Raw genomic sequence first — 51732 nt, forward strand, 5'->3', positions numbered from 1 at the left:
TTTCTTTTAAACTGGGTATTCTTGGCAATATATCTGTTGTTTATCTCGCAAGTGGTAATCGTGATCAATCGTGCTTGGAACCGGCTTTGAATAGAACATGCTCTTTGTCTGTTCAAGCCGCATGGCCGATACCAATGATGATCATCAATCTGCTTGCTCAAAAGGACATTGTGTATGTTTAAGTGGTTCGAGAGCCTGGTTAATCCATACCCCACCAAAGGTTTAAATAAACCACTACCTACCCGTTTTTTTCCTTTTGTCTGGCAGGCCGCGCGCGGTGTTCGTCCGTACTTATTGCTATTGGTGCTGTGTACCGCAGGTGCGGCAAGTTTTGAAGCCCTGCTCTATGCCAAAATTGGCGAGCTGGTGAACTGGCTCAGTCAAAGTCAGCCAGATACCTTTCTGGCCGAACATCAAACCAATCTGACTATTCTGACTTTTATCCTGCTGGCCAATATTTTCTTTGCTAGTTTGCAATCCATTATCAAACATCAGATTTTATATAGTAATTTCCCGATGCGCCTGCGCTGGCGTTTTCACAACTTACTGCTGCGTCAAAGTCTGGATTTTTTCCATAATGATTTTGCCGGGCGGCTATCGGCCAAAGTCATGCAAACAGCGCTGGCGGTACGAGAATTCTGGATTATTCTGGGCGATATGCTGGCCTATGTGGTGATTTACTTTATTACCATCAGCGTGGTGTTAGGCGCCATTTCACCTATGCTGATTATCCCGTTGCTGGTATGGCTGGGCCTGTTTATTGCCGCAGCCAGTTATTTTATTCCACGTTTAAGCAGAATCTCCAATAGCCAGGCTGATGCCCGCGCCGTCATGACCGGCCGCGTGACCGATGCCTATACCAACATCCAGACCGTGAAACTGTTTGCCCATGCCGGCCGCGAAAGCCAGTATGCCAAAGAATCCATGCAGGAATTTATGGTCACGGTCTATAAGCAGATGCGTTTGGGCGCACAGTATGAAATCAGCATTAACCTGCTGACGGTTGTGCTGTATGTCGGTGTGCTGGGTACGGCGCTGTGGTTATGGATGAATGGCCAGGCAGAACTTGGCATTATTGCCGCCACCACCGCCATGATTCTCAAGCTGAACAGCATTGCTGAATTTATGATGTGGCAAACCTCGGCGCTGTTTGAAAATGTCGGTACCATTCAAGACGGGATGAAAACCCTCGGCCGCCCGATCACAATTGAAGATAAACCGGATGCCAAAACCTTGAATGTCGCGCAAGGTGAAATCAAATTTGAAAATGTCAGCTTTGCCTATAATGACAAAAACGTAATTGAGCAGTTTAACCTGACCATCCGTCCGGGTGAAAAAATCGGGATTGTCGGACGTTCCGGTGCCGGGAAATCGACCCTCATCCAGCTGTTACTGCATTTTTATCAGATTAATCAGGGCCGGATTCTGATTGATGGTCAGGATATTGTCGATGTCACCCAGGACAGCCTGCGTAAGAATATCGCGCTGGTAACACAGGACACGTCGCTGCTGCATCGTACCGTGGCTGAAAATATTAAATATGGCCGCCCTGATGCCAGCGATGAAGAGATGTATGCTGCAGTGGCCAAAGCCAAGGCTGAAGAATTTATTCCGCAGCTGACCGATTTACGTGGCAAACGCGGTTATGAAGCCTATGTGGGTGAACGCGGCGTGAAACTGTCGGGCGGACAACGTCAGCGGATTGCGATTGCCCGGGTATTCTTAAAAGATGCGCCCATTTTAATTCTGGATGAAGCCACCAGTGCGCTGGATTCTGAAGTTGAAGCCGCAATTCAGTCCAGTCTGGATGAACTGATGCAAGGTAAAACCGTTATTGCGATTGCTCACCGTTTATCGACCATTGCGCAGATGGATCGCCTGATTGTGCTGGATCAGGGTCAGATTGCCGAACAAGGCACGCATGATGAACTGGTGGCACTGAACGGAATTTACGCTCAGCTGTGGCAACGCCAAACTGGTGGCTTTCTGATTGAGCAACAACAATTAAAGCAAAAACAAGGAACCTGATATGTTGTATCTGGAAGATTTGAAGGTGGGTGATCATTTTGTTAGTCGTGACTACGAAATGACTTTAGAAGAAATTCAGCAGTTTGCCCACCTGTATGACCCACAAATTTTCCATACCGATGTGCAGCAAGCCGCGCAGCATCCGGTATTTCAAGGCATTGCCGCCAGTGGCTGGCATACTGCCGCGGTAACCATGCGTTTATGGACCGAATGTTTTCCGGTGGCACATGGCCTGATTGGTTCAGAATCCAGTCTGCGCTGGCCGCGTCCAACCCGTCCGGGCGACCTGATTCATGTTGATGTTGAAATTACCACCATCAGTCCATCAAAAACCAAGCTGGACCGTGGTCTGGTCAGTTATGTGACGCAGGCCTTAAACCAGCATGGTGAAGTTTTACTGATTTCGACCACCAAAATTGTGGTGTTCCGACGGGATGCGCAGGTGGCCTAAGCAGTCATTTTGTCAAACAAATTTTCTAGTTTTCCGGTTTTTTTCATGCCAATATAGGCAAGCAAATTTAAAAAATAATACTCATTAGTGCAATGGACCGTGCATGAAAACACTTTTACCGCGTCAGGATCAGGGTGTTCCTGGTGTTTATGGCTTACTTATTCTGGATGTTGTTTCCCGTTGGGGATATAACGCTGAAACCTTTTTTGCTCCCTTCCATCTGACCACTGAACAACTGGCCGATCCTGACTTTCGGATTCCGACCAGCATGGCCAATGACATGGTCAAACATGCGCTGTATCTCACCGGTGAATCGACGCTGGGCTATCATTTAGGCACGCAAATGCGCATCTCGATTCATGGTTTTATTGGCTACGCGATTATGACTGCCAATGATATTAGTGATGCTTTAATGCTGGCCAACCGTTTTATCCAGCTGCGGATGCCCTTTTTACAGCTGTTTTTCTCTACCTTTGGTGAAAAAGCCACCCTGCAACTGCAAGGTGAAATTGATCTGGAACCGCTCAGAACCGAAATTGCGATTGCACTGATTATTGGCATGATCACCATGGCCAAGGCCATTACCGGCATGGAGCATCTTTCTGGTGAAGTCGATTTTGATTTTCCAGAACCGCTGGGCTTTGAAAAATATGCGGCTAAATTCCCGAATCACAGTTTCCGCTTTGACCAGCCCTATCTGATCTTAAGTTTTGACAAGCAGTATTTGGGCCTGAAAATGATTCATGCCGATCCGATTGCCAGCCAGATTGCCATTAACCAGTGTGAAGCCGAACTTTCAGCCTTGGGCGAACGGCGCCGCCTGTCGATGCGCGTACGCGATATTCTGACCAATTCCGAGCAGCATTATTTAAGTATCGAGCATGTCGCCGACCAGCTGCATATGTCAGATCGTACCCTGAAACGCCAGTTGGCCGCCGAAGGTACCTCTTTTTCTACCCTGGTCGATGAAGTGCGTTACCGACATGCCACCTCGCTGCTGTCACGTACCGATTACACCCTGGAACAGATTGCCGATGAACTGGGTTATAGCGATGTCGCCAATTTTAGCCGCGCCTTTAAGCGCTGGAGTGGCCGCAGTCCAAGCAACTGGCGTAAAGATCCGTATTTATAAAACTTTTGTTTTTCTGCAAAAGCATGTATAAACATGCCAAAAATGATTTAAATAGTTAAGGAGTCATCATGAATCACCCTTCAGAACTGAAATATGCACGTACACACGAATGGGTACGCATTGAAGGTGATCTTGTTGTTACAGGTATTTCTGATCATGCTCAAGATGCACTGGGCGATCTGGTCTATGTCGAAGCACCTGAAGTGGGCCAGCAAGTGACCGCGGGTGAACAGGCCGGCGTGGTGGAATCTGTGAAAACTGCGTCTGACATTCACGCACCAGTATCCGGCACAGTGGTTGAAATTAACCCTGCGCTGGAAGATGACCCGGATTTTGTGAATGATGAGCCGTATGGCAAAGGCTGGATTTATAAAATCAAGCCAGACAACCTGGCCGATGTCGAAAAACTGCTTTCAAGCAGCGAATATGAAGCCGGCTTATAAAAAATAATCTTGCAAGAAGATCAGCCTACGGGCTGATTTTTTTAGCCTAAAAGCCAAATTAAGTGCAATAAATATCATATTGAGATAATTTAATTAATAAAATTTAATAAATACCATTAAAATAAACATAGATTATAGCAATACTATATTTTTACCATAAAGTAATTTAAGATAGGCCTTGTCTCTCCCATGTACCAATAGCGGCAGATCAGCACAACAACAAACGCCCTATTGATCCCAGCACAAAGGTTTAATATGTCAAACACCGCGTCACAGCCTTTATGGAACAAACCTTTTCTTCTGTGTTTTTCCAATAACCTGTTTCTGTTTATTTTCTATTTTGCCCAGACCACCATTTTGCCAATTTATATCCTGAATGAGCTGAACGGTTCACTGGCACAGGCCGGTCTGGCCATGACCCTGTTTATGGTGTCCTCTATTCTGGTGCGGCCATTTAGCGGGTTGATTATTGAAAAGCTGGGCCGTAAAAAGACCTTGTTCCTGTCCGAAAGCATGTTCTGCCTGCTGTCTTTTGCCTATATTTTTGCTGACAACCTGACCCTGCTGCTGATCATTCGTTTTATTCATGGTATCTGGTTCAGTATTTTAACCACCGTTACTGTGCCAATTGCCAATGACTTTATTCCGGAGCAACGTAAAGGCGAAGGCATGGGCTATTTTGTCATGTCGGTGAATTTAGGGATTATCCTCGGACCTTTGCTGGGTATTTCCTTAATCCAGACCTGGTCCTATAGCATTATCGCGACTGTGCTGGCGGTGATTATCAGCCTGGGCTTTGCCTTCTGTTTTATAATTCCGCTACGTGAGCCAGAAAAAAATGCGACTGCTGAAACTGTTCGCCGTAAGCTGTCGCTGCATGACTTTATGGAAAAAAAAGCCTTAACGGTTTCAGTGATGGCGATGCTGGTGGCCTTTTCCTATGCCAGCATCATGTCTTTTATTTCCACCTATGCCGAAGAAAAAGACCTGCTCAGTTATGCCAGCATGTTCTTTATTGTGTTTGCTATTTCCATGATGAGCCTGCGCCCGATTACCGGGAAAATTTATGACCGTTATGGTCCGCGCTATGTGATTTATCCTTCAATCTTAATGTTTGCCGCAGGTCTGGCATTGCTCAGCCAGATGCAGGGTGTGGTCAGTTTTATGGTCTCTGCGATCTTTATTGGGATGGGATTCGGCACCTTGCAACCATGTTTACAAACCTTGGCGATTCAGCGCGCGCCTAAATCGCGGATTGGCCATGCCACCTCAACTTTCTTCACCTGCTACGATATTGGGATTGCCCTCGGTTCGCTGCTGGTCGGCTTACTGATTAGCTGGCAAGGCTATAGCATCACCTATCTGGTCTGTGCTGGAGTGGTGTTGTCGAGTCTGGTCTTTTATAAGTTTGTGGTTAATCACCCAGCCACGGCCTAAATGTAAAAACGCCCGATTTGGGCGTTTTATTTTTTAAGTGATGCTAGATAAATTGCAGCTTAAGCACTCTGTTGAGGAGCAGCTTCCGTATCTTCATCTTCCGGTTTTGGCTCTTCCAGCATGCTAAAACTCATAGCTGCCGAAGCTTCGCTTGGCCGGTTACTTTTCAATTTAATCTGTAAGCGCAATTCATTCATCGAGTCGGCATTACGAATTGCTTCTTCATAGGAAATTGCACCTTCGTTATACAAATCAAATAGAGCCTGATCAAACGTCTGCATGCCCAGTTCACGCGATTTGCCCATAATCGACTTTAACTCATGGAACTGGCCTTTTAAAATCAGTTCAGAAATCAGCGGCGTATTCAGCATAATCTCGACTGCCGCACGGCGGCCTTTACTATCTTCGGTACGCACCAGACGCTGGGAAATAATGGCCTTCATATTGGACGACAGATCCATCAGCAACTGGTTACGGCGCTCTTCCGGGAAAAAGTTGATAATCCGGTCCAGCGTCTGGTTGGCGTTATTGGCATGCAAGGTGCCCAAACATAAATGCCCGGTTTCAGCAAAGGCAATCGCATGTTCCATGGTTTCGGTGTCGCGGATCTCGCCAATTAAAATCACATCCGGTGCCTGACGTAAGGTATTTTTCAGCGCATTGTGCCAGGAATGGCTGTCGACCCCGACTTCACGATGGGTAATCATCGACTTTTTATGCTTGTGCACATATTCCACCGGGTCTTCCACGGTAATAATATGCCCGGCTGAATTTTCATTACGATGATCAATCATCGCCGCCAAAGAGGTCGATTTACCTGAACCGGTTCCCCCCACCACCAGCACCAGACCGCGCTTTTCCATAATAATATGCTTCAGTGATTCCGGCAGTTTCAGCTGGCTAAAGTTTGGAATTTCCGCGCTAATGGTTCGAATCACCATCCCGACATGCAGCTGCTGTTGAAACACATTGACCCGAAAACGCGATACCTCCGGCACACTAATGGCAAAGTTGCATTCCAGATCAGTTTCAAACTCGCTACGCTGTTTTTCATTCATGAGGCTGTAGGCAAACAGCTTGGTTTTTTCTGCGGTCAGCGCCTGTTGTCCCAGCGCTTTCATCATGCCCTGATGTTTAATGCTCGGTGGAAAATCCGCGGTAATAAATAAATCTGATCCCCCAAATTCAACCACTTTGCTGAGCATATGAAACATAAACTTACGCGCATCTTCGAGTAATTCTGCACTGTACATCATCAATTATTCACTATCTGTTCTGTCATCATTTTTGACCCCAACGCGCCGGTATTCAACCGATTGGCAGCGCTGAGCATGTTGTCGATATTGCATCAATCATCCTGATTTCACAATCAATAAAAATTTCAACTTATTCAAAAAATTCAAGATAATCTGCCAATTTCATCAAACTTTTCTATTTTAATTTTAAGATGCTGATAAAAAATAAGCCCCTGAGGTTCAGGGGCTATTCATTCAATACAATTGCAGTTTAAGCACTACGTTTTAACGGTCGTAAGACCAGTTCTTGTGCGACCTGAAACAGTAACTGTTCAGTCTTGTTCCAGCCTAAACAGCCATCGGTCACGGACTGGCCATAGGTCATCTGATCCGAGATTTTCTGTTGTCCATCGACCAGATGACTTTCCAGCATGACACCGCGAACCTGAGTCTGTGCACGCTCTGCCACAATGGTTTTTAACACCTCTGGTTGTAATAACGGATTTTTACTGCTGTTGCCATGACTGCAATCAATCACCAGCGCTGGCATCTCGCCTTTGACTTTGGCTTTGATTTTTTCAATTTCAGCCAGCTGGTAGTTCGGGCCAGCATTGGCGCCACGTAAAATCAGATGTGCTTTCGGGTTTCCCTGTGATTCTAAAATACACGGTAAACCTTGCTGGCTCATGCCTAAGAACTGATGCGGATGTGAAGCCGATTGAATTGCGTCTAAAGCAATTTGTACCGAACCATCGGTACCATTTTTGAAGCCAATGCTGTACGGCATGTGGCTAGAAATTTCACGGTGAATCTGAGATTCACTGGTACGCGCGCCAATCGCACCCCAGGCCAGTAAATCGTCAAAGTAGGCCGTTGCCATCGGGCTTAGAATTTCCGAGGCAATAGGCAGCCCCATTTCAATAATTTGCAAGTACAGTTCACGTGACTTTTCCAGTCCCAATTGCATATTGGATGAACCGTTTAATTCTGGATCGTATAAGAAGCCTTTCCAGCCAACCGTGGTGCGCGGTTTTTCAATATAGGCACGCATTACCAGGAAAATCTGGTCTGCCACCTGGCTTTGCAGTTGTTGTAATTTTTGTGCGTATTCCAGTGCTGCCGCAGGATCATGGATGGAGCATGGGCCGGTAATCACCAGCAAACGTGAATCGGTACCGTTAAGAATATTCTGAATGGTTTGACGCTGCTCGGCAATTTGCTGTACCAACGCGCCAGAAAGCGGCAATTGCGCCTTGAGCTGATAAGGTAAGCTTAAAATTGTTTCTTTGGCTGAGGATTGTTGTAATGCAGTATTTAAAGCGTTCATTGATTCTTCCTTTGGACTGTGGTTTGACAGTCCGAACTTTTATTTGAGCGATATGGGTCTAATACAGGTCAGGTTGGTCATAGCTTGACTAAAGTAAAACCAATAAAAGTTGCTAAAGTATGAATAGTTAAATGTACGCATGAGAATCTCCAAAAGATTGATTAAATTCAAGATATAAAAAAACCTGATCAGGGTTGCCGATCAGGTATCAACTGGTGGGCAACCTTATTTTGCCCGAACGCGTTCAGGCAATTATCTAAACTGCCAGAAGTAATAGTATGTGTTTGAGATTACAGGTTGCTTTAACATCTTTATTTCTTCAAAAAAGTATGTGTCTGAAAAATAAAATACGCGCTATTTCCAGCTTTGACAATAGTTTTCTGGATGTTTTTTAGCATTCTTCCGGATTTCCTTTCACATTTAGCAAAACACAGCTTTCCTCCAATTGATCTCCTATCTTCCGGGTTAAATCACGTCGAAAGACTCAAATTACTTTTGGATAAAAAATTATCCGCATTAAAATTACCTTCTATTGGATATTTACAGTCAAAACACCACCATTAAAAACCTTTTAAAATCATTAACTAATTCATTAAAAATCATAGCCCACCCACCATTTCTTACAAAAAGTTACAATTATATTTCTTCCTATTCACCAATAAAACACAAAACAATATTTTATAAATATCATTACTTTAATTTATCATTAAGCCTGATTTGAGTTGTAAATTACGAAATACATAATCATATTACGTATTGAACAAAGATTAACTCTTGCTAAGATATTTTCATCTGGAACTCCCTGATTTCAGGAAATTCCTGCAAAAACAACAAGTGAAGCAATTGGATTGCTCACCATACATGAGGATGGAACATGCACAACTTAGCTAACCCTTTAGAGCTATGCGGATTTGAATTTATTGAGTTTGTCTCGGAAAATGGCGCTCTGGATTCAGTTTTTCAAACGCTCGGTTTTACCCAAATGGCTAAGCACAAATCCAAAAATGTCTACTTATGGCGTCAGGGCGACATCAATATCATTCTGAACTATCAGCCAGAATCCTATGCATCGTATTTCTTTAATGAACATGGTCCATCGGCCTGTGCCATGGGCTTTAAGACCAAAAATGCAACCCGTGCCTATCAGAAAGCGCTCGAACTCGGTGCCGAACCAATCAAAAACGTGATTGGTCCTATGGAACTGAATATTCCAGCGATTAAAGGCATTGGTGGCTCACCAATCTTTCTGGTCGACTGCGATATTTATCAGCAGGATTTCGAGTTCTTTGAAGGTGTTGATCCGCGCCCGGTGGGTACTGGTTTAAAAGAAATTGACCATTTAACCCATAATGTCTACAAAGGCCGGATGCAGTACTGGGCCAATTTCTATGAAAAAATCTTTAATTTCCAGGAAATCCGCTACTTCGATATTAAAGGTGAATACACTGGTTTGACCTCAAAAGCGCTGACTGCACCAGATGGTAAAATCCGTATTCCACTGAACGAAGACTCGGACAAAGGCAACGGACAAATTGCCGAGTTCCTGTCAGAATTTAACGGCGAAGGCATTCAGCATATTGCCTTCTCAACCGATGACTTACTGGCGACCTGGGACAAGCTCAAAGCCTTGGGTGCCAAGTTTATGACCCCACCACCGGCAACCTATTATGAAATGCTGGCAGAACGTTTACCGGAACATGGTGAACCGACTGCAGAGCTGCAACAGCGTGGCATTTTACTGGATGGCAATACCAAAGATGGTGAAAAGCGCCTGCTGCTACAGATTTTCTCGGAAAATATGATTGGCCCGGTGTTCTTCGAATTTATTCAACGTAAAGCAGATGATGGCTTTGGCGAAGGAAACTTCAAAGCCCTGTTCGAATCGATTGAGCGCGACCAGATTAAACGTGGCGTGCTTGACGTCTCTGCCTGATTTTCAGGTGTTCTAAATCCCGACAACGCCGCTCTTGCACATGCGATTTGGCATGTGTCAGGGGCGACGCATGTTTAAATTTCAGCAATCACATCACCTGCGCAAAAACAACAACAACACAGTGATGTCGATTTTACATGGATGATAAAAGATGCAACAACATGATGGCAAACTACATAAGGGCTTGAGCAACCGGCATATCCAGCTCATTGCCCTCGGTGGCTCAATTGGCACCGGATTATTCCTCGGCATCTCCCAGACCATTAAACTGGCCGGCCCGTCGGTCATTCTGGGTTATGCCATTGCCGGCCTGATTGCATTTTTAATGATGCGTCAACTGGGTGAAATGATAGTCGAAGAACCGGTCAGCGGTTCTTTTAGTCATTTTGCCTATAAATACTGGGGCAAGTTTGCCGGCTTTATGTCGGGCTGGAATTACTGGGTACTTAATGTGCTGGTGTGTATGGCCGAACTGAGTGCCATTGGCCTGTATATCCATTACTGGTGGCCGGAGATTCCGACCTGGGTCTCAGCACTGGGCTTCTTTATTTTTATTAATGTGATTAACCTGCTGCATGTCAAACTGTTTGGCGAAATGGAATTCTGGCTGGCGATTATTAAAGTGCTGGCGATTGTGGCCATGATTGCGTTTGGTAGCTATCTGCTGGCGTCCGGTAACGGCGGTCCGCAGGCGCATTTAAGCAATTTATGGGAACTTGGCGGCTTTTTCCCCAATGGTGTGATGGGCCTGGTGATGGCAATGGCCATGATCATGTTTGCCTTTGGCGGTATTGAGCTGGTCGGTATTGCCGCAGCAGAAACTGACAACCCGAAAAAGACCTTACCGAAAGCGGTCAATCAGATCGTATACCGGGTTTTATTATTCTACATTTTAACCCTGCTGATTATTCTAGCCTTATATCCATGGAACCAGATGGCACAAGGCGGCAGCCCGTTCGTGATGATGTTTGACTCCTTAGGCAGTCAAGGCGTTGCCACAGTATTGAATTTCGTGATCTTGACTGCTGCGGTGTCGGTCTATAACAGCACCAACTACTGTACCAGCCGTATGCTTTTAGGTCTTGCGGAACAAGGCAATGCGCCGAAGTTTTTAAGCAAAATCAATTCACGCGGTATTCCGGTAAATGCGGTGATGGTTTCGGCCTTTTTCACCCTGCTCTGTGTGCTGCTGAATTACCTGTTCCCGGAAACGGCGTTCAGCCTGTTGATGATGCTGGTGGTGGCAGCCATTGTGATTAACTGGGTGGTGATTTCCTATACCCATCTGAAATTTAAACGTCAGATGCTGGCGCAGCAACAGCAAACCCTGTTCCCAAGTATTGCCTATCCGTTTACCAATTACCTGTGTATTGCCTTTATGCTCGGTATCTTGGTGATTATGAGCCAGACCCCATCGATGCGTATTGCGGTTGGCCTGCTGCCGGTATGGATTGGCCTGTTATCGCTGGCCTATTACCTTAAACAGAAAAAACTGGCGCGCGATCCTGCGCTCATCAAAGCCAAAAGCTATTAATTCAGGAAGATTGTATGTTTCAACATGTCGATACCTATGCCGGCGATCCGATTCTGTCCCTGATGGAAGAATTCCAGCATGATCCGCGTCCGCATAAAGTTAATCTCAGTATCGGGCTGTATTATAACGAGGCCCAGCAGGTTCCGCAGTTGCGTGCCATCCAGCAGGCTTATCAGGACCTAAATGCCGAGCAGCAGAAGGTCAAACTGTACCTGCCGATGCAAGGTATGCCGGCTTATAACAGCGCCGTCCAAGCACTAATTTTTGGCGAAGATAGTCCGGCTTGTCAGGCCGGTCGTGTAGTGACCTTACAAACGCTGGGTGGTTCGGGCGCGCTAAAAGTGGCGGCAGATTTCTTAAAACGCTATTTCCCGGCCTCTGAATTATGGGTCAGCCGCCCGACTTGGGATAACCATATTGCGATTTTCCAGGGCGCCGGCATTCGCTGTCATGAATATCCGTATTTTGATCCGCATAACGGTCAGGTGAACTTTGCTGCCATGCTGGATTGCCTGCAACAGCTGCCGGCGCAAAGTATTGTTCTGCTGCATCCCTGCTGTCATAACCCGACCGGTGCCGACTTATTGCCAGCGCAGTGGGATCAGCTGATTGAGCTACTGGCGCAGAAGCAGCTAATTCCGCTCTTGGATATGGCCTATCAGGGCTTCGCCGAAGATTTTCACGCAGATGCTTATGCCATCCGGGCGATGGACAGGGCCGGCCTGAATTTTCTGGTCAGCCATTCATTTTCCAAAATTTTCTCTTTATATGGCGAACGGGTTGGCAGCTTAAGTGCGGTCTGTGATGATGCCACCACCGCCCAAAGCGTGTTAGGCCAGCTGAAAGCCACCGTACGCCGGATTTATTCCAGCCCGCCGACTACCGGCGCGATGCTGATTCAGCATGTGTTACACACGCCGACGCTGTACCAAAGCTGGCAGGACGAACTGACCGAAATGCGTGAGCGCATTCAACAGATGCGTCAGCGTTTAAAACAGCAGCTCGAACTTGCCTTACCGGGGCAATCTTTTGACTATCTGACCCGGCAGCGCGGCATGTTCAGCTATACTGGCTTGAGTGCAGCCCAAGTCGATCAGCTCAAGCAGGAGTTTGGTATTTATCTGGTGCGTAGTGGCCGGATGTGTGTGGCAGGACTAAACCAGAACAATGTCGATGCAGTGGCACATGCCATGGCACAGGTATTACAGCATAGTGATACTGCTCTCACTGCTTAAACCTCTGTTCCCTCGCAAATAAAAACGGGCCATGTGCCCGTTTTTATATTTTTATATCGTAGAAATTTGAAGATTATGAAGCGGCTTTTAACATCTGCTTGGCTTCAAGCTGATTGACAGCATTGCTAAATAAATAGCCCTGACCAAAATGGCAGCCAAACTGTTTCAGGGTTTCAAACTGCTCCTTGGTTTCAATGCCTTCGGCAATAATATCCAAGGACAAAACCGGCCCTAACTTGATAATCGCTTCGACAATGGCCTGAATTGATTTATCACTATTGATGCGGTTGACGAAATCACAGTCAATTTTCAGGCTATCTACCGGATAATCACGTAAATGGGTTAAGGAAGAATGCCCGGTGCCAAAATCATCCAGCGAAATGCGAATACCGGCCTGTTTCAGTTTATGGATGGTACGAATCACACATTCAGAGCCACGCTCGGCCAGCGATTGCTCAGTAATTTCAATTTCAATTAATTGCGCCGGAATCTGATAATGCTGCATCCGTTTTAACAGCACTTCTGCGTAGTTATCGCGCATCAATTCCACCGGCGAAGCATTAATTGACACCGGCACCGTCTGTAGACCCTGTTTGATCCAGCTTTGTAAATCACTAAAAATCGCCTGCTGCATCAATTCACTGATTTTTGTAGTCAGCTCATAATCGCTAAAGGCTTCTAGCAGCTCTTTCGGATAACGGTAACGCTGCTGTGCATCCTGCCAGCGTAATAAAGCCTCAAAGCCAATCAGCTCACCGGTTTCAATACACACTTTCGGCTGATAAAACGGTACAATCCGCTGTTCACGAATAATCATGCGTGCAGTCTGCAACTGCTCTGCCTTGCTCTGGACCGCCGCCAGCATAGAATGATCAAACATGCGGATGCCACCTCGGCCACCGGCTTTCAGGTCATTCAGCGCGGTATCGGCACATTTCATCAGTTCGGGAATTTCTCTGGCATCTTTGGGATACATCGAACAGCCAATGCTCATGCCGCAGTTAATGACCCGGCCGCTATAGGTAATGGGTGCATCCAGCAGTTTGGCAAACTTCTTGGCCAGTTCAATCAGCTGCTGTTCATTTTCAACCGAATGCACCACCACGGCAAACTCATCACCACCCAGGCGCGCAATACTGACCTGTTCTGAAATATATTTTTGAAAGCGTTTGGACAATACTTTTAATAAATGATCGCCGGCCTGATGGCCCAGGGTATCGTTAATATTTTTAAAATGATCCAGGTCAATCAGCATGACCCCGACCAATGTGCGGGTTTCTTTGGCGACCTGAATTGCCTGTTTGGTTTTTTTCCGGAAAGTTCGGCGGTTAATCAGCTTGGTCAGATCATCGACTTCACTGCTGAGTCTTAATTTATCTTCGGCAATTTTTTGCAAGGTCACATCACGCGACACACATAAAATACTGGTGGTTTCGCCGTGTTCGTTCAGCACTGGGGTCAGCATATTGTCCCAGTATTTCACTTCATCCTGATTAATGCTCATACCCGGGAAACGGGAATTTTTGCCTTTAATCACCTCACGAATGGCCTGCTGAGCTTTTTCACGAGCTTCGGGTGGTAACAGGTCAAGCCATTTCATGCCGAAGTTCTTTTCCCGCTCTTTGCCTAGCAAGGCCTGGCAACCTGAACGGTTCATATGCGACAGTGAGCCATCCGGTTTGACAATCTTGATACAGTCAACACTGACATCCAGCATATGGGTGTGGGCCCGTAAGGTATCTTTGGTTTCCCGATATTTCACCGCACTGTCATGAATATTGGTACAGCTGATCATCCACTGGTCACAACCCTCGAGCTGCTGCGAATTTCGGGCAATTAACAAAAACCAGTGATAGCGCTGCTGGCGATCCCGAATCCGGCATTCTTTTTCAAAACTCTGACCACTTTTTTGCGCACTTTCCCATAAAAAACACAGATGCTCGGCATCTTCCGGGTGAATGGCATTCAGCCAGCTTTGAGCAGTCAGGCTTTGCTCATCTGAAGCAAGATACTGTTTAAAATTAGAATTATATAGATGATGTCCGGCTGAACTAACCCAAATCAGTTGTGGCATCATTTCAATGGCGCGAATAAAGTCTTTCTGAAAAGGAGATTTCTCAAGTTTAGGCGTGACCTGTTTGGACTTGTCTTTTAATACCTCAAGCAGATTAATATGACTCATATCGCATTTTCCAAGTTATAGCGCCAATAAGATCACACTTCTATACAAATATGTATTATAAGAGCTATAAAAATTATTTTTAACCCACGGTAAATAAAAATACCCAGTTTTTGTATATTCTTTTTGTAATTAAAATGGATTAAAAATATACAATTTTCTGTGCATATTCCTGACTTTAAGCATGCAGCCTAGTTCTACTTTGTAGCGAGACTGGGCAATTTTGATAGAAAAAAGATATCAGTTGTGATGGTTTCTGTGAGTGCAGATACAAAAAAACACCGGGTCTAAGCCCGGTGTTTTTTAGATAAGGTCATTACGACTCAAAATGAATTACACTACGAATTGATTTACCTTCATGCATTAAGTCAAATGCTTCATTAATCTGTTCTAACGGCATGGTATGGGTAACAAAAGGCTCCAGCTGAATATCACCTTTCATGGCCTGCTCGACCATGCCTGGTAATTGTGAACGGCCTTTAACGCCACCAAATGCAGTGCCCATCCATTTACGGCCCGTCACCAATTGGAATGGGCGGGTCGAGATTTCTTTACCGGCACCAGCCACACCAATAATCACCGATTGGCCCCAGCCACGATGGGCACATTCCAGCGCGGAACGCATGATGTTGACATTGCCGATACATTCAAAGGAATGATCAACACCCCAACCGGTCATTTCAACAATCACTTCCTGAATTGGGCGCTCATAATCATTGGGGTTAATGCAGTCAGTCGCACCAAACTGTTTGGCCAGTTCAAATTTTTCCGGGTTGGTATCAATTGCAATAATACGGCCGGCTTTGGCCTGACGCGCACCTTGCACCACGGCCAGACCAATCCCGCCTAAACCAAACACGGCAACGCTGTCACCTTCCTGCACTTTGGCAGTGTTATGCACCGCGCCAATACCGGTGGTTACACCACAGCCCAACAAGCACACCTGTTCATGGTTGGCTTCCGGGTTAATTTTGGCCAGTGACACTTCGGCCACCACAGTATATTCACTGAAAGTTGAGCAGCCCATGTAATGATAAATGGGCTGACCATTATATGAAAAACGGGTGGTGCCATCTGGCATCAAACCTTTACCTTGGGTAGCACGCACCGCCACGCACAGGTTGGTTTTGCCCGATTGACAGAACAGACATTCACCACATTCCGCGGTATACAGTGGAATCACATGATCACCCGGTTTAAGGCTGGTCACACCTTCACCGACTTCCACCACCACACCCGCGCCTTCATGACCCAACACGGCTGGAAACACCCCTTCCGGATCATCACCTGACAAGGTAAAGGCATCCGTATGACATACACCGGTATGACTAATTTTAACCAAGACCTCTCCAGCTTTTGGCGGAGCCACGTCTATTTCTACAATTTCAAGGGGTTGACCCGGACCAAATGCGACCGCAGCTCTTGATTTCATGAAATTGATCATCCTTTTGATACGTCTTTAACAGATGTCTTACAGTAACCGCTTTTTATCAACAGATTCAACCTATAACATCATGATAATCTATATGAATCAGTAAAAATTTACTTCATAAAAATGATGCCATTAAAATATTACAACATGATCTGGTTGTGCTGTCTGATTCTGGCATGTACCGGTTGTAATTCGCTTGAACAGAACTATGCTGCGCAGGATGCGCCAATTGAGCCAGATTTTGAACACTGGATGCCGCGACCAGAGGCACAGGCACAACTACAACGCGGACAAACCGCCTATTTACCGCTGTATGACGGATTTATCAGTATTGCCTCACGTTTACATTTAATTCATAACGCCAAACATCATTTAGACCTGCAATATTACATCTGGACCGATGACGAAATTGGTCATTTAGTGCTGGCCGAATTACTCAAAGCCGCCGACCGCGGGGTACAGGTCCGGTTACTGATTGATGACCAGAATGGCACCCAACTGGACGATACCTTGCTGGCACTCAGCCATCATCCGAACTTTAAAATTCGCCTGTTTAATCCTTATAAATTCCGTCATTTTCGGGCACTGGATTATGCCTTCCGGATGCAGGCAGTGAATCACCGCATGCACAACAAACTGATTATTGCCGATGGCGCGATTGCCGTGACCGGTGGCCGCAATATCAGCCGGGAATATTTTGATGCCAGTGATGACTTTCAGTTTACCGATGTAGATATTCTCTTTGCCGGTAATGCGGTCAAAAAAGCCAACGATAATTTCCGTGCTTTCTGGAACCATGAACTGAGTTTTAATCTGGTCCAGCTGATGGACCAGAACAGCAATAAATACCATCGTAATAGCTTGACCTTGCTGCGGGAAAAATATGCCAGCCAGCAACTGGATGAACAGGAAGTGCAACGCCGGATCAGTTTTGCCGAACAGCAGGTGGCGCAGTATTTAAAACAGCGTTCCTATCATTGGGCCAAAGCGCATTTTGTGGCCGACCCGCCAGAAAAAATCCAGGGCAAAGCCAAAGATGAAGAGATGATTTACCATCAGATGATCCAGATTATGGGCACGCCCGATCAGCATCTGGAACTGGTGTCTGCCTATTTTATTCCAACCCAACGTGGTACAGATTATATGAGCCGTCTGGCAGAAAACGGCATTGATATCCGGGTTTTGACCAACTCGTATATGGCCAATGATGTACCGATTGTGCATGCCTTCTATCAGCAATACCGGCCGCAGCTATTGGCCAGTGGTATTCGACTGTATGAATTCAAGCGTTATATTCAGCGCGAAGAACGCACCTGGTATGAAATTATTACCGGTAACGTGATTCCGGCCAAAGGCCGCAGTGCTTCCAGCCTGCATGCCAAATTCTTTGATATTGATGGCAAGGTGTTTATTGGCTCTTTTAATTTTGATCCGCGCTCGGCCTTTTTAAATACTGAAGTTGGGCTGGTCTTGGAATCTGATGAGCTTCAAGATGAAATTTCAGATTCATTGAATCAGTACCTGCCGCAAATTGCCTATGAACTAAGGTTGGATGAGAAAGGACATATTATCTGGCTGGATTATCAAAAAGATGGTTCAGTGATTCAGCACAAGGTTGATCCGGAAACCACCAGTTTCCAGCGTTTTGTGATGAATTTAATGACCCATGTCCCAATCGAGTGGATGATGTAATGACATCCACATTACAGTAAATATACATTGACCAAGATAATTGAATACGAGTTGCTCTATGGGTTTGCAGCAAACCGATACCCGGAGAGATTGTGTGATCTCTCACTTCGTATTTATCGCCAGAAGGTTTTACTCTCCTGCTACATTACTTTAAAATTCACGCTTTATTTTTCTTCTTTTTTTAGATCTCTCCCCATGCAATTTTTTGATTTAAGCCGTCAATTTAAATTAAGTGATATTCTCAGCCCGACTAAAACCCTGAATGAATTGGGCCAGCAAGAGTGGTTTCTGGCCAAAGTGCGGGTCGAACATGATTGCCTGTCCGACTCGGAGCAGCTTGAAGGTCAGGTAGTGTTGCAATCGAATGAGAATATTCAGCTGGAACTGGAATGGCTGATTCAGGACACCGGTTTTGAATTGCAGGTGTTGTTTAAGGGTGTAGAAACTGCGGCTGAACAGGAAACCTTGGTGATGGTCAAAGGTGCACAACTGGTGGATGATGCACAGCAACCGCTCTCAGCCCAAGCCCTCAGCTTATGGATTGATGGCACTTTATTACCGATGTTGCCGCAAATCCGCAAGGAAATTAAAGCCCGCCTGAATTTATGGGATTATGTGGAATACGGAGCTTAAGTCCTTTTATTCTGCTTTTACTGCTGAAACATGAAAAAAGAGCGAAGTTTTTCGCTCTTTTCTGAGCTGTGCTCGTCAGATTTCCTCTCGTTCTATTTTTAAATCCAATTTATGATGAATATGCAGTTGCGCTTTCACGCCTAACAATAGTTCTGGTCTTTATTATGCTGGTTTTAACTATAAAATGAGTATAAAAATGAACAAAAATATGGATGCTCAAACCTGGGGGCAAATACGACAAGTGGTTGCGCAGGCGCAGCGCGCCAGTATGCACTGCTCCATCGCCAGTGTGAGTCCAGAAGGTATCCCGAATATCACCCCGATTGGAACCTTATTTTTAAACGACAGCTCTCCCACCGGTTTCTTTTTTGATACCTACTCTGCCACGCTGCAACAGCATCTCAAACATAATGCGCAGGCCTGTATTCAGGCCGTAAACAGTAGCCGCGGGTTCTGGCTAAAATCAATGATGTCAGGTCAATTTCGCACTTATCCGGGTGTGCGTTTATATGCCAAGATTGGTGAGTTACGCCCGGCCACTGCCGAGGAAATGAATCAGGTACACCGCAGAATTGCGCCGTTAAAATGGACACGCGGCAGCAAGCTGATCTGGTCGGATTTCACCCAGGTTCGGGAGGTGCATATTCATGCGTTTAGATGGGTAGAATATCCATCAATGATGCCAAAGACATCCTCTCTTTTTTAAAGCAGGCCGACATCCTTAAACAGACCGCAATAAAGTTCAGCCTTTTTCTCCACCGCTAAGGGATAGGCGCGAGATGAAGATGGCATACGGTATAAATGCAGCTCTCGACCAGCAAAGATCGCCTGTGAAGATTGGCCAATTACCGGTTTCGGCGTGCCTTCCGGCATTGATTCCATCAAGGTATCAGTGGCTTTATCACCCGTGGTCATAATGTACTGGCACAGCGGCATTTGCTGGAGCAGCCGATTTAAATCGGTCGGGGTGTGAATATGCAGAAATTTATCTGAAGCATTGCCCTTTAAACGGCTGATCCGGTAGGCGGTATCAAACAGCGCAATACCGGTATCTTTTAAAAAGTTTTGAATCAGTTCGAGCTGAAAGTTTTTATTCGGCAGGTCTAAAAAATAGTTTTTATCCTGAAAAAAGCAGATACCAAAAATCCGCCACATATCATTCTGATAATTCGGATAATAAAATTCCATTTTCCAGCGATTTTTGGGCGGTGGAAAACTGCCCATCATCAGCAGTTTGGCATTGGAGGGTAAAAAAGGCTCAAAGGGATGGGTTTCAATTTCAAGATCATCAATCATAAGGCAGCAAACTCAATTCACTTTATTCATCTTAAGCCGTTGTTTAATTTTGAGTGTTACTTCTTTGCCCCATATTTGATAAATTTCTTTACTCGGATGAAAGCCATCTTCGGCCATTTCCAGTTGCATCTGCTGATATTGCGCAATGTCATATTCAATCCAGTCCATGTTTGGCTGTTTTTGAATAAATTTATGCAGTTCACGGTTCATCTGCTTGGCATATTGGCCAAACAGCCATGCCAGCGGATTCGGTAAAGCCGGGAAAAGCTGCATCGGTGGTACACCTGCTGCAAGGATGAGTTGTGACTGGAATTTAGCTGCAATCAGCTGATACAACTGCGCCTGCTTTTGAATCCAGATATCGGCCGGCATCAGTTTGGTGACATCATTCACCCCGACCGAGGTGACCACTACATCAAACTTTTCAGTGTTCAGCTGCTGAACGCTTTGAATGACCTGTCCCGTGGTATTGCCTGTTTTGGCATGCAGTTTCCAGCTGACCTGAAATTCGGAAGTGAGTCCGGCCAGAATCGCGCCGAGCAAGGCATCTTCCTGATGGCTGACGCCAACGCCAGCAGCAGCTGAATCACCCAGAATTAAAATGGATAAGGCTTGTCCCTGACCGCTCGTGCCTTCACGTTCGCCTTCTGGCTCTGCCAGTCTTAAGGTATTTTTCTTGACCCGGTGGCCTTGAATAATCAGGGCGGGAATTAACCCCAAGGTTACAAGCTTCAGAAACATCGCATTGTCGATCATCTTCAAAAAAATCGGGCCTATTTTAACCAAAATAAGCCCTCTATTTTTATCTTTCTCTTAAATATTTTTAAATTTTCAAATATTTAAAACAAACATTTAAAATAAAAAGTGAAAAGCGCCAAATGGAACTTTTCACTTGATATACATGTGGATTAACCGAGTTTATTGACCAATTTTAATGGTAAGACTTTCATGGCCAAGCCCAGCGGTAACCATGGCCATTTCGGCACATAGGCTTTTACCGGTGCTTTTTCAATTTCTGCGGCCAGTAAACGTGAACCGGTTTGCTCATCCACTTCAAATGGTAATTTTTTCGCGCCTTCGTTAATTTCGGTACGGATATATCCCGGGAAAATGGTGGTAACTTTAATTGGCGTATCAATCAGCTCGGCACGGATGCCTTCGGCCAGATGTGCTACGCCAGCTTTACTGGCACCATACGCCGTCAGATGTTTTGGCATACCACGCATTGCACTCATGGAAGAAATCATCACCAGATGACCAGAATTTTGGGCACGGAAAATTTCTACCGCAGCTTCACATTGTGCCAGCGCTGAAATAAAGTTGGTTTCAACCGTGGTGCGGTTAATCGCAAAGTTGCCTTTGCCGATCCGGCGGCCTTCACCAACCCCGGCATTGACAATAATCCGGTCAATTGTGCCGAGCTCTTCTTTAAAGGCACGGAACACCTCAAATACCTGATCATAATTGGTGACATCTAAGGTTTTTGCGGCCACGCTCACGCCGTACTTGCTTTCCAGTTCCTGTTTTAAGCTTTCCAGACGTTCCATACGACGCGCACAAATGGCCAGGTTATAGCCTTTTTGCGCAAATTCGCGGGCCATACCGGCACCAATGCCGGAACTTGCGCCGGTAATTAAAATTGTTTTGGTCATCTGTCTATTCCTTGATTAAATCCAGGTTAATAATTCTGGATGTTGTGCTTTTATAAAATGATGTTCATTCAGACTTAACAGTTGTGGCTCATTACCAACCAGACGCAAAGTGGTCATGCTGGTATTGGCGATGGCCCAGTTCAGTGCAAAGGTCCGGTTAGGATTCAGTTCCAGAATTTTTCCAGCAGCAACCGAAATGACGCCGCCCGAAGTAAACACAATCGCGTAACGCGGTTTGGTTTGGGCCAGTTCATCACACAGGTTTTGCAAGGCGGTTTCGACTCGAGCCTTGAAATGCGGCCAGGATTCTTCATATTCATGGTGATATTCACCGCCAGTCCAGCGTTCAATGGCACCTTCAAAAATTTTTGCCAGATACGCCCGCGGATTAAGCTCTTTGGCTACATCGGCCTTTAATAAATGCGGTTCATTAAAACGCGGTTCGTATTGGGCAAACACCTGCTGATGGTTAAACTCGTTCCAGTCCGGATTGGTGACCAGATGAGCTTCAGGGAAACATTCGGCCAGAGCGATCTGTGCAGTCTGCTGATGGCGCTGCATGGAACCAGCCACCACATAGGGTTCTTCTTTTAAGATATTGTCAAAATACTGACCCAGCAGTTTGGCCTGCAATTCCCCATTCGGCGAAAGCTGGTCATAGCTTTCTGCACCAAACGAAGCCTGACCATGACGGATTAAATAAATAGTCGTCATTTCGGCAGCAGCTCCTTAAATTTGGCCATATATTTTTGTGCCAGCTCATTGGCTTCAATTTTTTGCAGCCCAATCAGTTTTAAGGCGCGGATGTGCAAGGCATGAATCACAATCCAGAAATCTTTAAAAGCCGGATTATTGGTCTGTTTATGATAATAACGGTAGTAAATCTGCTGGGCGATCACCGCCAGACGGAAAATCCCGAACACTTCATAGAAGGTCCAGTTTTCCGGTTGCAGGCCGGTTTTTTCCAGATAGTAATCGACCACCTGTTTACGGGTGAACATGCCTTTTAAATGGGTCGGCTGACGGCGGGTGGCTTTAAAAATCTGGTTATCGGTTTCTTCTACCCAGTAGGCCAAAGCGGAACCAAGATCCATCAGCGGATCGCCCAGAGTTGCCATTTCCCAGTCCAGCACGCCAATCACTTCGGTTGGATGCTGCGGATTTAAAATCACATTATCAAAACGCCAGTCATTGTGAATAATGCAGGTGGTGGAATCTGCCGGAATATTCTCGTGCAGCCATTTACGTACATATTTAAATGACGGCACATTCAGGGTTTTGGCTTTTTCATAACGGCTGTCCCAGCCTTCCACCTGACGACGGCAATAGCCCTCACCTTTACCGAGTTTTTCCAGTTCAGTGCCCTGATACGGCACCTGATGCAGCTCGATTAATTTATCAATCACATTAATGCACAGTTCCTGAACCTGGTTTTCATCAAAGTTCAGTTCTGGCGGCAGTTTGGCCCGCGGGATAATGCCTTCCACGCGCTGCATGATATAAAAATCACAGCCAATCACAGATTCATCCTGACACAGCGCCACCATCTGCGGTAATACCGGATAATACGGTGCCAGATTTTTTTGTACATGATATTCACGCGCCATGTCATGCGCAGATTTGGCTTTGGTGCCTTTAGGTGGGCGACGTAAAATTAAATCGGCATTGCGATAGTTCAGACGATAGGTCCAGTTAGAGGCACCGCCTGAATATTGGGTCACTTCAACGGGTTCCTGAACATCAACCCCTTGCGCCTTTAACCACTGGCTTACCGCCTGAATATCCAGTTCCTCGCCTTCACGAACCTGACCGCCAACATCAATCACTGACATGTTATTTTCCTGATTTTTCACTTTTTTAGGTCTTGCCCTATTAGAGCATTTTCAGCTGTAAAGACCCACACTGTTTCTGGTGTTTTGCCACTTATTTTTTACGACGGGTACTGTAGCCACGTTTGGCCAGTTCCAGTTTGGCAATCATGCCTTTATGCACTTCATCGGGACCATCGGCCAAACGTAAGGCACGCGCCTGGGCAAAGAAACCGGTCAATGGCGTATCGCGGGACAGCCCGGCACCGCCGTGGATTTGCATGGCCATATCCACCACTTTTTCCAGCACGCTTGGCGCCACCACTTTAATGGCAGAAATTTCTGTGAGCGCAGCCATATTGCCTAAAGTATCCATTTTATAGGCGGCATAGAGCGTTAACAGGCGTGCCTGATCAATTGCCACACGCGCTTCGGCCACACGCTCCAAATTGCCACCGAGTTTCAGGATTTCCTTGCCAAAGGCAGTCCGGTTCATGCCGCGGTCAATCATCAGTTCCAGTGATTTTTCTGCCGCACCGATACAACGCATACAGTGATGAATACGGCCGGGTCCTAAACGGCCCTGGGCAATTTCAAAACCTTGGCCGGCACCGCCAATAAAATTGGCCACTGGCACGCGGACATTGTCAAAGCTGACTTCACCATGGCCATGCGGCGCATCATAATCGCCAAACACCGGTAACATACGTTCAATTTTCACCCCTGCAGTATCGACCGGGACCAGCACCATCGAATGTTGATGATGACGGTCTTTGCTTTCGTCCGGGGTATGCGCCATAAAAATAATGATTTTGGCATTCGGATCACCCAGACCCGATGACCACCATTTACGCCCGTTCAGGACAATCTCATCGCCTTCTACCACCGCCGTAGCCTGCATATTGGTCGCATCAGAAGAGGCGACTGCCGGTTCAGTCATACAAAACACCGAGCGGATTTTACCTTCGAGCAGTGGCATCAGCCATTGCTGTTTTTGCTGTTCTGAACCATAACGCCATAACACTTCCATGTTGCCGCTATCTGGCGCGTTACAGTTAAATACGGTCGGGGCAATCAGGCTACAGCCAGACAGTTCGGCAATATGTGCATATTCCTGTACTGACAGGCCCTGTCCCAATTCAAGACAAGGCAAAAACATATTCCACAGTCCAGCGGCTTTGGCCTTGGCTTTTAAACTTTCTAATTGAGCCGGCCACTGCCATTGCGTCCAGTCACCGCCCTGATTCAGTTCATGCACCTGCTGCCAAAAGTCGGCTTCAATTGGTTCAATTTCTGTTTGAATAAACTGTTGGGTTCTTTCGAGATAATCCTGTGCGCGTGCTGACAATTCAAACATGACTGTAGCTTCCTCAATCTGTTGTTATATTGGCTTTACAACACCTTAACCTAAAAATTATTATGCATGAAATGATTTTATTGAATTAAGCACTATGCACAATATTCATAATAATAGCCCAATGGATCTGGGTACTTTTCATCGTATTGATATTAATTTATACCCGCTGTTTATTGCGATTTTTGAACAAAAAAATATTTCCAAAGCGGCGCAGCTCTTATGTATCAGCCAGTCGGCGACCAGTCACGCTTTACAAAGGCTTAGGTTACAGTTACAGGATGATCTGTTTATTCGCACCGGCCATCAGATGTTACCAACGCCGTTTGCCGAGCAGATTTATCCGACTATTAAAACTGCGCTGCTGTCTATTCAGCATATTGCCCGGCAAAAACAGCAGTTTGAACCGGCGATGGTACATACCCTGAAAATTGCCATACATGATGAAATTGAACCGATTATTTTTCCCAAACTGGTGCAGCACTTTCAGCAGCTGAACTTGGAGATTCAGTTTTTAAGCAGCAAGCTGGACCGTAAAACCATGATTAATGATCTGGCCACCCAGCAAATTGATTTTGTGATTGATCTGGAACACAAGCTGGGCGATAAAATCCAGTTTCAGGCGCTGGTCCAAGACCGTTTCGTGGTTTGTAGCCAGCGTTCATCCATAGATAAAGAATTATATTTGTCTGCGCCGCATATTGGTGTTTCTTCACGCCGTAGTGGTCTGCTGCTGGAAGATATTTATTTAAAGCGCAATCAGCTGTCTCGAACCCTATTATTACGCTGTCAGCATTATTCCACTGCCCTGCAAATTCTGGCGCAGCATGACACCGCGATACTGACTATTCCGGAAAGTATTTTGCGACATTTACATATTGACCCGAAGCTGCATATTTTTGAATCGCCTGTCGACCTGCCGCAAATTGATTTGGGGATGTTCTGGTATAAGGAGATGCAGGAGAATGCACGTCATGCATTTTTAAGAGCGGAGATTTCTAAAATTTTTGCTTAGGCTATTTCAGTAGATTAATCTTAATTATGCTTAGGCTATTTTAAATGAGGTCAGAAAATTTACTTAGGCTATTTAGATCACTCAAATTCAAGGCGCTTTATCTTCATTAAATTTCAAACATCGCTCAAGCCCTTGCCAGATCAGGCGTTGCAGCGTAGCTGATTTGTTAAAAACTAGCTAATTGGCGATTTAATCGACCGGCGAATTGCGCCATTTCTTTTACACTAGCACTTTTATTTTTCACGGTTTACAGCTGGCTGGTCTGTTCAGCTGAATTGAAAGCGTCTATGTTGACTGAACTCTCCCCTTTCTGGCTGCTGGCATTGGCCGCTGGATGCTGTCTTGTTGCGTTTATGCTGTTGGGTAAGATTTCCCGCTTTGTGCAGCAACTGTTTCGACCTTTTAAAAAAGGCAAAACCTATTGGGCGCGGGTCACTGCGGTCAGCGATGGCGATACCCTCACCCTGTACCGTTTTAATTTAAGACGTTCAGAAACCCGCATCCGCTTTGCCTATATTGATGCGCCAGAATCGAGTCAAAGTTATGGTCCGGAAACCCGGCGTCTGGTGAAAACCATGCTGCATCAGAAGGTGGTGCGAGTCAAAATTACCGATATTGATCGCTATGGCCGCCATGTCGGGGTGATTTATCGCTACCGTAAAAATGTCAATGAAGAACTGGTCAAACGTGGCGCCGCCTGGGTCTATGAAGATTATATTCGTGATCGCAAGCAGCTGGCGCATATGCGTGCCTTACAGACTCAGGCCAGAGCACGGAAAAAAGGCCTCTGGAAAAGTAGCCGCCCGGTGCGGCCAAGTGTCTATCGCAAACAGAACCGTAAATAAAATGCTCAGGCGGATTTTTAAAGTCCGAAGATGATTCAGCTTAATAAGCCCATTGCACCAGCAAACGAAAAGCCCCGGCAATCAGCGCCAAAGCCACAAAGCCGGCCAGCCAGAGACCAATAAACCACAGCAGCTGTGTACGTTTCATTGCGGCTCCTTGATGACTAAGGGAATAACTGACCTATAATGATGTGCTTCATGTCGATTTTCTTTAATGATAGCCATCATCCCCCACCCGGACTTTATGGCGAAAAATCCAATAGGACATCGCGCTATAACCTAGAATAATCGGAATTAAAACTAGCGCGCCAATGAGGGTAAAACGCTGACTGCTTTCCGGCGCAGCCGCCTGCCAGAAGCTGACCGAGGGCGGAATAATATAAGGCCATAAACTGATTAAAAAGCCGCTATAGGCCAGAAATACCAAGGCCAGCGTATACAAAAACGGCCGAAACTGTTGCCGCTGCCGGCAGGCTTTTAAAGCCAGATAAGTAAAGGTCAGTACCAGTATTGGCACCGGAGAGAAATACAGTAACTGCGGCAGATTAAACCAGCGCTCGGCAATGTGCGGCTGGGTTATCGGGGTATAAATACTGACGGCTGCTAAAACAATCAATAGGCCGATCAGCATCTTCGGCATTAAACGGTACATGCGTTGCTGTAGTGCCTGATCGGTTTTAAAAATGAGCCAGCCACAGCCCAGAGTGGCGTATAGCATCACCACGCCTACACCGGTAAACAGGCTAAACGGCGTTAACCAGTCCAAGCCATGGCCCGCATATACCCCCTGCTCGGTACGAATACCCTGAATATAAGCGCCCAAAATCACACCTTGTAAAAAGCTGCTCAAAACAGAGCCACCAATAAAGGCTTTATCCCACCAATGTTTGCTGCTGTTGGCCTTAAAACGGAACTCAAAGGCAACACCGCGAAAAATTAAGGCAATCACCATTAAAATGACCGGTAAATACAGGGCTGAAAGCACCGTGGCATAGGCCAAGGGAAAAGCAGCAAACAGGCTAGCGCCTCCCAGCACCATCCAGGTTTCATTGCCATCCCAAATTGGCGCGACGGTATTCATCATCACATCCCGCTCTGCCTGTTCGGGAAAAAATGGAAATAAAATCCCGATACCCAAATCAAAGCCATCTAACACCACATACATCAGCACCGCGAAGGCAATAATCCCGATCCACAGCAAAGATAAATCTATCATGGATCCTGCTCCTGTTTGGGGCGCTCGGCGGGCGGGTTAAGCCGCTCGGTGACACTGCTTAACGGCCGTCTGGAGGCTTGAGTAAGCTCAGCATCAGAGGCTGATGATGGCGCTGAATGAATCAGTTCCGGCCCTTTGTGCATCAGTCTGAGCATGTAATAAATGCCCATCCCAAACACCACAAAATACACCAGTACAAAAATCATCAAACTCAGGCCAACCTGCTCTGCAGACACCGGCGATAAGGCATCTTCGGTACGTAACACCCCATAGACCACCCACGGCTGGCGGCCGACTTCTGTGGTAAACCAGCCGGCCAATAAGGCAATAAAACCAGAGGGCCCCATCCACAGGGCAAAACGCTGAAAACGACGATGTTCATATAAACGCTGTCGTTTACGTAGCCACAATCCCCATAGCGCCAGAATCAGCATCAGCACGCCTAAGCCGACCATAATCCGGAAACTCCAGAACACAATGGTCGAATTGGGCCGATCTTCCGGGGCAAATTCTTTTAAACCGGTCACGGTGCCATCTAGCGAATGGGTCAGAATTACGCTGCCCAAGTTGGGAATCGCCAGCACATATTTGGTTTCTTCGGCCTGCATATCTGGAATACCAAACAGATACAGCGGCATGCCTTTCTCATGATTGGTATCCCAATGCCCTTCCATCGCTGCCAGTTTGGCTGGTTGATGTTGCAGGGTATTCAAGCCATGTAAATCGCCCACCAGCACCTGTAAGGGAGTTAAGATCAGCATCAGCCACAGGGCCATCGAAAACGAGGTTTTTACCAGTGCATCCCGACGGCCTTTAAGTAAATGCCAGGCAGCCGTGGCAGCCACCAGCAAAGCAGAGACCAAAAAGGCGGCAATAGCCATATGCGCCAGCCGATACAGGAATGACGGATTAAAGACAATGGCCCACCAGTCCTGTGGCACCAGAATGCCATTTTCGATGCTGAAACCTTGCGGAGTTTGCATCCAGCTATTGGCTGATAAAATCCAGAACATGGAAATACAGGTGCCAATTGCGACCATTAAAGTCGAGAAAAAATGCGCTTTGGGTCCTACCCGTCCCCAGCCAAACAGCATAATGCCAAGAAAACCCGCTTCCAAAAAGAAAGCGGTGAGCACTTCATAGGCCAATAATGGTCCGGTGACACTGCCGGCGATACGGGAAAATTCACTCCAGTTGGTGCCAAACTGATAGCTCATGACAATGCCAGAAACCACCCCCATGGCAAAGGCGACCGCAAAAATCTTGACCCAGAATTTAAACAGGTCCTGATAAATCGGATTACGACTGCGTAACCAGCGCCATTCCAGAATCGCCAGAAAACTGGCCAGACCAATGGAAATGGCCGGAAAAATGATATGAAATGAAACTGTAAAAGCAAACTGAATCCGGGCCAGTTCCAGCGCGGTAAAACCGAGGGTCATCATGCCACCTTTCAAAAGGTCGAGCTGCGCTCAGGGTGTAGAGTTTTAAATATAGCGTTTTGAATTTTTCTCATCGCGCTTCAGCATAGGACAAAGTTGTATAGGCCTTGTGTAGGCTTTTGATCAAGAATCTTTAAGCGAGTAATTTCTGCAACTGATGAGTTTTTTTGGAAGATAGAAGCGCTGATTTTTTATTCTTGCGGTTTATCAGCTGGATAGACAGGACTGGATGAGAGGAATTTTTGTAGTTCAGTTGATTGACCTTAACGCTGCTTAACAAATCTATAGCAATACACGTTGCCCCCTCATCTTTTATCATCTGTTTTTTTGAATCCTTCGCTGGCTTCCCTACTTGAAAAAAATTCCGAACAGGCGTACATTGACTTTGTTTTAGTTACCCTGGTTAACTATTTTTTTTATGCCAAGCTCTCCCTTAAAATTTCGTACCGCCTTATTACGCTGCGCACGTCTGTTCAGCGATGAAGTTAATACTCTGTTATTGCCGCATCAGCTTAATTATTCCTTGTGGCAGGTGTTATATGTCATTCATTTAAAACAGCAATGTACCCAGGTAGATATTGCCGCCTATTTAAAGGTGTCCAAACCGAGCATCACCAAACGTATTCGGGTGTTGCTGGACTTGGGTTTAATCCATCAGCTTGAAAGTAGGGATAAACGGCAGAAATGCCTGACTTTTAGCTCTCACGGGCAGGAACTTTTCAAGCATTGTTCAAGCCAGATTGATCAGTTTGAACAGCAGCTGCTGCAGTCTTTTGCAGTTGCGGACATCGCCCATACCCGCGAGATCCTTAATCAGCTGAGTGAACAGTTACAACCGACCCTACAAGGTGAAGACAAATGAGTTCAGCACAAGCACCGCTATGGACCAGAAACTTTATCCTGGTCGGCCTGATCAATTTTCAACTGGTACTGATTTTTTATCTATTGGTGATTGTGATTGTCGGTTATGCCGTGGCGGAATTAAATGCCAGCATTGCCGAAGCCGGTTTAATTTCAGGACTGTTTATTGTCGGTACCTTATTTGGCCGTCTGCTGATTGGCAAATGCCTACAGCGTTTCGGTTATCGTAGCACCCTGCTTTTTGGGCTGGCCGGTTTCTTGCTGCTTTCCTTAGGCTATTTTATAGAGATGGGGGTGACTGCCCTGCTCGGCATCCGTTTTATTCATGGCTTTATGATGGGAGTCGCCTCTACCGTACTCGGCACAGTCATCGCACAAACTCTGCCGCCCACCCGCCGTGGTGAAGGTATTGGCTATTACAGCATGAGCAGCACCCTGGGTACGGCGATTGGTCCTTTTGTCGCGATCTGGATGATGCTGCACACCAGTTATCAGACGATTTTTAGCTTATCCAGTGTCTTGGCGCTGGGCTGTCTGGTGGTGGCCTGTTTTATCCGGATGCCGAACCTGGCGCAGCCTAAACCTGCAGCCACCGCGACAGCAGGTAAAAGCTTTGGCTTCTGGACCCAATATCTGGAAAAGAATGCACTGCCGATTTCCCTGATTATGCTGTTTGCTTCTATCTGCTATTCCGGCGTGCTGTCATTTATTAACTTTTACGCCAAAGAAATTGATCTGGTTGAGGCCGCATCCTTATTCTTTTTAATGTATGCCATCGCCATTTTGTTTTCGCGTCCATTTACCGGGCGGCTTATGGATCGTAAAGGTGAAAATATCATTATGTATCCGGCCTTTATTGTAATGGCGATTGCCCTGTTTCTGCTGAGTCAGGCGCATAACTCCAGTATGCTGCTGCTTTGCGCCGGCTTGCTTGGTCTGGGCTATGGCAATATTCAATCAGTCTGTCAGACCATTGCGGTCAAAAGTACCTCACTGGAACGTATGGGACTGGCGACCTCGACCTATTTTATCTGTCTGGACGCCGGGCTGGGCTTCGGGCCGTATTTGATCGGAATCGCGCTGAAATCGGTTAGTTATGCGCAAATGTATTTCTATAGTGCCCTCGCCGCGCTGCTGTGTTTAGGTCTGTATTATCTGCTACATGGTCGTCATGCCCAGCTGGTACAGCCACAGTTATCACGCTAACGAAAGCAACACGCTTAAAACCGCCGGCCAAAGCGCTGGCGGTATTCCATTGGGGTCAGGCCGGTTTTCTTGCGAAATAAACGCCGGAATGAGCTCGGATCTTCATAGCCCACCATTTGCATAATCTGGTCAATCGGCTGCTCGGTTTCTTCCAGCCGTTTTTGCGCAGCTTCAATACGAATAGCCTGCACATACTGATTCGGCGCCACATCTAACACTGCTTTAAAACGGCGAATGAGCGTGCGCGGGCTGATATTAAAGCGCGCCGCCACATCTTCCATATTCAAGTTTTCACTAAAATGCTGCTCCAGCCAATGCTGGATTTCTTTTACCAAACCATCCTGATGTGGCTTGCTCATACGCATCAAGGAATAGGACAACTGGTTGTCACGGCGAAAATCCAGCACAAAGGATTTGGCCGTCTGAATGGCAATTTCAAAGCCATAAAAGCGTTCAATTAAATGCAGGCCCAAATCGAACCAGGCCAACCCGCCACCGGCACAATAGACATGATCGGACTGGGTAATCAGGCGATCCGCCTGTAAATGGACTTCTGGATAGCGCTGCTGGAACAGATCTTTAAAACCCCAATGCGTGGTGGCGCTGCGGCCCTTTAAAATTCCGGCTTCTGCCAGAAAAAAATTCCCGGTACAGTTTCCGGCAATCAGGCATTGGGCTTGATCGGCCTGTTGCAGAACATTCATGAGCAACTGATTTTTTTCCAGAATCTGCTCGATGGAACCGGCCAAAGTCGGAATCACCAGCAAATCGGCCTGCTGGATTTCACTATAGGCCAGATGCGCCTCAATGCGTAAACCATTACTGCATTGCACCGTTTTTCCCTGTGGCGAGGCAATCTGCACCTGAAACAAACGCTGGATGTCCTGTTTCTGAATCCGGTTCCAGCTAATGCCGGCCAGACTGAATAAATCGGCCACACCGGTTATGGCCGAAGCCAGTGCACCATCATAGGCCAGAATAAAAACCCGCTTCATGCTTTCTTCCCAAATGTCGTTTTTAGCTCCTTGAGTGTCATTATTGACAATTTATCTGCCAATACAAGTCTTGTTAAGCTAAGAGCAATCAATAAAAACAGGTAACGGCATCCCATGACCGCACTCATCAATCAAAAAGATCTGGATTTTTTACTCTATCAGGTATTTTCAGCCGAACAGCTGACCCAGCTGGAACGTTATCAGGAACATGACAAAGCCACCTTCGACAGTATTTTAGATACGGCGCGCGGCATTGCAGCAGACTATTTTGCCCCGCACAATGCCAAAGGCGATGCGCAAGAACCGCATTTTGATGGTACACAGGTACATACCATTGCCGAAGTGAAACAGGCCTGGCAACAGTTTGCCCAGGCCGGTCTGTTATGTGCCCAGCATGATTATGATCAGGGCGGTATGCAGCTTCCCACACTGATTAATATGGCTGCCAATGCCTATTTTATGTCGGCCAATCCTGCCACCGTGGCTTATTCATTTTTAACCGCCGCCGCAGCGAATCTGATTCAGGCCTTCGGTACCGAGCAGCAGAAACAGACCTTTGTCCCGTCGATGTTCAATGGCCGCTTTTCCGGCACCATGGCCATGACCGAGCCGAATGTCGGTTCCTCTCTGGGTGATCTGACCACCAAAGCCATTCCACAAGCTGATGGCAGCTACAAAATTAAAGGCCAGAAAATGTTTATTTCTGGGGGTGATCAGGACATTACTGAAAATATTGTGCATCTGGTGCTGGCGCGGATTCAGGATGCGCCACAAGGTATCAAAGGCATTTCCCTGTTTATTGTGCCGAAATTCCTGACCAATGAAGATGGCACGCTGGGTGAACGCAATGATGTCAAACTGGCTGGCCTGTTACATAAAATGGGCTATCGCGGGACAACATCGACTGTGCTGAATTTTGGTGAAAATAACCAATGCTTAGGCTATTTGATTGGTGAAGCTGGTCAGGGCCTGAAATATATGTTCAAAATGATGAACGAGGCGCGTGTCGGTGTTGGGCTGGGCGCCGCAATGATTGGTTATCGCGGTTATTTGGAATCGCTGGAATATGCCAGAAACCGTCCGCAAGGCCGACTGGCCAGTGAAAAAAATAGCGACAGCAAACCGGTCAATATTATTGAACATAGCGATGTGAAACGGATGTTGTTAGCGCAAAAGGCCTATGTAGAAGGAGCTTTGGCATTGTGCCTGTTTGCCGCGCGACTGATTGATGAACATCAGGCGGGTGGCTCGGAAGATAGCGCCATTCTGCTCGACCTGATCACGCCTGTGGTCAAATCCTTCCCGTCTGCCTATGGTCCGAAAGCCAATGATCTAGCAATTCAGGTACTTGGCGGTGCCGGCTATACCCGTGATTATCCGGTAGAACAGTATTATCGGGATAATCGCTTAAATCCGATTCATGAAGGCACTTTTGGTATTCAGTCACTGGATTTACTCGGGCGTAAATTATGGCAGCACAATGGCAAAGGCTTAAATCTGCTGATGCAACGCATCAACACCACGCTGGAACAGATTCAGCATCCGGCCATTCTGGATCTGTCTAGCAAATTCTGCAAACATCTGGCTACGGTACAAAGCACCACACAAAAACTGGGACAGGCGCTTATGCAAGGTCAAACCAATGAGGCTTTGGCCAATTCTGCCCTGTATTTAGATATGATGGCTAAAGTGATTATTTCCTGGTTATGGCTGGATATGGCCAACAAGGCGCAACAGCAGTTTGGCCAGTCTGAGTTGGCAGAAGATCAGCAATTTTTAGCAGGCAAGTTGCAAGCGGCGCGCTATTTCATTCGCTGGGAATTACCGGAAATTGAACATCAGGCCAAATTACTCAGTGAATTTGATGATACTTGCCTGTCGATGCACAGCGACTGGTTTTAAAACCGGATAATGGAAAGCAGGTTTTAAATATCTACCTCCTAAAGAAAATCCCCATGTAGTTTATTACAGGGGGATTTTTTATATACTTCTAGAATGCAGATGCCGTTTAGAATTGTGCATTCAAGACATTGGCCGCCACTTTACCCTGCCACAATTCACGTAGGGTCGGTAAATAGAATTTTTCACCCAGCTCGACCAGTTCTGCATCAATTTGCGCATGAACTTCATGTATAAACAGATAGTCCAGCTCTACCGTCGCCAATTGGCTTTGTGATTTTTTATAGTCCTGACGTTTTTGCTGTGCTTGCTTCACCAAACGGTCTGCAAAAGCGCGATCTTTATATTTCGCAATAGCATTTAAACGCAGCTCAATCAGGCCCCAACCACTGAGCAGCAATTTAAACAGTTCCAGATCTGCCGTGGTTGATTCCCAGGTCATGTCTTCCAGGTTTTCATTTTCAGGCAGCACCGGCAGCAGCAGCTCCATCACACTTGGGAAAATTTTCTTAAAATTTAAAATAAATTTAACAGGATGCTCACCCGGATAATCGGTAAATTGCACCTTTTTCTGAACATCCGTTAAATAGATATCAAGCATTGAAAATTTTCCTAGATAGATTGCTGTTTTACAAAGCTTTATTTCTTAGCTTGTAAAACTGTAATAAAAAACGAATCGCATTTTAGCAATTATGACATCTTATTCAATGTTATTTAAGCCATGCGTCTACATGAGGACGGCTTTAGCTCTAAAATTCTTCAATCTGAAAAGATGGCTTTAAACGGTTCGACGGCTTGTAATTCTTTTTAAGAACATTGATTCAAGGTTAATGGATGGTTCTTTTCTTTATTGGGTTCTTGAGTTTGAATCTTATATTAATCAACATCTAGTTAGTAGTTCAATAAGCACGAACGCTCCAAATTAAAATGACACGCTGTTTTGCCTTCAATGCACTCTCCTCTATTATGCTGAGATATCTCATACTTAAAGAATAACGATGCTTTTTCTTATTGCGATCCTATTTTTAGTTTTTATTCTCTATTACTACAGGCTTGATCAGGCCAGCGCGACGAGCAGCGAGTTTGTGTTCTACCTTTGCCTTTCCTTAATCATCCTCTGCATCGTGAACGCTTGGCGTGTGTTGACTTAAGTAGCAAGTAAGTATTAAAAAAACCTTCTCATCTCCCAGCGATCACAACACTGCGTATAGCGTGACCCTCTAGTTATACCTATATTTTTTCCTTTCACAAGCGGTTCATAGTACAGGTATATCATCACGGGATTAAAAAAATTAATGTGAGATGTATCGTGAAATACGGAATTTTAATTGTTCTACTGTTAAGCTGTGTAGTCAGCAGTGGCCTGAGTTTCTGGGTTGGATTCAAGGCAGATGATTCATTATTATTGATCATTGGCGGACTGCTTGTTTTTGCATCAATCTTGATTGCCCTTGAAATTAAAAAAGTCAAAAAAGATCCGTTCTAAGCCAAGCCGGTAATTTTTCTATACTCTATGGATGCGGGTATAGCGCCTATTCACGCTCTTTTAGACAATCCTTACAGCGCCGAATTTCTTCATCATTACCCGTGTATTCGACTTCAGTTGCGCCATGAAAGCTAAACAGACAAAGAAGGAACTGGATCATAATATTCTACTCTTAATAATCTGCCTCCTGTTCTGGAGGACGGCGTTGGGAGAAAATCAGAAGTTAGCCCTGATACAAATTTTATATAAATAGAAATTTTACAAGTTGTCATAATATGACATTCATAAAAATTAACATTCATTTAAATTATCTCATTTCGATAATCTAAATAAAAAATTACCCACTAAACCCAAAAGTTCTGAATAACGACTTTGTGGATGCTTTCATCGAAATCCAGATTAGACAGACTTAAGTTTTTGTTCTTAATATTGATATAACAATAACTTGCTGCAAGTCCTACACCAATCAAAGCTAATAGTTTCATTGCTCACCTCACCTATTGGAAGATCAGGATTTAAACTATCATTCAAATTTGTAGCTTTCACATTCAATTTTGATCATTTTTTGTACAGATTGTAATTTCCGGAGCAATGTATAAAGCCATAAAAAAGCCCACCAGTGGGTTGAGCTTTTTAGGTCTTGACCAAGAGAAAGAAGCAATAGGGATGAGCGCTGTTAATACTCTTGATCTAAACCATTGCTACACGTTTCATTCTCTTCTTCATCGAGCAGGTAGTCGATTTCAGTCACCTCATGCAGGCCAAATAAAGTGAATAGAAGATGGAGCATAATTTTCTCCTCAAAAAAAATGCCTCCCTAGAGGAGGAGGCAGTAAAAAAAGAAAGAAACTACAGCGATAGATTCTGCTGGAAATTATATATAAATTTATAATTTATATATTTGCATAATATTACATATTTTATGCCAAAAATTAGCCAACCCAAGCCGTTTTAAATGAATTATTAATAGAAAATTATTATAATTTTAAGAGGCTTTGTTGCATAAATATGTAAGCATCTGATTTAAATAAATTTAATTTTGGATCAAAAAATAATCAAAACTTTTAAAATCATATAGTTATGAAATCTTTGTGCAACAAAGCCATTTCAAAATATTGATGATGAAACAGAAACCTTAAAGAAACTTAAATCTATTATTCCCAAGTTGAAGCAAATCAATCTTGAAAAAGAACGTTATCGGCTTTTAATGAATTCGTACCTTAGAATTGGATATATTGAGAAAGCCTATACATTAACAGAAGAAATTTTGGCTCAAAACAAACAACCTAACATAAAAAACTTTCAATGTATGTTAATGGAAACACTAAATAAGCCTTCTTCTTTAATTAAAGATTGCTACTCAGCTGCTGCATCTCTTTATCAACATGAATTAAATAAATTAGATTCATCTGCCCCGAACTACACACAAATATTATGGGGATTTAACGTAAATATATTTCATGCAGGGCATATTGAATACCGATACCAGCTTAAAAAAATTGTGGATCATCAAAAAAATGAAACAGATCAACAATTTTATAAAACCTTATTTGATTTAGAGACCAATGCCGACCTGCGTCAAGAATTATTATATTCAATTGCTTCTCGCATATAATTCAATAGCTCGCTTCTCCTCAATATTCAGATTAAGCATCTTCAAGAGGCCTAACCTGAATATCTAATGTCTCCATCTCAATACATCAAGCAGTCCACCTACCAATGTATTCAAGGAAAATATTCACATCATCCCACCCTTAAAGATGCATGGTCACACCCAGCTGAAAAGCGCGGCCCGATAACGGCGCAATATATTTCAGGGGCGAATTATGTGGACGTGCCTCTTCATCCAGCAGGTTTGATCCATTCATAAACAGGTCAAAACTGGCATTTTTTAAAGTTACTTTTTTACGAATATCCAGATCCATCAGGTTATATGCCGGCAGTGGCACTTCCTCTGACACATTTTTCCCCAAATATCGCGGTTGATCATAATAAATACTTGCCAGACGCGCTGACCAATCGGCGCGTGTCCATTCAATGTGGGCACCATAACGATTGGTCGGCATATTCGGCAAATACATGCCATCATTACTTAAACGCAAACTTTCCGGATTAGTGGCCTTATTTTTAACCAGATCGGCAAAACCACCGACCTGTACCTCACCAAAATGGTCTAAATCAAAAGTGTAGTTCATATCCACCTCAAAACCATTCACTTTAGTATCGGTTTGCTTCCAGTACTTCAGCGGTAAACGGTTTCTCATGGATGAACCGGAATGCGACAAATAAAAATAATCTTCAAAATCCATTTGATATAAAGCTACAGCGATATTCGCAGCATCCCAGTTCACATGCGTGATTAATTCCAGCCCCTGCATTTTTTCTTTGTTCAATGCCTGATTGCCTTCCTCCTGCGTCATAACCGAATAATGCGGATTGCTGGCATACAGTTCATTAATTTCAGGAGCCCGTTCTGACTTGGAATATTGCAGTCTAAAGTCCAGATAATTGGTCGCTTTAAAATTCGAACCGACATAAAAACTATTTAGAGCAAAAGATTTATTTTGTAGGGTGCTATTGGCCGCATTACGCGCCAGTTTAAAACTCTGATCCTGAATCTCATGCTGAACGTTCTCATGGCGATAACCGGCATCCACAGAAAAATGCTCCCAATCCAATTTTTCCTGGATAAATACCGCCTGAGTCGTGGTTTTGACATTAGGAAGATAGCGCTGTGTTCCTGAACCGTTAACATCACGCACATTCAAAGCAGTGCCAATTTCGCCACTCAAATTTTTATAGGGCATCTGCTTTAGTACCAGTTCGGCAGCATGGCTATTAAATTGATATTCATTGGCTTTGCTTGCACCAATATATTCACCCGAGCGATTGGATAATTTTGATGCCTGAATTTGGAGATGATCAAGCAAAGGCAGTGGGTCTTTGAATAACGCATCAACCGCAAAACGGTTCTGTTTAATCTGCACCGTAACCGGCAAACTATCTTCATAAGCACTCTGGAAAGATTTATTCTCCATTGAGAAACCCGGCACACCATAATCACTGGTTTTATAATCGGCACTAATTCCGATATAGCCATTGTCTAAAAAGTAAGTACTCCCGATTACCATATTTTCATTTCTGGCATAGCTATTGCCCAGTTTTTTCTGATAATTGGGCGTAACATCCTGATTGGTTTGGCTTTCTACATATTTTGGTGTATTGGGCACATAATCCGGGTTGGGATCATTGACAAATTCCCGGTAGGCACCATTCACATAGCGGGTTAAAACCGCTTGATCCGTATATTTGGCCGACTCCAAGCCATCATAATAATCATAAAAATGCTGAGGATTCTGCGCGATATCTTCTAAAACATGCTTATTTAAATATTGATGATGTGCCTTATTAAAGATCTGTTCAATTCTGGCATCGCGCTGGCAGGCGCTTGCCAAAGCAGAATCAATCCCGCCTCGCTCCGAGAAAATCGCTGTATCACAGACGGCTGCTTTGCTCTTTCCGGGAATTTTATAAGATGAAATCTGTTGGGTCGAAAACTGGATATTGGTGCTCAGATTTTCCTGATTATTGACATTAATGCGAATACCATGCCCACTAAAATCGTTAAAGCCCTTTTTATACACCACATCGACATTGGCGCTTTTCTCTTCCAGCATTTTTGAAATGATGCCCGAATCTATATCCACATAACCACCAATCGCCTGTCCGCCATAACGTACAGTATTGGTCCCTTTATGTACGGTCACGCTTTTAGTAAATAGTGGATCAAATGGAATATTAATATCACCGCTGATAGCATTCATTCCATTGATCGCCTGACCATTCTCCAGAATCCCGACCCGATGACCACTCAAACTGCGTATCACTGGTGCCCCCGAATTGGGACCGAATGCGCTACTTTGCACGCCAGACATATGTTTAACAGCATCGCCCAAGGTATTGGCTGTTTCAATGCGTTCTTTAGGCGCAATGTTCAGGTTCTTGTCAGTATCATCCCCCTGAAAAATAAGTGGTTCCAGAATTGTAATCGGCTCTTCAGCCTGTGCCTGTTGCATCGCCAATAAAATTAAAGTCATGAGTGTGCTGTATTTCATGCGAGCCCCCTTTTAAAAAGTGTTATGTTATAACATAACTTTATGTCTATTTAAAAAATTATTCTGGTTTTTCTGGCAGATCGAGAAAATGCAGCAACTCAATTGAGAGGAAGAAAAATGGGGGAATTGAAATATTTTGAATTCTTAGATTCTTAAAAAAAGAAAAAACCATCTAACACGAAGTTAAATGGTTTTTAGAATCAGCTCAACAGCCAAAGCTCATTAGAGCTTTTTCCAGGTCATGGCACTGGTTGTATTGCTCTGTTGCGCTTTACCAAATACTTTCATCTGGTCTTTGCCATCATTCAATTGCGCTTCAATGGTATAGGTCCGGCCATCCTGGGTATTCAGCCATTGACCTTGCTTAAACTGCTTATGGTTGCCGGTCATGCCTTTCAGCACTTCCATACCAAAAATCGGCTGGTTCTTTAAAGCCCCTTCACATTTGCCACAAACGTCCGGATTCACCGCTCCCGCTGTCGGATAATTTTTGCTCACCACGGCGCTATACTGCTGTGTTTTGGAGTTTTTACGAATCACAATTTCCGACACATAATACCCGGTTCGATCATCAATCACTTTCCATGTCCCGATTAAAGGATCAAACGGCATTGCCACTACAGTTTTGGTTAAACCCGCCAATAGAGCCGCAGCCCCCAACAATCTAAAATTCATAAGCAAAAAGAGTTTCAAAAGAGTCAATAAAGAAATGAGATACGCTTCCCAGCGGCCTGCATTATATTCATTTTCCTAAATTAAATCATAATAATTTCATAAATTTTAAATATCTATGTGGTATTTAGATCCAATTTTTGCTAGATACTTCACATTTCTTTTCCAGAATTTTAGCAATTCTTTTTATTGTCACATTCAGGGCTTATGATGCAGTCAAGGTCATTAAAAACGAGAAGATGGCCTGTAATAACTAAGTAGCGCAAACTAACCCAGCATATAGCAATCCATATGTTGGGTTTTCTTTTATAGGTACTTTGCACTTTCATGCACAGGTTCTGATGGAAAAATAGTTGTGATGAAGCAAAATTTTTTAGCCCACCGGGATGGCTGCTCATATTCCATCCCGGTAGATGCAACACTTATTTCGCATTCGGTGAAACCATATTTTCTGGTCGTACCACGTCATCAAACTGTTCAGCAGTGACCAGATTCAGCTCCACCGCCACCTGTTTTAAGGTTTTCCCTTCTTTATAGGCCGTTTTCGCGACTTTGGCGGCATTTTCATAACCAATTACCGGATTCAGTGCCGTCACCAACATCAACGAGTTATGCAGGAAATGATCAATCTTGTCACGGTTCGGCTCAATTCCGACAGCGCAGTGATCGTTAAAGCTGTTGCAGGCATCTCCCAATAACTGAATCGACTGTAACAGGTTATAGGCAATCACTGGCATAAATACGTTTAGCTCGAAATTCCCTGAAGCCCCAGCCACATTAATTGTCGTATCATTACCCAGCACTTGCGCCACCACCATGGTCATGGCTTCACTCTGGGTCGGATTGACCTTGCCCGGCATAATGCTTGAACCCGGTTCATTTTCCGGAATGCAGATTTCACCAAAACCACAGCGCGGCCCACTGGCCAGCCAGCGTATGTCATTGGCAATTTTATTTAAGCTCACAGCCAGAGTTTTTAAGGCACCGGAAGCAAATACCGCAGCATCACGTCCAGCCAAAGCTTCAAACTTGTTCGGCGCAGTAACGAAAGCCAAACCGGTCAGGCTGGCCAGTTGCTGTGCGGCTTTTTCCGCATAGTCCGGATGGGCATTTAAACCGGTTCCTACGGCGGTGCCACCCAACGGCAGTTCATATAAACCGTCCAGGGCCTGATGCAAACGTTTCAAACCATGATCGAGCTGCGAGACATAGCCACTAAATTCCTGCCCTAACGTTAAAGGTGTTGCATCCTGTAAATGGGTACGGCCAATTTTCACAATATCGGCAAAGGCGTCGCTTTTGGCCTGCAAGGTATCTCTTAAACGGGTCACTGCCGGAATTAAGAGTTCATTGATCTGTAAACTGGCAGCGACATGAATCGCGGTTGGAAAAGAATCGTTGGTTGATTGTGCGCGGTTCACATGGTCATTCGGATGAACCGGCTTTTGCGCGCCCAGCGGATTGCCGAGTTTCTGGTTAGCAATATTGGCAATCACTTCATTACAGTTCATATTACTTTGCGTGCCCGAACCGGTCTGCCACACCACCAGCGGAAACTGGCTATCCCATTTACCTTCAATCACTTCTTCAGCTGCATCAACAATATAGTGCGACAGCTCTTGAGGAATCTGGTTCAGTTCTGCATTGGTCATGGCCGCGGCTTTTTTCACTAAGCCCATGGCGCGAATCATGGGACGAGGTAAACGTTCCTGCCCGATTTTAAAATTCTGTAAGCTGCGCTGAGTCTGTGCACCCCACATGGCCTCACTCGGGACTTCAACTTCGCCCATGGTGTCGTGTTCGATACGTGTTTGCATACTCAACCTCTATCTATTCTTGCTGTTCTCAATGCTGTTATAACGCTGCCCTGAGGCAGCGGCTATGGCGAATATAGTCATCTTAGGTCAGGCGGATAAAATTGTAAATGATAATTATTATCATATTTAGATATATCATTGCCCGCGTAAGGTATGCTGATAAAAGCGCCATTCATCTTCTAGCATCTGCTGAATCGAGCGTTTCGGTTGCCAGCCTAGTACCTCTTTGGCTTTACTAATATCGGCCGCGACCTGATCCAGTTCAGCATAGGGATATACATCAGCATCGACCGTTTTAATTTCGGTACCGGTGACACTCGAAATTTCATTTAACAGTTGCTGGATCGAAATCGCCTCGCCGGCAATATTAAAGGCTTCACAAACATGCTGTTGCTGAAATAGCCATTGCAGGGTTAAAAACACCACTTCACAACAATCCAGTACATGCAGGAAACTACGTTCAACAGTCTTGTCTTCAGTTTGGGCCTGCTTGCGCAGCTCGATAAATTCGCGTTGCCGCGCCCCGACCTGCATCGCCAGGGGTACAATATTTTTTGGCAGTGGCGGTACCATTTCACCCAGTACCCCATGTTCAAAGGCACCGGCAATATTACCCAAACGCAATAAGGCAATTTTCCATTCATTGTCAGTTTTAAAGGTATCCTGAATAATTTCCTCAGCCATCTGCTGAGATTTGATATACGGATTCGGATAGGCATACTGAAATGGCAGATCTTCTTTCAGTTGCAGGCTGGATTGACCATACACGGTTAAGCTGGATAAATGCGCCAGCACACGTACCCCGGTACGCTGCATGGCACGCAGCAAACTCATGATACAGCTGACATTATCATTATAATATTCAAGCGGTTTCAGGACCGATTCTTCCAGCGATTTAAAGCTGGCCGTATGCACCACTGCATCAACCGAATACTGTTCAAAGACTTTATTTAAGGCCGGGGTGTTACGAATATCAATTTTGGCAAAAGGCACATACATGCCCGAAATATATTCAAGTCGTTCTAAGGTTTGTAAATTGGCATTGGATAAATTGTCGACAATAATGACTTCTTGCCCTTGAGCCATCAGACTTAATGCAATATGCGAGCCTATAAAGCCTAAACCACCAGTCACTAAAATCATTGTATACTACCTTTTTCTTATGAAGTCTGAATGCCCCCTGTGTTGCGGGAACATTTCATTAGTGAATTTTGATGAGTACCTTATTACTAATTACCTCCGCGCCGACCTCGATTCATGCCTGGCATGCGTTGGGTCTGGCTCAAGCCTTGCAGAGCAAGAATGAAGATTTCCGGGTGTTCTTCTATCAGGACGCTGTTATGGTCGCTAACGATTTACAATGGCTACCCGATGATCAGCGACAGTTAAAATCGGAATGGCAAAAACTGTCGATTCGTTTGCCGGTTTGTGTCAGTGCGGCACTGTTACGCGGGATTACCGATCAGGACAATGCCAAACGTCATCAACTTCATCAACACAATTTAGCCGCGGGCTTTGAATTGGTTGGTCTGGGCGAACTTGCCGATGCAGTGCAATCTGCAGATCGCCTTCTTCAATTCTAAGTGGTTCTATTTGAGAATTTGTTGCATTTAAAAGGTAAATTGTGTGAAAACTGTACTCGTCATTTTAAGCCAGGCCAATTTAAGCAGCCAGCAGGTACATGAAAGCCTGTCTGCGACTATGGTACTGGCCACTTTTGGCTGTGAAGTCAAAGTGTTATTACAGGATGCTGCCCTAAGTCTGCTCAAAAGCGATTTGGCTTTTGACCAGCTCAAACACGCCTTCAAGCTGGCCTCGAATATGGTCGAAAGTTTTGAGTTTTATGATTTAAGCCCGATTCTGGTAGAACACCAGCATCAACATTCAGCTTATGTCAGCCAGTCGCAGCAGGAAATCGAGTTTATTGAACTGAATGCGGACTTTATCCAGCGTTTTGACCACGTGCTGTACTGGTAAGCCGGAAGGAATCTGTTATGTCACAAAATACTTTATATTTGCTGCAATCTGGCTTCCATACCACCCCGGCCATGCTGGACAAAGTTTCACGTCTGTATAGTGAAGGCGATGCAGTGGTGCTGATGGGTGATGCAGTATTGGCCATTGAACATCCATTTTTCCAGCAATGCAGCACCCTGTTTGCACTGGAGCATGATCTTGAGCTGCTGGCCCAGCCACTGCCTGCCCATCTGCACAGTTTAAACTATGCTACCTTTGCCGAGCTGTGTCTGGCTTATAGCCGTTGTATCTCTTTAAAATAAACAAGCTTTGAGTGTGTTATGAATCTTGAACTGGACCAAGATGGTCATTTGGTCGATTACACCATCTGGAATGAAACTGTAGCGCAAGAGCTGGCCAAAAGCCTGGAGCTGGAACTGGAAGATTGGCATTTTGAAATTTTGCAGGCTGTGCGCCAGTTTTATCAGCAGTTTGGTCATTCTCCGGCGACTCGCCCGTTAATCAAGTTTCTGATGAAAACGGTCAGCCCTGAGATTAATAATGCCCTCTTGCAAGAGCGTTTTAACACCGGACTGGTGGCGCGGCATTTAAGCCGTCTGGCCGGTATTCCCAAACCGGCGAATTGCCTGTAATTGGAGGAAGATTCATCTGTTCAGAGGTTTAGCGCTATAGATGAATCTGATTTCACACGATAATCCTTTAATTCTTACTTTAGAAATGAATCTCATCAGGATGCGTTTCAATAATTCTTAACCAGGCCCGGGTGGCCGGACTCATGGCGACTGTCGTATTCCAGGCCATTCGTAAGGTCCAATTCAGCTCAGGCTGGCACAAACGGCTGATCTGATAACGCTCGGCAGGCAACTGCTCACAATAAACCTGAGGCAACAGCGCAATCCCCACGCCGGAATCCACCATTTTGGCAATAAAATCCCACTGGCTGCTTTTACAGACAATCTTCGGTTCAAAACCCAGCTGTTGTGCGGCCTGCAAAATCATCTGGTTTAAAGTAAAGCTGTCGGCAAACAGTAAAAAAGACTCATCTTTCAGTTCCAGCAACGATACCGTTTCACGTCCCTGCCATGCAGAATTCCGGGCAGATAACAAACACAGTGGCGAATCCATAATTGGAATTCCGCCCAATACCGGTTTTAAATGGCCGAGTACAATCCCGACATCAATCTGTTTATCCAGAATAGCAGCTTCAATCCCGCTGGCGCCTACCTCTAAAAAGCTCAGTTCAATAGCCGGATACTGCTGATGAAACTTGGCAATTAACCGGCTTAATAGCACCGAACCCAAGGGCGGCAAACCCAGCGTCAATTTACCACGTTCTAGCGCATGAACTTCCGCCACCGAATCATAAATCGCCTGCTCCAGTTGCAGCATTTGTAGCGCATGCTGATAAATCTGCTCGCCCAGGTAAGTCAATTGCACTTCACGTTTACGCCCAGCTTCACCTTTATGAAACAGCGCAGTGCCCAACTCATCTTCCAGCCCCCGAATGGCCTTGCTAATTGTGGGCTGGGTCAGGCACAAAGCATCTGCAGTCCGGGTAAAACTTTGCAATTGCACCAGCTTGACCAGTATTTTCAGGCTTTTTAAATCCACCATCATTCCCAATAGGCATAATTATTTTTTCATTATTCATAATCATCTTGGTAGGTCAAATCTAAAATACAGTCGTGTTTAACCTTTAGGGTAATTCAGCGATGTGGTCTCTTTCCCGTGTTGCCGTCCTCAGCATACAAATTGCGCTGCTAATCCTGATCTGGTGGCTCGGTGCGCTGATCCAACAGATATTCCAGCTGCCGGTTTCAGCGGGTGTGATTGGCCTGATCCTGTTACTGCTGGCGCTGTTAAGTGGCATATTTCAACTGCAATGGATCAAGCAAGGCGCCGATTTTATGCTGGCCGAGCTGATGCTGCTGTTTATTCCCTGTGTGGTCGGCATTATCAATGATCTCGACTTACTGCTGAGCCAAGGCTGGCAACTGCTACTCTCGATTACGCTCGGCACCTGTGCGGTAATGGTCGCCACAGCCTATAGCGTGTGCTGGGGTTTTAAACTGGAACAGCGGCTCAGGAAAAATACCAACAACACCGCATATGTGTCAGGAGATTAAGATGAACCTGATCGCAAGCCTGTGCTTCATCTTCACCCTGCTGGGCTATATCGCAGCCAAACAGCTGTATCGTCGTTATCCGGTGCTGCTGTTTTTACCCTCCATTCTAGTTCCGGCTGGATTAATCTGCATGCTGCTCTATTTCGGGATTTCCTATGACAGCTATATGCAGTACAGTCACTGGATTGTCTGGATGCTCGGGCCAGCCACGGTGGCTTTTGCCATTCCGATTTATGAATATCGCGCGCTGATTCAACGCCATCTGCTGGCCATCAGCATGGGTATTGTGATCGGTATGTGTGTCGGCATTATCAGTGCTTTTTATCTGGCGCAGCTGTTTCAGCTGAATCAGGAAACCACATATAGCCTGATGGCGCGCTCTATCTCTACACCCTTTGCGATGGAGTTAAGTACACAGGTGGGCGGCTCGGTTGAACTGGTAATCCTGTTCACCATGATGACCGGCTTTGCCGGCGGTTTTATGGCAGATGCCGTCTTACTCGCACTCAAACTGAATTCACATTTTGCTCAAGGTGCAGCCTTAGGTAATGCCGCGCATGGTTTTGGTACTTCTAAAGCCTTTATGCGCCATCGTGAAGAAGGTGTGGCCGCCTGCTTAAGTATGGTACTGGCTGGCATATTTATGGTGATTTTTGGACCTGCCCTGATTCATGGCGTGGTCCGGTTTTTATAACTGAATCCGCTGCTAAAATAAAATCAGTGCAGATTAAGACTCATCCACCACATCGGCAAACTGGGCATTTAACACCCGGGCCAGATCATCCGGCTTTAAACCAATGTCCAGTCCACGTTTGCCACCGCTGACATAGATTTTTGCCAGACTTTGCGCGCTCTGGTCAATCACAGTTTTTAAACGTTTCTTCTGCCCAATCGGGCTAATTCCGCCAACCAGATAACCGGTTAAACGTTCAGCATCTTTAGGCTCTGCCATATGCAGTTTTTTACAGCCCACCGCGGTAGCAACTTTCTTTAAATTTAACTGCACATGCACCGGTAAAATCGCCACATAATACTGTTTATCATCAGTTACCAATAAGGTTTTAAATACTTCGGCCAGGGCTAAACCCAGCTTTTCCGCTGCTTCCAGCCCAAAACTTTTGGCGTTCGGATCATGCTCATATTCATGAATGCTATAGTCAATTTTATTGGATTTTAAAATTTTACAGGCCGGTGTCATTTTAGTTGCCCAGTGATAAACCTCCTCGCAGTATAAAAGCTTCTGCTGCAGAAGTTAATCACTATATAGCTTAGGCTATTGAGTGGCAGCATGATATTTCCGCTTTTCCACATCATCCAGCATGCTCTCGGTTTCCTGCAAGACATTGGCCAAACGCTGGGTATGCGCAATCAAACGGTCCAGCCAGCGCTGTGCGGCCAGCAATTCCAGACTGCGTGCCGCACTCAGATGCTGCACCGTGGCATATTCAATCACTTTTTCACGCGCTTCGGCACGCTGCTCTTCCACCCATTGTTTCAGGTTTAACAACTCACGATTTAAAGATGCCACTTCGGTCAGACGGTTAAACTCATCGACATACTGAAAGTGATTGTCCAGCACATGAATATAATCCAGCCCCATCTGATAAATAGTCGGCTGGGTGCGGATATGCTCGGCATGTTCCACCGCTTCCAGATCGCTGCGCAGCACACGTAAATACACCATCAGGCGCAGCATCGCCATTAAACGCTGCTGATCCAGCTCATTTTCACTAACCGATAAATCTTCCAGATACTGCTGCACCCGTTTTAAGATTTCATCCAGTTGCTGTAATTCGCTATTGGAGGGCAAACGACCTTCCTGAATCGCGCGTTTCAGCAAAATCAGGATATGCCCAATCGACCAATAAATCACTTTAGAAGCGGCATTAATCGCTAAAGCCGGCACCGAAAAACTGGCCTGATCCAGATAACATAAAATTGAAGGGGTGCGGTCTGGAATTAAACCCACAATCAACTGTTCAAACTGTTTTAAAAAGGGCAATAAAAATAAGGTTCCCAGCACACTAAAGGCGGTATGAAACGCAGCGACAATAATCACATCATCCCAAGTGCCGACCTGTGAATGTTCCGCCAGCCACAAAAAAGCCGGTTTCAACAAGATAAAAGCCAACACGGCCGAAATTACGTTAAACACCACATGCACGGCTGCGGTGCGTTTGGCATTGGCAGTCGAGCCCATGGCCGCCAGAATCGCAGTGGCCACTGTACCAATATTTTGTCCAATCACCAGGCCTAAGGCTTGGGACAAATCAATCGCTCCACTGGCCAAAGCCGCCAAGGTTGCAGTAATGGCTGCACTGGAAGATTGCAGCAGCACGGTCATCACCAGCCCGACCAGCACTAAAATCAGCTGTGTGGTAAAAGAATTATTGGAGAAAACCGATAAATCAACCCGCTCGGCAAAACCGGACATTGCCACCTGCAGCAAGTCAATCCCAAAGAAAATCAGGCCGAAACCAGCAATGGTTAAACCGAATAAAGACAGTCGCCCACGGCTGAATAATTTAAAGATGGCCCCTAAACCAATGAGTGGCAAGGCAATATGGGCAATGGAAAATTTAACCCCGAGAAAAGCCACCATCCAGCCGGTGCTGGTGGTGCCAATATTGGCGCCAATAATCACACCAATGGCCTGACTAAAAGTCAGAATACCGGCACTAACGAAGCCAATGGTGGCCAATGTGGTTGCCGTTGAGGATTGCACAGCCAAAGTCAGACAGATGCCAGAAAAAATAGCTTTAATCGGTGAACCGGTAAATTTAGACAGCCATAAACGCAATGACTCTCCAGCCATCTCTTTCAGACTGTCTGTCATTAAGGTCATTCCAATCAGGAACAAACCGATCCCGCCACACAACTGTGCAATCACTTCTAACATGCAACTACCCAATAAATATTTTTATTTTCAAGCATCTAAGTATATAAGAGATTATGCAATGAAAGCCGCTTTATACCCTAAAAGTTGCATAGTGACATCAACATGAACAGCACAATAAATAGAAACATGATCTTCCAATGCACTCTAAAGATATTTCAAACAAGGAGTATCGGAGCCAAAACTTAACAAAACAGCGGCGGTTCCAGGCCGCCGTTGGCTTGACGGATATCGCCCAGCTCACTAACATCCTTAAACATATTCGCGAGCACTGGCTAATCTGGTGCAGCATCACTGCTTTTTTCTGATTTTAAAATGAAACTGACCATCCCATTATTATTGAAAACCTCTTTTATTGGCCTCAGTGCTCTTAGCCTGATTGCCTGCTCACCTTTAGGAGGCGGCTCCGTTGCCAAACGTTCCGCTAAACTTTCAGTCGGTATCCAAAAAGCCTATTCGGTTGCACCTGACACCGCTAACCGTGTTGCGCCGATGATTGTGCAACATGCAGAACGTTATGAAATTGATCCACTGTTACTGGCCGCGCTGATTCGCCAGGAATCCAGCTATCGCAGTCATGTGGTATCACCGGCTGGTGCGGTGGGCTTAACCCAAGTCATTCCGCGTTATTGGCAGCAAAGCTGTGGCAGTAATTTATTTGATGAATCTTCCAATATTCAATGTGGTTCTTACATTTTAAATCGCTATAACACGAAAGCCGGCAGCTGGCCCAAAGCCCTAGCCTATTATAATGTTGGCCCTACCGGTTATCATTCCAGCTGGAAGATGAAACGCCAAGGCAAACGTTATGCCAAACAGGTTAAACAGCACCAAAATGATTTAAAAGGCGCACTATAAACCTTTTTATCCTGCGATTTTTTAAAAGCTCCTGATGGGGCTTTTTTTTACATCATTGCCAAGCAATTACATATTCCCGTCAAAACCAGTACAGTGCCTTGAGCCTCAGTTGTTAACGTAGCAAAAGAATTCATGAAACGAGGATGGGAAAATGCCAAAGAAAGTATTATTCATTACGTCCAATCAGGGTGTGGAGCAAGATGAGCTGATCAAACCCTTTGAATATTTGAAATCTAAAGGCATTGAAGCCATACATGCAGCAGAAGAACAAAAAGAAGTTCAAACGGTCAAGGCTGATAAAGATCCTGGTCTAAGTACCGAACCGGAAACAACGCTAGATAAGGTCAATCCGGAAGATTATGATGCACTGGTCATTCCCGGTGGAACGGTCAATGCCGATACGCTGCGGGTCAACCCCGAAGCGCATAAAATCATCCAGCACTTTACTGATCAGGGTAAACTGATTGCCGCAATCTGTCATGGTCCGTGGGTTTTAATTAATGCCGAACGGATTCGCGATAAAAACCTGACGTCTTATAAAACCATCAAGCTGGATCTGGAAAATGCCGGCGCGAAATGGGTCGATGAAGAAGTCCATCGCTGCAATACCGGTGGATGGGTATTGATCAGCTCACGTAATCCGGATGATATTCCTGCATTTAACCAGGCGATTGTGCAAGAATTGGAAGCTGAAACCTAAAGATTTTTAATCGCCTCCATAAAAGAAACCTCATCTTCGGATGAGGTTTCTTTTATCAGAATCGGGAAATTAAGCAAGCCCTTTGAGCTGCTTTAAATAGGCCACCACTTCCTCATTACCGGCCATTTCAGCAAGTTCCAGCGCTGTATGTGGACTACGATGCTCCATATCCGCCCCTTTGCTCATCAGCAGTTTCACCACGTCCAGATGATCATTTTCTGCCGCCGCCTGCAAGGCACTATAGCCTTCCTCATCACTACCATTGGCATCTGCACCTTGCTGTAAGGCTTGCTGTACCTGCTCTAGCTCACCGAGTGACGCCCAATATACAATTTCAGGAAGATGTAGCTCATCATCATCTTCAGGGATCGGAGAGAATGAATTCAGTTTCATAAAGTGCTCTTAGAATCGTAATTTGATCATATTGATCTTAAGATTTTAGCTGAATCTGGGGATATATATGGATTTAAATTGTTAGCTTTAATTTTTAGATAAAAATTGGGTTCTATGCGCTGGCTGATGAGGCATTTATTTAAATAGAAGCAGGAAGGAACAGCAAAAAATCAAAAGCGACCTTAAACAAGATGAGGAAGCCCAGATAAATTTTACCCATAAAAAAATCCCCCTGCTATTTAAGCTAGGGGGATTTTGAATTAATGAGCTGGCGATGACTTACTCTCACATGGGTAACCCCACACTACCATCAGCGCTAAGAGGTTTCACTTCTGAGTTCGGGAAGGGTCAGGTGGTTCACTCTTGCTATTGTCGCCAGCACAACTGTTATGGACTTGTTCGGGTCTTAGTT

49 protein-coding genes and 1 rRNA gene are annotated in these 51732 nt (G+C 45.3%); 26 read left to right on the forward strand and 24 right to left on the reverse strand.

The annotated features are described in order from the left end of the window. The first annotated feature begins 174 nt into the window (after positions 1–174). The 5 genes from F905_RS05400 (at position 175) to F905_RS05420 (ending at position 5491) form a co-directional block, all read left to right on the forward strand. The gene (locus tag F905_RS05400; protein WP_005178171.1) at positions 175–2028 is read left to right on the forward strand and encodes an ABC transporter ATP-binding protein; all 1854 of its coding nucleotides are present in this window, start codon (positions 175–177) and stop codon (positions 2026–2028) included. Between the two features lies 1 nt (position 2029). Further along, positions 2030–2479 (forward strand): MaoC family dehydratase, encoded by a 450-nt coding sequence (locus tag F905_RS05405; RefSeq protein ID WP_005178173.1) that lies wholly within the window; start codon positions 2030–2032, stop codon positions 2477–2479. A 103-nt stretch (positions 2480–2582) separates the two neighbouring features. After that, a complete protein-coding gene (locus tag F905_RS05410; protein ID WP_005178175.1) occupies positions 2583–3611 on the forward strand; it encodes a helix-turn-helix transcriptional regulator in 1029 nt (342 codons plus the stop codon). A 68-nt stretch (positions 3612–3679) separates the two neighbouring features. Next, entirely contained in the window at positions 3680–4054 is a 375-nt protein-coding gene (gene gcvH / locus F905_RS05415; protein WP_005178176.1) for a glycine cleavage system protein GcvH, read from the forward strand. Positions 4055–4309: 255 nt separating this feature from the next. Next, positions 4310–5491, forward strand: a complete 1182-nt coding sequence (locus F905_RS05420; RefSeq protein ID WP_005178181.1) for an MFS transporter — start codon at positions 4310–4312, stop codon at positions 5489–5491. A gap of 59 nt (positions 5492–5550) precedes the next feature. Here the strand turns inward: F905_RS05420 and F905_RS05425 are convergent, their stop codons facing one another. Both F905_RS05425 and F905_RS05430 read right to left on the reverse strand, forming a co-directional pair. After that, the gene (locus F905_RS05425; RefSeq protein ID WP_005178184.1) at positions 5551–6744 is read right to left on the reverse strand and encodes a PilT/PilU family type 4a pilus ATPase; all 1194 of its coding nucleotides are present in this window, start codon (positions 6742–6744) and stop codon (positions 5551–5553) included. A gap of 253 nt (positions 6745–6997) precedes the next feature. Beyond that, positions 6998–8053 (reverse strand): 3-deoxy-7-phosphoheptulonate synthase, encoded by a 1056-nt coding sequence (locus F905_RS05430; protein ID WP_005178187.1) that lies wholly within the window; start codon positions 8051–8053, stop codon positions 6998–7000. A gap of 874 nt (positions 8054–8927) precedes the next feature. Between F905_RS05430 and hppD the strand changes: the two genes are divergently transcribed. The 3 genes from hppD (at position 8928) to F905_RS05445 (ending at position 12755) form a co-directional block, all read left to right on the forward strand. Beyond that, positions 8928–9986 (forward strand): 4-hydroxyphenylpyruvate dioxygenase, encoded by a 1059-nt coding sequence (gene hppD, locus F905_RS05435; RefSeq protein WP_005178190.1) that lies wholly within the window; start codon positions 8928–8930, stop codon positions 9984–9986. Positions 9987–10137: 151 nt separating this feature from the next. Continuing rightward, a complete protein-coding gene (locus F905_RS05440; RefSeq protein WP_005178192.1) occupies positions 10138–11520 on the forward strand; it encodes an amino acid permease in 1383 nt (460 codons plus the stop codon). Positions 11521–11534: 14 nt separating this feature from the next. Beyond that, a complete protein-coding gene (locus tag F905_RS05445; protein ID WP_005178196.1) occupies positions 11535–12755 on the forward strand; it encodes an amino acid aminotransferase in 1221 nt (406 codons plus the stop codon). A gap of 73 nt (positions 12756–12828) precedes the next feature. Here F905_RS05445 and F905_RS05450 read toward each other — a convergent pair whose 3' ends face one another. Further along, entirely contained in the window at positions 12829–14937 is a 2109-nt protein-coding gene (locus F905_RS05450; RefSeq protein WP_005178202.1) for a sensor domain-containing protein, read from the reverse strand. A 313-nt stretch (positions 14938–15250) separates the two neighbouring features. Continuing rightward, positions 15251–16366, reverse strand: coding sequence for an S-(hydroxymethyl)glutathione dehydrogenase/class III alcohol dehydrogenase (locus F905_RS05455; RefSeq protein WP_005178203.1), 1116 nt, complete (start codon positions 16364–16366; stop codon positions 15251–15253). Between the two features lie 123 nt (positions 16367–16489). On the opposite strand from F905_RS05455, the gene F905_RS05460 reads away from it, so the two are divergent. The 3 genes from F905_RS05460 (at position 16490) to F905_RS05470 (ending at position 19397) form a co-directional block, all read left to right on the forward strand. Next, positions 16490–18058 (forward strand): phospholipase D family protein, encoded by a 1569-nt coding sequence (locus F905_RS05460; protein ID WP_005178204.1) that lies wholly within the window; start codon positions 16490–16492, stop codon positions 18056–18058. Positions 18059–18253: 195 nt separating this feature from the next. After that, on the forward strand, positions 18254–18691 hold the full coding sequence (locus tag F905_RS05465) for a hypothetical protein (protein ID WP_005178205.1): 438 nt from the start codon (positions 18254–18256) through the stop codon (positions 18689–18691). A gap of 196 nt (positions 18692–18887) precedes the next feature. Beyond that, positions 18888–19397, forward strand: a complete 510-nt coding sequence (locus F905_RS05470; protein WP_005178206.1) for a pyridoxamine 5'-phosphate oxidase family protein — start codon at positions 18888–18890, stop codon at positions 19395–19397. Here the strand turns inward: F905_RS05470 and F905_RS05475 are convergent. From F905_RS05475 to F905_RS05500, 6 genes are all read right to left on the reverse strand, one after another. After that, entirely contained in the window at positions 19394–19984 is a 591-nt protein-coding gene (locus F905_RS05475; RefSeq protein WP_171065083.1) for a uracil-DNA glycosylase family protein, read from the reverse strand. The genes F905_RS05470 and F905_RS05475 overlap by 4 nt on opposite strands. A 15-nt stretch (positions 19985–19999) precedes the next feature. After that, positions 20000–20728 (reverse strand): SGNH/GDSL hydrolase family protein, encoded by a 729-nt coding sequence (locus F905_RS05480; protein ID WP_034597702.1) that lies wholly within the window; start codon positions 20726–20728, stop codon positions 20000–20002. 167 nt (positions 20729–20895) lie between these two features. Further along, the gene (locus tag F905_RS05485; RefSeq protein WP_005178212.1) at positions 20896–21639 is read right to left on the reverse strand and encodes an SDR family oxidoreductase; all 744 of its coding nucleotides are present in this window, start codon (positions 21637–21639) and stop codon (positions 20896–20898) included. Positions 21640–21654: 15 nt separating this feature from the next. Continuing rightward, positions 21655–22353, reverse strand: a complete 699-nt coding sequence (locus F905_RS05490) for a histidine phosphatase family protein (RefSeq protein WP_005178214.1) — start codon at positions 22351–22353, stop codon at positions 21655–21657. Beyond that, entirely contained in the window at positions 22350–23471 is a 1122-nt protein-coding gene (locus tag F905_RS05495) for a phosphotransferase family protein (protein ID WP_005178215.1), read from the reverse strand. The genes F905_RS05490 and F905_RS05495 overlap by 4 nt, the downstream gene beginning before the upstream one ends. A gap of 91 nt (positions 23472–23562) precedes the next feature. Beyond that, positions 23563–24804, reverse strand: a complete 1242-nt coding sequence (locus tag F905_RS05500; RefSeq protein WP_005178216.1) for an acyl-CoA dehydrogenase family protein — start codon at positions 24802–24804, stop codon at positions 23563–23565. A gap of 94 nt (positions 24805–24898) precedes the next feature. Here F905_RS05500 and F905_RS05505 point away from each other — a divergent pair, with 94 nt between their 5' ends. Both F905_RS05505 and F905_RS05510 read left to right on the forward strand, forming a co-directional pair. Next, the gene (locus F905_RS05505) at positions 24899–25816 is read left to right on the forward strand and encodes a LysR family transcriptional regulator (protein ID WP_005178217.1); all 918 of its coding nucleotides are present in this window, start codon (positions 24899–24901) and stop codon (positions 25814–25816) included. Positions 25817–26103: 287 nt separating this feature from the next. Next, a complete protein-coding gene (locus F905_RS05510) occupies positions 26104–26661 on the forward strand; it encodes a thermonuclease family protein (protein WP_005178218.1) in 558 nt (185 codons plus the stop codon). A 40-nt stretch (positions 26662–26701) separates the two neighbouring features. Here F905_RS05510 and F905_RS15400 read toward each other — a convergent pair whose 3' ends face one another. The 3 genes from F905_RS15400 to F905_RS05520 form a co-directional block, all read right to left on the reverse strand. After that, positions 26702–26809 (reverse strand): hypothetical protein, encoded by a 108-nt coding sequence (locus tag F905_RS15400; protein WP_005178219.1) that lies wholly within the window; start codon positions 26807–26809, stop codon positions 26702–26704. A gap of 63 nt (positions 26810–26872) precedes the next feature. Further along, positions 26873–27877 carry a cytochrome d ubiquinol oxidase subunit II gene (gene cydB, locus F905_RS05515; RefSeq protein ID WP_005178221.1) on the reverse strand — a complete coding sequence of 335 codons (1005 nt, stop codon included), beginning with the start codon at positions 27875–27877 and terminating at the stop codon, positions 26873–26875. Beyond that, on the reverse strand, positions 27874–29319 hold the full coding sequence (locus F905_RS05520; RefSeq protein ID WP_005178224.1) for a cytochrome ubiquinol oxidase subunit I: 1446 nt from the start codon (positions 29317–29319) through the stop codon (positions 27874–27876). The genes cydB and F905_RS05520 overlap by 4 nt, the downstream gene beginning before the upstream one ends. A 418-nt stretch (positions 29320–29737) precedes the next feature. On the opposite strand from F905_RS05520, the gene F905_RS05530 reads away from it, so the two are divergent. After that, positions 29738–30181 carry a MarR family winged helix-turn-helix transcriptional regulator gene (locus tag F905_RS05530; protein ID WP_005178228.1) on the forward strand — a complete coding sequence of 148 codons (444 nt, stop codon included), beginning with the start codon at positions 29738–29740 and terminating at the stop codon, positions 30179–30181. Next, complete coding sequence (locus F905_RS05535; protein WP_005178234.1) at positions 30178–31386, forward strand: MFS transporter; 1209 nt, start codon at positions 30178–30180, stop codon at positions 31384–31386. The genes F905_RS05530 and F905_RS05535 overlap by 4 nt, the downstream gene beginning before the upstream one ends. Before the next feature lie 14 nt (positions 31387–31400). Here the strand turns inward: F905_RS05535 and F905_RS05540 are convergent, their stop codons facing one another. Beyond that, positions 31401–32381 (reverse strand): GlxA family transcriptional regulator, encoded by a 981-nt coding sequence (locus F905_RS05540; RefSeq protein WP_005178237.1) that lies wholly within the window; start codon positions 32379–32381, stop codon positions 31401–31403. A 114-nt stretch (positions 32382–32495) separates the two neighbouring features. Between F905_RS05540 and F905_RS05545 the strand changes: the two genes are divergently transcribed. Next, positions 32496–34283, forward strand: coding sequence for an acyl-CoA dehydrogenase (locus F905_RS05545; RefSeq protein ID WP_005178239.1), 1788 nt, complete (start codon positions 32496–32498; stop codon positions 34281–34283). Positions 34284–34389: 106 nt separating this feature from the next. Here F905_RS05545 and F905_RS05550 read toward each other — a convergent pair whose 3' ends face one another. After that, positions 34390–34881 carry a hypothetical protein gene (locus F905_RS05550; RefSeq protein WP_005178241.1) on the reverse strand — a complete coding sequence of 164 codons (492 nt, stop codon included), beginning with the start codon at positions 34879–34881 and terminating at the stop codon, positions 34390–34392. A gap of 708 nt (positions 34882–35589) precedes the next feature. On the opposite strand from F905_RS05550, the gene F905_RS15405 reads away from it, so the two are divergent. Further along, a complete protein-coding gene (locus F905_RS15405; protein WP_155756617.1) occupies positions 35590–35766 on the forward strand; it encodes a hypothetical protein in 177 nt (58 codons plus the stop codon). Between the two features lie 1165 nt (positions 35767–36931). Then, positions 36932–37381, forward strand: a complete 450-nt coding sequence (locus tag F905_RS05555; protein ID WP_155756618.1) for a hypothetical protein — start codon at positions 36932–36934, stop codon at positions 37379–37381. Between the two features lie 139 nt (positions 37382–37520). Here F905_RS05555 and F905_RS05560 read toward each other — a convergent pair whose 3' ends face one another. From F905_RS05560 to F905_RS05575, 4 genes are all read right to left on the reverse strand, one after another. Then, positions 37521–39881, reverse strand: a complete 2361-nt coding sequence (locus F905_RS05560) for a TonB-dependent receptor (RefSeq protein WP_005178251.1) — start codon at positions 39879–39881, stop codon at positions 37521–37523. A gap of 222 nt (positions 39882–40103) precedes the next feature. After that, positions 40104–40556 (reverse strand): DUF2147 domain-containing protein, encoded by a 453-nt coding sequence (locus F905_RS05565; protein WP_005178253.1) that lies wholly within the window; start codon positions 40554–40556, stop codon positions 40104–40106. 419 nt (positions 40557–40975) lie between these two features. Beyond that, positions 40976–42370, reverse strand: a complete 1395-nt coding sequence (gene fumC, locus F905_RS05570; RefSeq protein WP_005178255.1) for a class II fumarate hydratase — start codon at positions 42368–42370, stop codon at positions 40976–40978. A 135-nt stretch (positions 42371–42505) separates the two neighbouring features. After that, on the reverse strand, positions 42506–43513 hold the full coding sequence (locus tag F905_RS05575; RefSeq protein ID WP_005178257.1) for an SDR family NAD(P)-dependent oxidoreductase: 1008 nt from the start codon (positions 43511–43513) through the stop codon (positions 42506–42508). 71 nt (positions 43514–43584) lie between these two features. Between F905_RS05575 and tusD the strand changes: the two genes are divergently transcribed. From tusD to F905_RS05595, 4 genes are read left to right on the forward strand one after another with little or no spacing between them, the layout of a single operon-like run. Further along, the gene (gene tusD / locus F905_RS05580) at positions 43585–43953 is read left to right on the forward strand and encodes a sulfurtransferase complex subunit TusD (RefSeq protein ID WP_005178259.1); all 369 of its coding nucleotides are present in this window, start codon (positions 43585–43587) and stop codon (positions 43951–43953) included. 43 nt (positions 43954–43996) lie between these two features. Further along, positions 43997–44347 (forward strand): hypothetical protein, encoded by a 351-nt coding sequence (locus F905_RS05585; protein WP_005178260.1) that lies wholly within the window; start codon positions 43997–43999, stop codon positions 44345–44347. Between the two features lie 17 nt (positions 44348–44364). After that, entirely contained in the window at positions 44365–44649 is a 285-nt protein-coding gene (locus tag F905_RS05590) for a DsrH/TusB family sulfur metabolism protein (RefSeq protein ID WP_005178262.1), read from the forward strand. Between the two features lie 18 nt (positions 44650–44667). Then, a complete protein-coding gene (locus F905_RS05595; protein ID WP_005178263.1) occupies positions 44668–44979 on the forward strand; it encodes a TusE/DsrC/DsvC family sulfur relay protein in 312 nt (103 codons plus the stop codon). Positions 44980–45058: 79 nt separating this feature from the next. Here F905_RS05595 and F905_RS05600 read toward each other — a convergent pair whose 3' ends face one another. Continuing rightward, positions 45059–45958 (reverse strand): LysR family transcriptional regulator, encoded by a 900-nt coding sequence (locus F905_RS05600; protein WP_034597704.1) that lies wholly within the window; start codon positions 45956–45958, stop codon positions 45059–45061. A 101-nt stretch (positions 45959–46059) separates the two neighbouring features. Between F905_RS05600 and F905_RS05605 the strand changes: the two genes are divergently transcribed. Next, positions 46060–46473: a CidA/LrgA family protein gene (locus F905_RS05605; RefSeq protein ID WP_005178267.1), complete on the forward strand. Its 414-nt coding sequence runs from the start codon at positions 46060–46062 to the stop codon at positions 46471–46473. Position 46474: 1 nt separating this feature from the next. Then, positions 46475–47167, forward strand: coding sequence for an LrgB family protein (locus tag F905_RS05610; RefSeq protein ID WP_005178270.1), 693 nt, complete (start codon positions 46475–46477; stop codon positions 47165–47167). A gap of 33 nt (positions 47168–47200) precedes the next feature. Here F905_RS05610 and ybaK read toward each other — a convergent pair whose 3' ends face one another. Together ybaK and F905_RS05620 are read right to left on the reverse strand one after the other, a co-directional pair. Beyond that, positions 47201–47671 (reverse strand): Cys-tRNA(Pro) deacylase, encoded by a 471-nt coding sequence (gene ybaK / locus F905_RS05615; RefSeq protein ID WP_005178272.1) that lies wholly within the window; start codon positions 47669–47671, stop codon positions 47201–47203. Between the two features lie 75 nt (positions 47672–47746). After that, positions 47747–49372: a Na/Pi cotransporter family protein gene (locus tag F905_RS05620; RefSeq protein ID WP_005178274.1), complete on the reverse strand. Its 1626-nt coding sequence runs from the start codon at positions 49370–49372 to the stop codon at positions 47747–47749. 312 nt (positions 49373–49684) lie between these two features. Between F905_RS05620 and F905_RS05625 the strand changes: the two genes are divergently transcribed. Both F905_RS05625 and F905_RS05630 read left to right on the forward strand, forming a co-directional pair. After that, entirely contained in the window at positions 49685–50227 is a 543-nt protein-coding gene (locus F905_RS05625; RefSeq protein ID WP_005178276.1) for a lytic transglycosylase domain-containing protein, read from the forward strand. Positions 50228–50378: 151 nt separating this feature from the next. After that, positions 50379–50927 carry a type 1 glutamine amidotransferase domain-containing protein gene (locus F905_RS05630; protein WP_005178278.1) on the forward strand — a complete coding sequence of 183 codons (549 nt, stop codon included), beginning with the start codon at positions 50379–50381 and terminating at the stop codon, positions 50925–50927. A gap of 69 nt (positions 50928–50996) precedes the next feature. On the opposite strand, the gene F905_RS05635 is transcribed toward F905_RS05630, so the two are convergent. Together F905_RS05635 and rrf are read right to left on the reverse strand one after the other, a co-directional pair. Then, positions 50997–51320 (reverse strand): ankyrin repeat domain-containing protein, encoded by a 324-nt coding sequence (locus F905_RS05635; protein WP_005178280.1) that lies wholly within the window; start codon positions 51318–51320, stop codon positions 50997–50999. A 266-nt stretch (positions 51321–51586) separates the two neighbouring features. Continuing rightward, positions 51587–51700: ribosomal RNA gene (gene rrf, locus F905_RS05640) — 5S ribosomal RNA — on the reverse strand. Positions 51701–51732: the final 32 nt, after the last annotated feature.

This window comes from Acinetobacter sp. CIP 53.82 (assembly GCF_000369465.1).
GTDB lineage: Bacteria > Pseudomonadota > Gammaproteobacteria > Pseudomonadales > Moraxellaceae > Acinetobacter > Acinetobacter indicus.

Bases quoted from the DNA above. Each gene is read 5' to 3' on its own strand.
- F905_RS05400 (WP_005178171.1), top strand. From the start codon at position 175: ATGTTTAAGTGGTTCGAGAGCCTGGTTAATCCATACCCCACCAAAGGT.
- F905_RS05405 (WP_005178173.1), top strand. From the start codon at position 2,030: ATGTTGTATCTGGAAGATTTGAAGGTGGGTGATCATTTTGTTAGTCGT.
- F905_RS05410 (WP_005178175.1), top strand. From the start codon at position 2,583: ATGAAAACACTTTTACCGCGTCAGGATCAGGGTGTTCCTGGTGTTTAT.
- gcvH (WP_005178176.1), top strand. From the start codon at position 3,680: ATGAATCACCCTTCAGAACTGAAATATGCACGTACACACGAATGGGTA.
- F905_RS05420 (WP_005178181.1), top strand. From the start codon at position 4,310: ATGTCAAACACCGCGTCACAGCCTTTATGGAACAAACCTTTTCTTCTG.
- F905_RS05425 (WP_005178184.1), bottom strand. From the start codon at position 6,744: ATGTACAGTGCAGAATTACTCGAAGATGCGCGTAAGTTTATGTTTCAT.
- F905_RS05430 (WP_005178187.1), bottom strand. From the start codon at position 8,053: ATGAACGCTTTAAATACTGCATTACAACAATCCTCAGCCAAAGAAACA.
- hppD (WP_005178190.1), top strand. From the start codon at position 8,928: ATGCACAACTTAGCTAACCCTTTAGAGCTATGCGGATTTGAATTTATT.
- F905_RS05440 (WP_005178192.1), top strand. From the start codon at position 10,138: ATGCAACAACATGATGGCAAACTACATAAGGGCTTGAGCAACCGGCAT.
- F905_RS05445 (WP_005178196.1), top strand. From the start codon at position 11,535: ATGTTTCAACATGTCGATACCTATGCCGGCGATCCGATTCTGTCCCTG.
- F905_RS05450 (WP_005178202.1), bottom strand. From the start codon at position 14,937: ATGAGTCATATTAATCTGCTTGAGGTATTAAAAGACAAGTCCAAACAG.
- F905_RS05455 (WP_005178203.1), bottom strand. From the start codon at position 16,366: ATGAAATCAAGAGCTGCGGTCGCATTTGGTCCGGGTCAACCCCTTGAA.
- F905_RS05460 (WP_005178204.1), top strand. From the start codon at position 16,490: ATGATGCCATTAAAATATTACAACATGATCTGGTTGTGCTGTCTGATT.
- F905_RS05465 (WP_005178205.1), top strand. From the start codon at position 18,254: ATGCAATTTTTTGATTTAAGCCGTCAATTTAAATTAAGTGATATTCTC.
- F905_RS05470 (WP_005178206.1), top strand. From the start codon at position 18,888: ATGAACAAAAATATGGATGCTCAAACCTGGGGGCAAATACGACAAGTG.
- F905_RS05480 (WP_034597702.1), bottom strand. From the start codon at position 20,728: ATGTTTCTGAAGCTTGTAACCTTGGGGTTAATTCCCGCCCTGATTATT.
- F905_RS05485 (WP_005178212.1), bottom strand. From the start codon at position 21,639: ATGACCAAAACAATTTTAATTACCGGCGCAAGTTCCGGCATTGGTGCC.
- F905_RS05490 (WP_005178214.1), bottom strand. From the start codon at position 22,353: ATGACGACTATTTATTTAATCCGTCATGGTCAGGCTTCGTTTGGTGCA.
- F905_RS05495 (WP_005178215.1), bottom strand. From the start codon at position 23,471: ATGTCAGTGATTGATGTTGGCGGTCAGGTTCGTGAAGGCGAGGAACTG.
- F905_RS05500 (WP_005178216.1), bottom strand. From the start codon at position 24,804: ATGTTTGAATTGTCAGCACGCGCACAGGATTATCTCGAAAGAACCCAA.
- F905_RS05505 (WP_005178217.1), top strand. From the start codon at position 24,899: ATGCACAATATTCATAATAATAGCCCAATGGATCTGGGTACTTTTCAT.
- F905_RS05510 (WP_005178218.1), top strand. From the start codon at position 26,104: ATGTTGACTGAACTCTCCCCTTTCTGGCTGCTGGCATTGGCCGCTGGA.
- F905_RS15400 (WP_005178219.1), bottom strand. From the start codon at position 26,809: ATGAAACGTACACAGCTGCTGTGGTTTATTGGTCTCTGGCTGGCCGGC.
- cydB (WP_005178221.1), bottom strand. From the start codon at position 27,877: ATGATAGATTTATCTTTGCTGTGGATCGGGATTATTGCCTTCGCGGTG.
- F905_RS05520 (WP_005178224.1), bottom strand. From the start codon at position 29,319: ATGACCCTCGGTTTTACCGCGCTGGAACTGGCCCGGATTCAGTTTGCT.
- F905_RS05530 (WP_005178228.1), top strand. From the start codon at position 29,738: ATGCCAAGCTCTCCCTTAAAATTTCGTACCGCCTTATTACGCTGCGCA.
- F905_RS05535 (WP_005178234.1), top strand. From the start codon at position 30,178: ATGAGTTCAGCACAAGCACCGCTATGGACCAGAAACTTTATCCTGGTC.
- F905_RS05540 (WP_005178237.1), bottom strand. From the start codon at position 32,381: ATGAAGCGGGTTTTTATTCTGGCCTATGATGGTGCACTGGCTTCGGCC.
- F905_RS05545 (WP_005178239.1), top strand. From the start codon at position 32,496: ATGACCGCACTCATCAATCAAAAAGATCTGGATTTTTTACTCTATCAG.
- F905_RS05550 (WP_005178241.1), bottom strand. From the start codon at position 34,881: ATGCTTGATATCTATTTAACGGATGTTCAGAAAAAGGTGCAATTTACC.
- F905_RS05560 (WP_005178251.1), bottom strand. From the start codon at position 39,881: ATGAAATACAGCACACTCATGACTTTAATTTTATTGGCGATGCAACAG.
- F905_RS05565 (WP_005178253.1), bottom strand. From the start codon at position 40,556: ATGAATTTTAGATTGTTGGGGGCTGCGGCTCTATTGGCGGGTTTAACC.
- fumC (WP_005178255.1), bottom strand. From the start codon at position 42,370: ATGCAAACACGTATCGAACACGACACCATGGGCGAAGTTGAAGTCCCG.
- F905_RS05575 (WP_005178257.1), bottom strand. From the start codon at position 43,513: ATGATTTTAGTGACTGGTGGTTTAGGCTTTATAGGCTCGCATATTGCA.
- tusD (WP_005178259.1), top strand. From the start codon at position 43,585: ATGAGTACCTTATTACTAATTACCTCCGCGCCGACCTCGATTCATGCC.
- F905_RS05590 (WP_005178262.1), top strand. From the start codon at position 44,365: ATGTCACAAAATACTTTATATTTGCTGCAATCTGGCTTCCATACCACC.
- F905_RS05595 (WP_005178263.1), top strand. From the start codon at position 44,668: ATGAATCTTGAACTGGACCAAGATGGTCATTTGGTCGATTACACCATC.
- F905_RS05605 (WP_005178267.1), top strand. From the start codon at position 46,060: ATGTGGTCTCTTTCCCGTGTTGCCGTCCTCAGCATACAAATTGCGCTG.
- F905_RS05610 (WP_005178270.1), top strand. From the start codon at position 46,475: ATGAACCTGATCGCAAGCCTGTGCTTCATCTTCACCCTGCTGGGCTAT.
- ybaK (WP_005178272.1), bottom strand. From the start codon at position 47,671: ATGACACCGGCCTGTAAAATTTTAAAATCCAATAAAATTGACTATAGC.
- F905_RS05620 (WP_005178274.1), bottom strand. From the start codon at position 49,372: ATGTTAGAAGTGATTGCACAGTTGTGTGGCGGGATCGGTTTGTTCCTG.
- F905_RS05625 (WP_005178276.1), top strand. From the start codon at position 49,685: ATGAAACTGACCATCCCATTATTATTGAAAACCTCTTTTATTGGCCTC.
- F905_RS05630 (WP_005178278.1), top strand. From the start codon at position 50,379: ATGCCAAAGAAAGTATTATTCATTACGTCCAATCAGGGTGTGGAGCAA.
- F905_RS05635 (WP_005178280.1), bottom strand. From the start codon at position 51,320: ATGAAACTGAATTCATTCTCTCCGATCCCTGAAGATGATGATGAGCTA.